The organism is Pseudomonas sp. BN415 (assembly GCF_029871195.1).
GTDB classification, from domain to species: Bacteria; Pseudomonadota; Gammaproteobacteria; order Pseudomonadales; family Pseudomonadaceae; genus Metapseudomonas; species Metapseudomonas resinovorans.
In genome coordinates, this window is record NZ_SSOK01000040.1 from 1 (window position 1) to 57,671 (window position 57,671).

A 57,671-nucleotide genomic window follows, 5' to 3' on the forward strand; every position below is an offset into this window, starting at 1 on the left:
GCCAGACCGCCGCGGGAGGTTTCCTTGTACTTGTCGTGCATGTCGGCGCCGGTGTCGCGCATGGTGCGGATCACCCGGTCCAGCGAGATGAAGTGCTCGCCGTCGCCGCGCAGTGCCATCTGCGCCGCGTTGATCGCCTTCACCGCAGCAATCGCGTTGCGCTCGATGCACGGCACCTGCACCAGCCCGCCCACCGGGTCGCAGGTCAGCCCCAGGTTGTGCTCCAGACCGATCTCCGCCGCGTTCTCCAGCTGCGCCGGCGTCGCTCCCAGCACTTCCGCCAGGCCCGCCGCCGCCATCGCGCACGCCGAACCGACTTCACCCTGGCAACCGACTTCGGCACCGGAGATCGAGGCGTTCTTCTTGCACAGGATGCCGACGGCCGCCGCCCCGAGGAAGAAGTTCACCACGTCGTCTTCGCTGGCCTCGGGGTTGAAGCGCATGTAGTAGTGCAGCACCGCCGGGATGATCCCCGCCGCACCGTTGGTAGGCGCGGTGACCATGCGCCCGCCGGCGGCGTTTTCCTCGTTCACCGCCAGGGCGTAGAGGTTCACCCATTCCATCGCGCTCATGGTCGAGCCGATGACGTTGGGCTTGCCCAGCTCCTGCAGGCTGCGGTGCAGCTTGGCGGCGCGCCGGCGCACGTTCAGCCCGCCGGGCAGGATGCCTTCGTGGCCGAGGCCGTTGGTCACGCATTCCTGCATGGCGTCCCAGAGCTTCAGCAGCCCGGCGCGAATCTCCGCTTCGCTGCGCCAGGCCTTTTCGTTGGCCAGCATCAGTTCGGCAATGCGCAGGTTGTGCCGCTGGCACAGCTCCAGCAGTTCTTCGGCGCTGGAGAAGTCGTAGGGCAGTTCGGTGTGGTCCTGGTCCAGTTGCCCAGACTTGGCCTGGGCTTCGTCGACCACGAAACCGCCACCGATGGAGTAGTAGGTGTCGCGGTGCAGTTCACCGCCTTCGCCTTCGACGATCAGGGTCATGGCGTTGGGATGGTAGGGCAGGTTCTCGTCCAGCAGCAGCAGGTCGCGCGACCAGTCGAAGACCACCGGGTGGCTGCCGTCCAGCAGCAGTTCGCGGGACGCCTGCAGCGCTTCGATGCGCGGGGCGATCTGCTTGGGGTCGACGCGGTCCGGCCATTCGCCCATCAGCCCCACCAGGGTGGCGCGGTCGGTGCCGTGGCCAACGCCGGTGGCCGACAGCGAGCCATACAGGCGCACCTCGACCCGTCGCACCTGCTCCAGCAGGCCGCGCTCGCGCAGCGCCGTGGCGAACAGCGCCGCCGCCCGCATCGGGCCCACGGTGTGCGAGCTGGAAGGGCCGATACCGATCTTGAACAGGTCGAACACGCTGATAGCCACGGGGGACAACTCCGGTAGGGATCACTCTTGGCGCCATGATCGGCATTTCATCGAAGCGGCGACTTCCCACACCGACTTGCTCGTATCCAAACACGTCGTGGCGGCACACCGGATCGACCTGGACACTGTGGGGGGGGGGCGAATTCATTCGCTAAGGGCAATGCAGTTGCCCCTGAACCTATGCAGGGCAGACCTTCGGCCGGCTTGGCGAATGAATTCGCCCCCACAAAAGAGCGCCCCAACAGTGGCTGTTGCCTTGCATTAGCCGCGACAGATAAGTTCTGAGTGCGACCGGGGCGGTAGTCAGGCGATGTGTCTGGCACGCATCATCCGGGCGCCCGGGGGCGGGGGCCTGCAGCAGTCCGACAGCCACGCGAGTCCGGAGAACGACAATAAATCCTGCTGTGGACGGACCCCTTCCATGACTCGACCCACCACTTCCCTGCTGGCGGCGACGCTGCTGGCCGCTTCCCTCTTCAACACCCAAACGAGCCTTGCCGCCGACCCGGAACGCTGCTCCACCGTGCATTTCGCCGACGTCGGCTGGAGCGACATCACGGTCACCACCGCCGTCACCCGCCATGTGCTGAGCGAGCTCGGCTACATCACCAAGGTCAAGCGTCTGTCGGTACCCGACACTTACAAGGCCCTGGGCGACGGCAAGATCGACGTATTCCTTGGCAACTGGATGCCAAGCATGGAAAACGACGTCCGACCCTACCTGGAAAAAGGCACGGTGGAGAACCTCGGCGCCAACCTCACCGGTGCCAAGTACACCCTGGCGGTGAACCAGGCGGCCTGGGACGGCGGCGTGCAGAGCTTTGCCGACCTGGCGAAGTTCAAGCAGCAGTTGGGTGCGAAGATCTACGGCATCGAACCCGGTAATGACGGCAACAAGCTGATCGACAAGATGATCAAGGGGAACGCGTTCAACCTTGGCGACTTCAAATTGGTGGAGTCGAGCGAAAACGGCATGCTGTCCCAGGTCAAGCGCGCCGAACACCTCAGTCAGTGGGCGGTATTCCTCGGCTGGGAACCGCACCCGATGAACAACCAGTTGAAGATGCATTACCTCGCCGGTGGCGACGACTGGTTCGGCCCGGATTATGGCGGCGCCACGGTCTACACGAACGTTCGCAAGGGGCTCACGCAGGAATGTCCGAACCTCGGGCAGTTGCTGAAGAACCTGAAATTCAGCCTGGCCATGGAGAACCACCTGATGGAGGCCATACTCAACCAGAGCACCAACCGCAGGCGTGAAGCCAAGGCCTGGCTGCGAGCCAATCCCGACACCCTGGCCGCCTGGCTGCAGGGCGTCACCGCGCGCGACGGCGGCCCGCTCCCGGTTGCCCTCGTCCAGGCCAAAGCACCGTGAAGCGGCGCATTCAGCGATATCCATAGGCCATGTCGTCGCGCAACATATGAACGTCGTAAACCGACAATTGCCAAGGCCTCAAGGCTTTATCGTTGAGTCACCCGATTTCGTCGCTGTCGGTTCCCGTGGATCGACAGACCGCGAGCACTCCGCTCCGGACCGAAGAACACAAGCGGCGGCCTCCCCCGAATAGAGGTCGGCCTAATAAGAAATTTCGGAAGTACGCGCACCTCGGACCAAGGTGCTGAACCCGCCCAGGGAATGGGTTTCGTAACACTGCCAGAGGGCTGTCAGGTTCTCGAAACATTGTTATCCACACAGGCAAGGCAGTCGGCATCACCAGGCTGAGCGTCGTTGAGCGCCGGTTCTGGCTCCATGTAACTGACCTGGATGTCTACTGAAGGGGAAATATCCCATGCAGTCTGGAAAGATCGTGGTTCAAAACCTCTACAAGGTTTTCGGGCAACAACCACAAGAAGCAATCGATTTACTCAAGCAAGGTTGGAGCAAGGAGAAGATCCTGGCTGAGCGCGGCGCCGTAATCGGTGTCAGCGACGTGTCTTTCAGCGTCAACGAAGGCGAGATCTTCGTGCTGATGGGCCTGTCGGGATCGGGCAAGTCAACCCTGATCCGTCTTATCAACCGCCTGATCGAACCCACTGCCGGCGATGTGTTCATCGACGGCCAGAACGTCGCCAAGCTGCCCAAGTCGCAATTGATCGACCTGCGCCGCCGTGACATGAGCATGGTCTTTCAGTCTTTCGCCCTGATGCCTTCGCGCTGCGTGCTGGACAACGCTGCCTTCGGCCTGGAAGTGGCGGGCAAGAGCAAGAAAGAGCGCGAAAAGCGCGCGATGGAGGTGCTGGAGCAGGTTGGCCTGGCCAGCTTCGCCCACAAGTATCCCCATGAGCTGTCTGGCGGGATGCAACAGCGCGTCGGCCTGGCCCGCGCCTTGGCGGTCGACCCTTCCATGATCATCATGGACGAGGCCTTCTCCGCACTCGACCCGCTCAAGCGCCGCGAAATGCAGGACGTGCTGCTGGACCTGCAGAAGAAACACAGCCGCACCATCATCTTCGTATCCCACGATATCGAAGAGGCCATGCGCATCGGTTCGCGCATCGGCATCATGGAAGGCGGCAAGCTGATCCAGGTGGGCACGCCCCAGGAGATCATCGAGAACCCCGCCAACGACTACGTGCGCAACTTCTTCAACACGGTCGATACCAGCCGCTACCTCACCGCCGGCCAGCTCAAGTCCGACAGCGTTCCGCTGTTCGTGCACAACGGTAAGGCGCCCGACGCCCAGACCGTGTGCCAGAAGCTGCAGTCCATGGACAAGCACTACGCCTTCATCGTCGACGAGAAGAACAACTTCCGCGGCTCCATCAGTCTCGAGAAGATCGCCCTGCTGGTTGAAGGCGGTCGCACTCTGGACCTTGAGCAGAACCTGCTCAAGCACATCGATCCGGTGCCGGAAGACCTGCCGCTCGACAGCGTCATCCAGCGCCTGGTGATCAATGAAGGGCCGATCCCGGTGGTCGACCAAAGTGGCCGCTACTGCGGCGCGATCAGCAAAGGCCGCCTGCTGAGCCGCCTGCGGGGAGAATGACGATGAGCGAAAAACTGGATCTTGGCAGTTGGGTGAATGACGTCGTTCAGCACCTGCTCGAAAACTACAGCGGCGCCTTCGAAAGCGTCGGCAATGTGGTCAGCGGCTTTTCCGAGCTGATCGAACGTCTCCTGATGTGGCCACCGGCGTGGGTGCTGATTGCGATCTTCGTCGCCCTCGGCTTCTGGCGCATCGGTGCCAAGTTCGCCGGCTTCACCGCGGTCTCGCTGATCCTGATCGTGATGACGGGCTTCTGGGAACAGACCGTGGTCACCCTCGGCCTGACGTTCTCCTCAACCCTGATCAGTCTGCTACTCGGCATCCCGCTGGGCATCTGGGCGGCCAGGAGCGAGCGCGTCGCGGTGGTCATCCGCCCGATTCTCGACTTCATGCAGACCATGCCGGCGTTCGTTTACCTGATCCCGGCGGCCATGCTCTTCGGCCTCGGCCGCGTACCCGGCATCATCGCCACGGTGATTTTCGCCATGCCGCCGGCCGTGCGCCTGACCGCGCTCGGCATCCGCCAGGTGAACAAGGAAATCGTCGAAGCCGGTCAATCCTTCGGCTGCACCAGTTGGCAACTGCTATACAAAGTGCAGCTGCCGAATGCCATGCCGTCGATCATGGCCGGGGTCAACCAGACGATCATGATGGCGCTGTCCATGGTGATTATCGCGTCGATGGTCGGCGCAGGCGGTCTGGGTAACGACGTGCTCGCCAGTATCCAGCGTCTGGACATTGGCCTGGGCTTCGAAAGCGGCATGGCCGTGGTACTGCTGGCGATCATTCTCGACCGCATCACCGAAAGTTTCGGGACTCGTCAAACCGCGACTCGTGGCAAGCCCTTCGGCTGGCTGAGCGCCAAGTTGCAACGGCAGCAAGCGCAATAACGCACGCTTCATCTTTCAATGTCAGGGAGTCGCTAATGAAAAGAATGAAAAAAGTCGCTGCACTGGGCCTGCTGGCCTGCGCACTGTCCCAGGGTGCCTGGGCCCAGGAGCCGGAGAGCTGCAAGCAGGTCCGTTTTGCCGAAATCGGCTGGGCCGACATCGCCGCCACCACGGGCGTGGCCATGGTGCTGACCGAGGGACTGGGCTACACCCCGCGCAAGATCATGGCCTCGGTGCCCATCGCCTTCACCGGCGTGAAAAACAAGCAGATCGACGTTTTCCTCGGTTACTGGGCACCCTCGATGGACGCGGTGATCGAGCCCTTCACCAAGGACAACGGCGTGAAGGTGCTGCCGACGCCGAACCTGGAAGGCGCCAAGTACACCCTGGCGGTGCCGACCTACGCGGCTGATGCCGGCCTGAAGAGCTTCCAGGACATCGCCAAGTTCAAGGACCAGCTGGGCGGCAAGATCTACGGCATCGAGCCGGGCAACGACGGCAACCTGCTGATCGACAAGATGATCAAGGGTAACCAGTTCGATCTGGGTGAGTTCCGCATGGTCGAGTCTTCCGAGGCCGGCATGCTGGTCCAGGTGCAACGTGCCGTGAAGAAGAAGGAACCGGTGGTGTTCCTGGGCTGGGCCCCGCACCCGATGAATACCCAGTTCGACATCACCTACCTGGCCGGTGGCGATGACGTGTTCGGCCCGGACTACGGCGCTGCCAAGGTCTACACCGTGGTACCGCCGGACTACGAACAGCGCTGCGCCAACGTCGGCAAACTGCTGAACAACCTGCAGTTCAGCGTCGAGATCGAAAGCCAGTTGATGGAGAAGATCCTGGAGAAGGAAGACCCGGTGAAAGTCGCCACTGGCTGGCTCAAGGCCAACCCGGCCGCGCTGGACAAGTGGCTGGCTGGCGTTACCACCTATGACGGCCAGGACGGCGCCGCTGCCGTGAAGAAACACATCGGCCTGTAATCCCCTGGGCTCCCCGCGAGCCCGTTTCCTTGCAATTCGCCAAACGCGGCCCGGCAACGGGCTGCGCGGGGCACTGTCGCGAAACCCGCCTCAGAACGGGCCATCGACCACGTAGTTGGCTGCCAATCCCACCTGATGGAGCAATACGTATGCGCAAGTTGAAATCCCTTTGTCTGAAAACCCTCGGCGTCGCCACCCTTGCCCTCGGCATGGGTATGGCCAACGCCGCTGACAAACCAACCCTGAAAATCGGCTTCGTGAACGGTTGGGACGACAGTGTCGCCGCCAGCTACGTCGCGGGCGAAATCCTCAAGGATAAACTCGGCTATGGCGTCGAGTTGAAGCCTGTAGAGCCCGCCATCATGTGGCAGGGCGTGGCCCGCGGTGACCTGGACGCCACCCTCTCCGCCTGGCTGCCCGCCACCCACGGCGAGTACTACGAGAAACTGAAGGACAAGGTCGTGGTGCTGGGCTCCAACTACAAAGGCGCCAAGATCGGCCTGATCGTCCCTGACTACGTCCAAGCCAAGTCCATCGAAGACCTGAACACCTACAAGGCTGATTTCGACGGCAAGATCACCGGTATCGACGCGGGCGCCGGCGTAATGCGCCGCACCGAAGACGCCATCAAGCAGTACAACCTGGACATCAAGCTGATGCCCAGCTCCGGCCCGGCCATGGCCACCGCCCTGACCCGCGCCGAGAAAGCCCAGAAACCGATCGTGGTCACCGGCTGGATTCCGCACTGGATGTTCGCCAAGTGGAAGCTGCGCTTCCTGGAAGACCCGAAAAAGGTCTATGGCGATGACGAGCACGTCGACACCGTGGTCAATCCTGGCCTGGAAGCCAAGGCCGCCGACGCCACCGCCTTCCTGAAGAAGTTCTCCTGGAGCGGCGAGGAAGTGGGTGCGGTGATGCTGGCCATCCGCGAAGGTGCCAAGCCGGAAGCGGCCGCCAAGGACTGGATCGCCAAGAACCCGGAGCGCGTGGAGGAATGGTTGAAGTAAGCCGTTCACGCGTCACCCGAACCCCCGCCGGCCGCCGCCTGCGGGGGGTCTGCTTTTATTGTGGGGGCGAATTCATTGGCTATGCAGACCATAGACCTGACCTGGGAGGTTGCAAGCGGGCAGCTGCGCCGCCCTTAGCGATTGAAATCGCCCCCACAACAATCTTCCCGCCTCCCGATCAACCCCCTCGATTGATCGATCAATCCCATTCCCCCTAGACTGCGCGCTCCCGAATCCCGCACAAACTGGTGGAATTACCTGATGCCCAAGATCGGAATGCAGCCGATCCGCCGCTCGCAGTTGATCCAGGCGACCCTCGAAGCCGTCGACCAGGTCGGCCTGGGCGATGCCAGCATTGCCTACATCGCCCGTATCGCAGGCGTGTCCAACGGCATCATCAGCCACTACTTCCAGGACAAGAACGGCCTGCTGGAAGCCACCATGCGCCACCTGATGAGTGCTCTCAGCAGCGGCGTGCGTCAGCGCCGCGCCGCCCTGCGCGAAGACACTCCACGCGCGCACCTGCGGGCCATCGTCGCCGGCAACTTCGACGACAGCCAGGTCAGCGGCCCGGCCATGAAGACCTGGCTGGCCTTCTGGGCCGCCAGCATGCACCAGCCGTCCCTGCGTCGGCTGCAGCGCATCAACGACCACCGGCTCTACTCCAACCTCTGCTGCGAACTGCGCCGTACCCTGCCCCTGGACCAGGCCCGTTCCGCGGCCCGTGGCCTGGCGGCATTGATCGACGGCCTGTGGCTGCGCGGCGCCCTGTCGGGTGATGGCTTCAACGTCGAGCAAGCGCTGCACATCGCCTACGACTACCTGGATCAGCAGTTGGCGAAAGCCGAGGCCTGAAACTGATCCACACCTGTGGGGGCGAATTCATTCGCTATGGGCAGCGCAGCTGACCCTTGGTATCCCGCATGGCAGCCCTACGGGCTGCTTAGCGACTGAAGTCGCCCCCACAATAGGCATATCCCTGACACAAAAAAGCCCGGTCCAGAGACCGGGCTTTTTCATTTCAGGCTGACGGGCTGTCAGGCCGCCTCGCCTTGCAACTGGACGACTTTCGAGTGCTTCGGCGCGTGCTCCAGCGCTGCCACATCCGCCTTCATCTGCTTGAGCAAGGCGAACATGTAGAGCAGCAGCACCACCGAGAACGGCAGGCCGGCCAGCACCACCACCGTCTGCATGGCGGTGAAGTTGCCGGCGAACAGCAGGCCGATGGTGGCCAGTGTCACGACCACCGACCAGAAGATACGCAGCCAGTTGGGTGCATCTTCGTCCAGGTCGCCTTCCTCGCGGGACAGGTTGGCCAGCATCACCGAACCGGAGTCGGCCGGCGTGAGGAAGAGCACGAACCCAACGCAGATCGACAGACCGATCACGGCCTTGGCCCAGGGGTAATGCTCCAGCAGCAGGTAGATGGACATGGCCGGCTGCTCCAGCGCCGCCTTGCTGAGGTCCGCCGCGTTCTGGTTCATCACCAGATCGATGGCGCTGTTACCAAACACCGACAACCAGGCCAGGGTGAAGCCCAGCGGGATCAGCAGCACGCCGCTGACCAGCTCGCGCACGGTACGACCGCGGGAAATACGGGCCACGAACATGCCCACGAAGGGCGCCCAGGAAATCCACCAGGCCCAGTAGAACAGGGTCCACAGGCCCATCCACTCTTCGCTCTTGCCGGACTGGCCGGTGTAGACATAGAGGTCGAAGGTCTTCAGCACCAGGCCATTGAGGTAATCACCCAGGTTCTGCACGAAGCCGTTGAGCAGGTGCAGCGTCTCGCCAGCCAGCAGCACGAACACCAGCAGGCCACTGAACAGGATGATGTTGAGGTTGGACAGGCGGCGAATACCTTTCTCGATCCCGGACACCGCAGCCAGAGTGGCCACCGCGCTCATCACCAGGATCACCGCCAGCAAGGCGCCCTGGCTGTGGGGCAGACCGAACAGGTATTCCAGACCAGAAGAGACCTGCAGCGACCCGATACCAAGGTTGGTCACCAGGCCCAGCAGGGTCACGAAGATGCCGAAGCAGTCCACCGCGTTACCCACGGAGCCCTTCATCAGGCGCTCGCCGAACAGCGGATAGAGCGCCGAACGCAGCGCCAGCGGCTTGTTGTGACGGTAGGCGAAATAGCCCACGGCCAGGCCCACCAGCGCGTAGATGGCCCAGCCATGCACGCCCCAATGGAGGAAAGTGAGCTGCAGTGCCTGGCGCGCGGCGGACTGGCTGCCGGGCTCGCCTTCCGGCGGATTGTAGAGGTGATCGATGGGCTCGGACGCCGCGAAATAGAGCAGCGAGATGCCGATGCCCGAGGAGAACAGCATGCCGGCCCAGGCGCCGTAGCTGAAGTCAGGGCGGCTGTCATCAGGCCCCAGGCGCAAGTGGCCGTATCGGGAGAAAGCGACATAGAGGACGAAGAACAGATACGCGCCGATGGCCAGCATGTAGTACCAGCCGAAGCTGCGCGACAGCCAGGCCTGGGCCTTGCCGAGCACGCTGCCGGCGCTCTCGGGGAACGCAATCAAGGCAACCGTGAGAAGCAGAATGAGCGCGGTGGATCCGAAGAACACGACCGGATTCAGGCGCACCTTCCCATGGTTTGTTGTTGTAGGAGCTTTACTCATTTGGAAATTCCAGGGCAGTGAAAGCAGGCGCCTCATGGACGCAACGACAGACCCGCGCCAGCGGCCGGCGACGGGTGGCATCCGCCGGCCGAAGGCCTGAAATCGGGTGCGGCGAACTGCCGCATCCCGTTCCATGGTGCGCAGCTTATTCTTTGTTGTTTGAACGTTCAATAAAAATAAAGTAGGCTGGATTTCAACCCGCCCGGAATGGTTCCGGAAGAGGAGGAAACCCCATGCCAAAAGTCGGAATGCAGCCCCTGCGGCGCACCCAACTGATCCACGCCACACTCGAGGCGGTGGACCAGGTCGGCATGGGCGACGCCAGCATTTCCTACATCGCGAAGCTGGCCGGGGTTTCCAACGGCATCATCAGCCACTACTTCCAGGACAAGAACGGACTGCTGGAAGCCACCATGCGCTTCCTCATGAGCGACCTGCAGGACGCGGTGCGCAAGCGCCGCGAGACCCTGCGCGACGACAGTGCGCGTGGCTACATACGCTCCATCATCGACGGCAACTTCGACGACTCCCAGGTCAACGGCCCGGCCATGAAGACCTGGCTGGCGTTCTGGGCCAGCAGCATGCACCAGCCGTCCCTGCGCCGTTTGCAGCGCATCAACGACCTGCGCCTCTACTCGAATCTCTGCTGTCAGTTCCGCCGCGAACTCGACGTGCCTAGCGCCCGCACTGCCGCCCGCGGCCTGGCCGCCCTGATTGATGGCCTGTGGCTGCGCGGCGCCCTGTCCGGCGAAGCTTTCGATACCGCGCAAGCCCGCCGGCTCGCCTACGAATTCCTTGATCAACAACTGGCCAAGCAAGCGGCTTGAGCCGCCCTGCAGCCTTGCGAACACAAGACCTAGAGAGGACAACCACCATGGCCCGATTCGAAGAACAGAAGCTCTACATTGGCGGCCGCTACGTCGACTCCACCAGCGGCGCCACCTTCGAGACCGTGAACCCGGCCAATGGTGAAGTCCTGGCCAAAGTCCAGCGCGCCGGCAAGGAAGACGTCGAGCGTGCCGTCGCCAGCGCCATCGAAGGCCAGAAGGTCTGGGCCGCGATGACCGCCATGCAGCGTTCGCGCATCCTGCGCCGCGCCGTCGACATCCTGCGTGAACGCAACGACGAGCTGGCCGAACTGGAAACCCTGGACACCGGCAAGCCGCTGGCCGAAACCCGCGCCGTGGACATCGTCACCGGTGCCGACGTGATCGAGTACTACGCTGGCCTGATCCCCGCCATCGAAGGCGAGCAGATCCCGCTGCGCGAAACCAGCTTCGTCTACACCCGTCGCGAGCCCCTTGGCGTGGTGGCCGGCATCGGCGCCTGGAACTACCCGGTACAGATCGCCATGTGGAAATCCGCCCCGGCCCTGGCCGCCGGCAACGCCATGATCTTCAAGCCCAGCGAAGTCACCCCCCTGACCGCGCTGAAACTGGCCGAGATCTACACCGCGGCCGGCGTACCGGACGGCGTGTTCAACGTGCTCACCGGCAGCGGCCGCGAAGTCGGCCAGTGGCTGACCGAGCACCCGCAGATCGAGAAGATCTCCTTCACCGGCGGCACCTCCACCGGCAAGAAGGTCATGGCCAGCGCCTCCAGTTCTTCGCTGAAGGAAGTGACCATGGAACTGGGCGGCAAGTCGCCGCTGATCATTTTCGAGGATGCCGACCTCGACCGCGCGGCCGACATCGCCGTGATGGCCAACTTCTTCAGCTCCGGCCAGGTCTGCACCAATGGCACCCGCGTCTTCGTACCGCGCGCCCTGCAGGCCCGCTTCGAAGCCAAGGTGGTCGAGCGCGTGAAGCGCATCCGCCTGGGCAACCCGGAAGACGCCAACACCAACTTCGGCCCGCTGACCAGCTTCGCTCACATGGAGAGCGTGCTCGGTTACATCGAGGCCGGCCGCAAGGAAGGCGCGCGCCTGCTGATCGGCGGCGAGCGCGTCACCGAGGGTGAATTCGCCAAGGGCGCCTACGTGTCCGCAACCGTGTTCAGCGACTGCACCGACGACATGACCATCGTCCGCGAGGAAATCTTCGGCCCGGTGATGAGCATCCTGGTCTACGACACCGAGGAAGAAGTCATCCGCCGCGCCAACGACACCGACTACGGCCTGGCCGCCGGCGTCGTCACCCGCGACCTGGCCCGTGCCCACCGCGTGATCCACAAGCTGGAAGCCGGTATCTGCTGGATCAACACCTGGGGCGAGTCCCCCGCCGAAATGCCGGTGGGCGGCTACAAGCAGTCCGGCGTCGGCCGTGAAAACGGCCTGACCACCCTGGCCCATTACACCCGCATCAAGTCCGTGCAGGTCGAGATGGGCGACTACTACTCGGTGTTCTGACCAACGCGTCCTCGAGAGGAAACCGGGGGCGCATGGGCGCTCCCGGATTGCCTCCGGACCACGACGCAACACCACCCCGGTAGCCCGGATGCAATCCGGGAACGAAGTTTGCCGCGCCCCGGAGTCATCCGGGTTATCTAGCAGGTAAGTCACATGTCCCAAGAATTCGATTACATCATCGTCGGCGCCGGATCTGCCGGTAACGTGCTGGCCACCCGCCTGACCGAAGACCCGGATGTCAGCGTCCTGTTGCTGGAAGCCGGCGGTCCGGACTATCGCCTGGATTTCCGTACCCAGATGCCCGCCGCCCTTGCCTACCCGCTACAAGGCCGCCGCTACAACTGGGCCTACGAGACCGATCCGGAGCCCTACATGAACAACCGCCGCATGGAGTGCGGCCGTGGCAAGGGCATCGGTGGCTCCTCGCTGATCAACGGCATGTGCTACATCCGCGGCAACGCCCTGGACTTCGACAGCTGGGCCAAGGCCCCGGGCCTGGAAGACTGGAGTTACCTGGACTGCCTGCCTTACTTCCGCAAGGCGGAAACCCGCGACATCGGCCCCAACGACTTCCACGGCGGTGACGGCCCGGTTAGCGTAACTACACCCAAGACCGGTAATAACCCGCTGTTCCATGCCATGGTCGAGGCCGGCGTGCAGGCCGGTTACCCACGTACCGACGACCTCAACGGCTACCAGCAGGAAGGCTTCGGCCCCATGGACCGCACCGTGACCCCGGAAGGCCGTCGTGCCGCCACCGGTCGCGGTTACCTGGACCAGGCGCGCAATCGCCCCAACCTGACCATCGTCACCCACGCCCTGTCCGATCGCATCCTGTTCAGTGGCAAGCGCGCAATCGGCGTCGCCTACCTGAAAGGCAACAGCGACAACCGGATCACCGTGCATGCTCGCCGCGAAGTGCTGGTTTGCAGCGGCGCCATCGCCTCGCCGCAATTGCTGCAACGCTCCGGCGTCGGCCCGGCGGCCCTGCTGCGCGACCTCGATGTGCCGGTGGTGCATGATCTGCCGGGTGTAGGCGCCAACCTCCAGGACCACCTGGAGCTCTACCTGCAGTACGCCTGCAAGGAGCCCGTGTCGCTGTTCCCCGCCCTGCAATGGTGGAACCAGCCTGCCATCGGTGCCGAATGGCTGTTCCTCGGCACTGGCCTCGGCGCGAGCAACCAGTTTGAAGCCGGCGGTTTCATCCGCACCCGCTCCGAATTCGAGTGGCCGAACATCCAGTTCCACTTCCTGCCGGTGGCAATCAACTACAACGGCAGCAACGCCGTGAAGGAACACGGCTTCCAGGCTCACATGGGTTCGATGCGCTCGCCGAGCCGTGGCCGTATCCACCTGAAGTCCAAGGACCCGCGCCAGCATCCGAGCATCCTGTTCAACTACATGTCCCATGAACAGGACTGGCAGGAGTTCCGCGACGGTATCCGCATCACCCGCGAGATCATGGGGCAGCCTGCGCTGGACCCGTACCGCGGCCGCGAGCTGAGCCCGGGCGCGAACCAGCAGAGCGACGCCGAGCTGGACGAGTTCATCCGCACCCACGCCGAAACGGCCTTCCACCCTTCCTGCTCTTGCAAGATGGGCACCGATGACATGGCGGTAGTTGACGGCCAGGGCCGCGTGCACGGCATGGAAGGCCTGCGAGTGGTGGACGCCTCGATCATGCCGGAGATCATCACCGGCAACCTCAACGCGACCACCATCATGATCGCCGAGAAGATCGCCGACCGGATCCGTGGCCGCAAACCGCTGCCGCGCAGCACCACCAGCTACTACGTTGCTGGTGACAAGCCAGTGCGTGGCCAGCCGACGCGCAAGCTGTAAGGCAAACGCCTGAACGAAAAAGGCCCCTGGCGCGATGCGTCAGGGGCCTTTTCGTTGTTGCGGGTGAACATCTCCATAGGGACGAAATCAGTCGCCCCTACAACAAGAAAAACCTGTGCGCCTAATCCGGCAGCTCTTGCCGGATCATCCAGTGCCCACTGGGCGGCATCAGGTGGCTGATGTCGAAATGCTTGAGGTTCTCCTTGTCGATCACCTCGATTCGCGGGCTGACCCGTTTCGGCGACGGTTTGCCCTCCAGCACACGCACGGCCAGATCTACCGCAACCCGTGCCTGAATCACCGGCGAATCCGTGGGCGAAGCCAGGACTGTGCCATCGGCAATCGCCTCCAGCACCCGCTCGGTGGCATAGAGCGAGACGACCTTGGCCTTGTAACGACCGCCGCCGGCACGCACCAGGTGACCCGCAAAGGCAGCGGCCTCGGCATTGCCAAGGATGTAGTCGAGCTCCGGCTCGCGGGCGAGCAACTGGCGCACCAGCACTGCCTGGGTAGAGCGGTCGACCGGACCGTAACCGGCCGATATCAGGGTCACGGTACTGTCCGCCCCCAGTTTCGCCAGCCCGCGCTCGGCGTCCGCCACCCAACCGGCGTCCTGAGGCCCCGGCAGCCAGCCCACACGCACGGGTCGCCCCTTACTGTGTTCGCGGATATAGGCCATGGCCGCTCTGGCCATGTCAGCGAAATCCACCTGGGACTGGGCGGTGATGCCAGGGCAGTCGATGCCGTTGACCAGGTCGATCACCGGCACCTTGTCGCGGTGCAGCAGGGCGATCTCGTCGCACAGCCCCTTGGCGCTGATGGCTCCGATCACATAGGCATCGGCCGCCAACTGAATGCAGCGGGTCAGTTGGGCGCGCTGCATGTCCTCATACTGGTAACCGCCCGCTTCGTAGATGCCCAGCCGCACGCCCTGGCGCTGCGCTTCCTCGTCCATGCCCCAGGCCACGCCCCACCAGTAGCGGTCCATGCCGTGGGGCAACAGCGCACAGACGCGCCAGGGCTTGCTTGCCCCGCTCAGCGGACGGTAGCTCGCTTCGCGGCCATCCATCTCAACCTGCAACGGAAACCACTCCGCAGCAGCGCAGGATGCAGCGCTCAGCCAGCTCAGCAGCAAGACACAGGGGGTCCGCATCGGAAGAGTCCTTCCATGGCAAGGGTAGGGAGGTTTGGATAGTGGCAAGCCTAGCAGGCGGACACCACCATGCCTTGGTCTACATCGGCTGGAAACGGCATCGGCTGGCGCCTAAAGTGCGCAGGGTCGACCACGCAAGGATCATCATGGCCGAGCCCACCTCCCTCGATGCCCGTACCGCGCGACTGCTACCCTGGCTGGTGGCCGTGGCGTTCTTCATGCAGGCGCTGGACGGCACCATCCTCAACACCGCCCTGCCGGCCATGGCCCGCGACCTGGCCGAAGACCCGCTGCGCATGCAGTCGGTGATCATCGCCTACATGCTCACCGTAGCGTTGCTGATCCCTGCCTCGGGCTGGGTCGCCGACCGCTTCGGCACGCGGCGGATCTTCTTCGGCGCCATCCTGCTGTTCAGCCTTGGCTCGCTGTTCTGTGCCCTGTCCTCCACCCTTCCGCAATTGGTCGGCGCGCGAGTGGTGCAGGGACTCGGTGGTGCGCTGATGATGCCTGTGGGACGGCTGGTGGTGCTGCGCGCCTATCCGCGTTCGGAGCTGGTGCGGATCATGAGCTTCATCACACTGCCAGGCCTGCTAGGCCCACTGATCGGCCCGACCCTGGGCGGCTGGCTGGTGGAATACGCCAGTTGGCACTGGATCTTCCTGATCAATCTTCCGGTGGGTCTGATCGGCGGTCTCGCCGCCTGGCGCTTCATGCCGGACTTGCGCGGCAGCGGGCCGGTGCGGCTGGACCTGTTCGGCTTCCTGCTGTTCGGCGCCGCCATGGTACTGATCACCATCGCCCTCGAAGGCCTGGGCGAGTTGCACCTGCCCCATGTGCGGGTGATGCTCCTGCTACTCGGCGGCATGGCCTGCCTGGCCGCTTACTGGCTGCACGCCGTACAGACGGAGCAGCCGCTGTTCGCGCCTTCGCTTTTCCGTACCCGTACCTTCGCCGCCGGCATCCTCGGCAACCTCTTCTCGCGCCTGGGCAGCGGCGCCCTGCCCTTCCTCACGCCCTTGCTGCTGCAGGTGGCCCTGGGTTATCCACCGGCCCAGGCGGGCATGACCATGATCCCCCTTGCGCTCTCGGCGATGCTCGCCAAGCCCCTGGCCAAGCCCCTATTGGACCGCCTCGGCTACCGCCGTCTGCTGCTCGGCAACACGGTTCTGCTGGGCGGGATGATCGCCAGCCTGTCACTGATCGACGCCGAAACGCCCTACCCGCTGCTGCTCCTGCACCTGGGCGCCCTGGGTGCAGTCAACTCCATGCAATTCACCGCGATGAACACGGTCACCCTGCTGGACCTCGACGATCACCAGGCCAGCAGCGGCAACAGCCTGCTGTCGGTGGTGATGCAACTGTCCATGAGCCTAGGTGTAGCGGTGGCGGCGGCGCTACTCGGCGGCTTCGGCAAACCCGATGCGTCCAGCGTGCTGGCTGCCTTCCAGGCCACCTACCTGTGCGTCGGCGTGCTGACCCTGCTGGCTGCGGGGATCTTCTTCCAGTTGCCACGGGAAAGCGGCCGCGCCGTGCGCCGGGTAGACCGCGAACTCGACGAGTGACAGGGGTGACGCACGCGGGCCTGCTAAACTGCGCGCCATTTCGACTTACAGGCCCGTCCCGTGACCACCTCCGCCTTTTCTTCCCTGCCCCTCTCCGCGGCCACCCTGGCCAACCTGGAGACCTTGGGCTACCTCGACATGACACCGATCCAGGCCCAGGCCCTGCCGCTGATCCTCAAGGGCCGGGACCTGATCGCCCAGGCCAAGACCGGCAGCGGCAAGACCGCCGCCTTCGGCATCGGCCTGATCGAGCCGCTCAACCCACGCTTCTTCGGCTGCCAGGCCCTGGTGCTCTGCCCCACCCGCGAGCTGGCCGACCAGGTGGCCAAGGAAATCCGCCGCCTGGCCCGTGGCCACGGCAACATCAAGGTGCTGACCCTCTGCGGCGGCGTACCCTTCGGCCCGCAGGTGGGTTCGCTGGAACACGGCGCCCACGTCATCGTCGGCACGCCGGGCCGCGTCCAGGAACACCTGCGCAAGGGCACCCTGGTGCTGGACGGCCTCAACACCCTGGTGCTGGACGAAGCCGACCGCATGCTCGACATGGGCTTCTACGACAGCATCGCCGACATCATCGGCCAGCTCCCGGCGCGTCGGCAGACCCTGCTGTTCTCCGCCACCTACCCGGCAGGTATCGCGCAACTGGCCAAGACTTTCATGCGCGAACCGCAGCAGGTGAAGGTGGAAGCCCTGCACGACGACAGCCAGATCGAGCAGCGCTTCTACGAAATCGATCCGCGCCAGCGCATGGACGCCGTGCTGCGTCTGCTGCAGAGCACCCGTCCGCAGTCCTGCGTCGCCTTCTGCCACACCCGCCAGCAGTGCCAGGAACTGGAAACCTACCTGCGCGACAACGGTGTCTCCGCCCAATCGCTGCACGGCGATCTGGAACAGCGCGAGCGTGACCAGGTCCTGGCGCTGTTCGCCAACCAGAGCTGCAGCGTGCTGGTGGCCACCGACGTCGCCGCCCGCGGCCTGGACATCGCCGGCCTGGAGGCAGTGATCAATGTCGAACTGTCCCGCGACCCCGAGATACACATCCACCGAGTCGGCCGCAGTGGCCGTGCGGGTGAGAAAGGCCTGGCCCTGAGCCTGGTGGCGCCGGCCGAAGCCAACCGCGCCCAGGCCATCGAGGACCTGCAACAGGCGCCGCTGAACTGGCAGCGCATCGATGAACTGCTCGTGAAGAACCGCGAACCGCTGCTGCCGCCCATGGCCACCCTGTGCATCAGCGGCGGTCGCAAGGAAAAGCTGCGCCCCGGCGACATCCTTGGCGCCCTCACCGGTGACGCCGGGCTACCCGGCAGCCAGGTGGGCAAGATCGCCATCTTCGACTTCCAGGCCTTCGTCGCCGTCGAGCGCGGCATCGCCAAGCAGGCGCTCAAGCGCCTCAGCGAAGGAAAGATCAAAGGGCGCACCTACAAGGTCCGCATTCTCTGATTCAGGGTTCGGATAGCCCATGGCGGGCGAAGATGGCCCGATAAGTGCCGTCTTCGCGCATGGCCTGCATCGCCTGATCGAAGTCTTCCACCAATTGCTGGTGCCGCGGGTGGCTGCGGCGCACCAGGATATGCAAGCCGTTCTCGCTGAGTGGCCGTGGCAAGAACTCCAGCTGCTCGCGAATGCCCGCAAGCTCGCGATTGAGGTAGAAGCGCGCTACCAGCTCATCTTCCAGGGTCAGTTGCACACGCCCGGCGGCGAGCATCCGCGCGCCCATCTGGAAGCCCATCACAGGCACCTTCTTCAAGCTGGTGTCGGCATCGAAGGCCGGCTGGTAACTGTAGCCGCGCACCACGGCGATGCTGTAGCGCTTCAGGTCCTCGGGGGCCTGGAAGTCCACATCGCTGCCCTTGTGCTTGAGCAAGCGAATGCGATTGGTCAGGTAGGGTTTGGAGAACTGGCCGTAGGCCGCGCGCTCATCGCTGTGCCAGGCACTGACGATCAGGTCGTAGTCGCCCATCTGCAATCCACGCAAGGCCCTGGCCCAGGGCACTTCGACATACTCCGGCCGGTGCCCGGCGCGCTTCAGCGCCGTGCTCACCAGCTCCGCAGCCAGTCCGTTGCCCGCCAGCCTCGCATCGGTGAACGGCGGCCACACATCAGCGGCCATGCGCAAGGTTTCGGCATGGGCGCTCAGCGTAACGATCAGCAGGGCGAACAGGGCAAAACCACAACGTCGTCTCATGCGGGGGCATCCGAGAACAGGTTTGGCCGGCAGGTAGCCAAGACTGCACCAAAATTTCGGCAGCCACCAGTGTGACCCGGTACTTCCGTACCTGATTTTCCATCCCGTTCCATGTGACTCCCGTCATCCCCGGGCATCGAATGCGACAGGGTGGCTGACAGCGCCTTCGGCTGCCCTTAGGCTGTACCCGGCAGCCCAGCCGTATACGGACATTCGCCCACAAGGCCCTTATGCCCTCGACCCGATTTACCCAAACGCTGCGCCGCCTCTGGGCGCTGGACAAGTTCAGCTACAGCTTGCGCGTCTTCATCGCCCTGACCGGGAGCATGGCGCTGTGCTGGCAGCAGGACCGCATGGACCTGCTGATCCCGCTCTTCCTCGGCATCATCGCCAGCGCCCTGGCGGAAACCGACGACAGTTGGCAGGGGCGCCTCACCGCTCTGTTGGTGACCCTCGGCTGCTTCAGCGTAGCCTCGTTGTCAGTCGAGTTGCTGTTCCCCTATCCCTGGATCTTCGTAGGCGCCCTGGCACTGGCCAGTTTCGGCCTGACCATGCTCGGCGCCCTCGGCGAACGCTACGCCACCATTGCTTCGGCGACGCTGATCCTGTCCATCTACACCATGATCGGTGTCGACCAGCGCGACGGCACGCCCACCAACCTCTGGCAGGAGCCCGCCCTGCTGGTAGCCGGTGCCGCCTGGTACGGACTGCTCTCGGTGCTCTGGCAGGCGCTCTTCACCCACCAGCCGGTTCAGCAGAGCCTGGCCAGGTTGTTCCGTGAACTGGGGCAATACCTCAAGCTGAAATCCGCGCTGCTGGAGCCGGTCCGCCATCTCGACGTGGAAGCCCGGCGGCTGGAACTGGCGCGACAGAACGGCAAGGTCGTGGCAGCACTCAACGCCACCAAGGAAATCATCCTGCACCGGGTCGGCAACGGCCGGCCGGGTCCCAAGGTGAACCGCTACCTCAAGCTGTACTTCCTCGCCCAGGACATCCACGAGCGCGCCAGCTCCTCCCACTACGCCTACAACGAACTGGCCGAAGCCTTTTTCCACAGTGACGTGCTGTTCCGCTGCCAGCGTCTGCTGCGCCAGCAAGGCGGCGCCTGCCAGGCGCTGGGCCGCGCCCTCCAGATGCGCCAGCCCTTCGACTACCTGGACGGCACCCAGGCCCTGGAAGACCTCAACAAATCCCTGGAGCACCTGCGCATCCAGAGCAACCCCGCCTGGCGCGGGCTGCTGCGTTCGCTCAACGCCCTGGCGCGCAACCTCGCTACCCTCGACCGCCTGCTCATCGATGCCAGCAACCCCGACGCCCTCGCCGAAGCCCAGGACACCAGCCTGCTGGACCGCTCCCCCAAAGGCCTGAAGGACGTCTGGGAACGCCTCAAACAGAACCTCACGCCGACGTCCCTGGTGTTCCGCCACGCGCTGCGCATGGCCCTGGCACTCACGACCGGCTACGGCGTGCTGCACCTGATCCACCCCGAACAGGGCTACTGGATCCTGCTGACCACGGTATTCGTCTGCCAACCCAACTTCGGCGCCACGCGACGCAAACTGGTGCAGCGGATCGCCGGCACCCTGCTCGGCCTGGCGCTGGGCTGGGCCCTGTTCGACCTGTTCCCCAGCGCCCTCGTGCAGTCGGCCTTCGCCGTGGTCGCCGGGGTGGTGTTCTTCGCCACTCGCGCCACTCGCTACACCCTGGCCACCGCCGCCATCACCCTGCTGGTGCTGTTCTGCTTCAACCAGATCGGCGACAGCTACGGACTGTTCCTGCCGCGCCTGGTGGACACCCTGCTCGGCGCGTTGATCGCCGGCCTGGCGGTGATCTTCGTGCTTCCCGATTGGCAGGGCCGCCGACTCAACCAGGTGGTGGCCAACACCCTGGCCTGCAACAGCCGCTACCTGCGCCAGATCATGCAGCAGTACGTCAGCGGCAAGCGCGACGACCTGGCCTACCGCCTGGCACGGCGCAACGCCCACAACGCCGACGCAGCACTGTCCACCACGCTTTCCAACATGCTCATGGAACCGGGCCACTTCCGGAAGGAGGCCGACATCGGTTTCCGCTTCCTGGTGCTCTCCCACACGTTGCTCAGCTACCTCTCCGCGCTCGGCGCGCACCGCGGCGAAACCCCCGGCTCGGCCCTCACGCCGACAATCAACGAAGCCGCCGAGCAAATTGCCGAAAGCCTGGACTGCATTGCCCAGGGCCTGACCGATCGCCGCCCGATCAGCATCCATCGCGACGAGGAAGACGCACTCGCCAAGGCCCTGGAACAGCTCCCCGACGACATGGACGACCGCCCGCGCCTGGTGCAGACCGAACTGGGGTTGATCTGCCGCCAGCTGGGAGCGCTGAGGACGCTGGCGGCGCATTTGTTGAATGAGGGGAAAGTGGCGTAGCAAGAGCGAAGTCACTTCATTCGGGCGGTAAAGCCGCCCCTGCAGATGTATCAGATCCACTTGGCATCCCAGAACGGGTAATCGCCAATTCGCTCCACCAGGCCGGCCCGCAATGGATTGGCCACGATGTAACGCGCAACCTTGCGGATGTCGTCCTCACGTCGCAGCGCGCGGTCGTGGAAGCCCGGTTGCCAGACCGCCCCACCGGTTTCCATGTGCAAACCCAACTGTCTGGCGGAGCGTCCCTTGAACACCTTGATCACGGTAGAGAGTCCGATGGGGCCGTTGAGCTGAACCAGCCAGTGCAAGTGATCCGGCATCAGAACCCAGGCCAGGGAATTGACCACGTTCTGCTCATGCAATCGGCGCAGCTCGGCAACGGTGATGCGGGCGCAATGGAAGTCGCTGAACAACGGCCGACGGTCTTCGGTGGTTGTGGTGATGTGGTAGATCTGACCGGCTCGTGATACTCGGCCTTTGAGTAGATCATCGCTCGGCATGTCCCTTGCCCTCTTTGATTGAAAGGCAATGACTCTATGACCCGAGCGGCAAGAGCTGGGCTTGGCTTGACGGTGAAATGGATGATCCTGAAGCGAGAAGTTGCCGAGGCTTAATTCCCTGTGGGGGCGAATTCATTCGCTAAGCAGACCGCAGGTCTGCCTTGCAGACATTTCCGGGGCCGCTGCGCGTCCCGTAGCGAATAAATTCGCCCCCACAAAGAAGCAGGTCTCCCCGTAGCTACGCCCCCATCAACTCTCTTACCGTCTCCCCCACCGTCCGCACCGCCGCCTCGATCGCCGGGGTCGGCTTGGAGGAGTAGTTCATCCGCAGGCAGTTCCGGTACTTGCCGGAAGCGGAGAAGATGCTGCCGGCAGCGATCTGCACGCCCTTGGGCAGCAGCGCGCGGTTCAGGCGCAGGGTGTCGAAATCCTCGGGCAGTTCAACCCAGAGCATGAAGCTGCCCTGGGGACGGCTAGCGCGGGTGCCTTCGGGGAAGTAGCGCATCACCCAGTCGATCATCTGGTCGCGGCTGTGCTGGTACTGGCTGCGCATGCGCCGCAGGTGAGGTTCGTAGTGGCCATTGCCGACGAAGTCGGCCAGCGCCAGCTGCGGCTGGGTGGCGGTCGCGCCGGTGGAGATGTACTTCATGTGCAGCACCCGGTCGAGATAGCGGCCGGGGGCGATCCAGCCGACGCGGATACCCGGTGCCACGGTCTTGGAGAACGAACTGCAGAGCAGCACGCGGCCGTCGTCGTCGAATGACTTGATGGTGCGCGGGCGCGGGTACTGGTAGGCGAGGTCGCCGTAGACATCATCCTCCAGGATCGGCACGTCATAGCGCTGGGCCAGGGTCACCAGGGCGCGTTTGCGCGCCTCCGGCATGATGTAGCCGAGTGGGTTGTTGCAGTTGGGCGTGAGCTGGATCAGCTTGATCGGCCACTGTTCCAGGGCCATCTCCAGCGCCTCCAGGCTGATGCCGTTGAGTGGGTCAGTCGGCAGTTCCAGAGCCTTCATGCCGAAGCCCTTGAGCGTCTGCATGGCGCCGTGGAAGCTGGGCGAGTCCACCGCGACGATGTCACCGGGCTCGCAGGTCGAGCGAATCGCCACCGACAGCGCCTCGTGACAGCCGGTGGTGATGACAACGTCGTCGGCAGACAGCTGGCAGCCCGAATCCAGCGCCAACCGCGCCACTTGTTCGCGCAGGGCCTGGGTGCCGTAGATGCTGTCGTAGTACAGGCCGCTGCCGTCCTGGCGTCGGCTGATCTGGCCGAGGCTGCGCAGCAAGGGTTTGAGCGTCGGACTGGAAATGTCCGGCATGCCGCGGCCGAGCTGCAGCACGTTGTCCTTGGCGCTGCGCTTGATCAGGTCCAGCACATCGTTCCACTGGGACACGTCCACCGGTCGCTGCGGGGCCCGGCTCACCGCGGGCAAGGCAGGCGTCTGCCGGCGTGGCGGGACGAAGTAGCCAGACTTCGGCCGGGGCTCGGCCAGACCGCTGTCTTCAAGAATCCGGTAGGCCTGCTGCACCGTACTCAGGCTTACGCCGTGCTCCAGGCTCAGGGCGCGCACTGAAGGCAGGCGGTCGCCGGGGCGGTAGTAGCCTTGCTCGATGCGTTCGCCAAGGGTCTCGGCCAGCTTGATATAGAGCTTCATGACAGTCTCCAGGATCTATCCGAACCCGCATCAGAACCAGTACAGATGATTCGGAAATACAGGATTCAGATAGGAAACCACGCAATCTGTATTTAAAAAATATACAGATCGTGAATCTGTATTGAGATTCTCCCGACGGACATCATGGTTCCACCCCGATCCACCACAGGGCATGAGGAACGCAATGATGAACGGCCTGAGCGATGTACGCCTGACTCTCCAAGCACGGGAACTGGAACAAGAGCAGCGCACCCCTGTCTCCCTGGCACCGGCCCGGTCAGGTAACTTCTGGAGCCGCTTCTGGATGCGTTTGCATACCCGCCGCCAGTTGCTGGAGCTGGACGAGCACGCCCTGAAGGATATCGGCCTCAACCGTGCACAGGCGCTGGAAGAAGCCCTGAAACCCTTCTGGAAGGTCTAGCCCCAACAAACGCCGGTCGCCGCCTCAGGCGAGGCGGAAGCGACCGGTGTTCTGGCTCAGGGCCTGGCTGCCCTGCTGCAGTTGCACGGCAGCCACCTGTACCGACTGAGCCCCCTGCAGCAGCAGATTGGCGGCCTGGTCCACCTGCTGGATGCTGCCACTCACCTCGTCCGCCGTGGCGGCCTGTTGCTCGGAAGCCGTGGCGATCTGGGCCAGGCGGTCGCTGACCCGCTGCACTGCCTCGGCGATGCCGGACAGGTCGGCCCCCATGGCCAGGACGTTATCGACATCCGCCGCGGCCTGGCCGAAGGCTGCCTCGATCTGTGCCACGGTCTCGCCCACCACCGACTGCAGGGCACTGACCGTCTGGCCGATTTCGCTGGTGGAATCCTGGGTTCGCCGGGACAGGTTGCGCACCTCGTCGGCGACCACGGCAAACCCTCGTCCCTGCTCACCGGCCCGAGCCGCTTCGATGGCGGCGTTCAGCGCCAGCAAGTTGGTCTGCTCGGCGATGCCCTTGATCACATCGACCACCTGGTTGATCTGCTGTGTCTGATCGCGCAGTTGCTGGAGCGCGGCGACGCTGTTGCCCAAGCTGTTGCTGAGCTGGTTCATGCTGGCGCTGGTGCGCGCACTGCGCTGGTTGCTCTGCATGGCGATCTCGCGGGTGTGCAGTGCATCGCGGGCGGCGTCCTCGCAGCTTTGCGCGACGCTCTGGGCGGTAGCGGCCAACTGATTGGCCGCGGCGGCAATCTGGCTGACCTGGCCCTGCTGCTGCTCCACCGATACCAGGGTGTCCCGCGCCTGACTACTGAGCTGCTCGACCGTACCGCCCAACTGCTCGCTCTCGCGATTGACCCCCAGCAGGGATTCGCGCAACTGCGCCAGGGCGGCGTTCAGGGCTTCGGCGATGCCCGCCAGGTCATCGCGGCCATGGACTCGCGCCGTGACGCGCAAGTCGCCGCCACGCAGCCCTTCGGCGGCCTCAGTGATGCTCGCAGTACCCCGGCGGATCGACTGGTTCAGGCACAAGAGCATGTACAGCGCCAGCAGCGTCAGGACGGTGAATCCGCCGATCACTTCGGCCATGCTGCCCAGCGCTTGGTCACGGTACTCGCCCAGGCGTGACGCCATGCGCGTAGCCAGCGCCTGTTGCAGGCTTTGCAGGCGTCCGCTCAGGCCTTCGGTCAGACTGACGAACTGGGCCGGAGTCAGGCTGAAGGGCGTCGATTCGAAGACCTGCTTGTCCACCTGGGCGAGGAAGTTGGCCATGCCCTCGTCCGCCGCGGCGAACGGCCCTTCCAGGTCACTCATGTCGCCCGGCGCCTGGGCCAGGGCATTGCGGGCCTTGCGTAGCTGGCGAGCGGTGTCGCCCAGCGCGCGGCGCAGGTCGCGCAGGGCCACACGGCTCTGCAGGGTGAAATGCTGCGCCACCAGAGCGCCGTGACCATTGCTGGCGAAGCTACCGAGGGTCTCCTGCAGGCGCGGCTGCACACTGGTCATCTGGTCCATCATCAGGTAGGTGTCGAGCCAGGGATCGAGGATCAGCCCGGAATCGGTTGCGACTTGCTCGCGCACGGCCTGGAGCACTTGCAACATACCCTGGTAGCGCTCCAGCGCATCCGGCAGTGCAAGGCCCAGTACGCTCTCCAGACGGACCTGGCCGGAACGTCCCTGGAGTTCGTCGAACAGTACCTGGCTCTGTCCGCCGATGCCCTCTACCTTCATCTGGGCGGTCACCTGCGCCAGCGTCTTCTCCAGTGCTTGAGCGCGCTGCTCCAGCAGGGGCCGGGCACTGTCATCGCCACCCTTCAAACGCGCCAGCAGGAAGCGTTGGCTATCCAGCTCCTGCTGCACGGCAGACAGCGCTTCCACCACGCGCAGGCCACTCAGTTCGTTGTCCACCACGCCAAGGCGTTCACGGTAGTCGCCGACTATCACCGACAGGGCATAGCCCAAGGGCAATATGAACAGGAGGAAAAGCAACTGGAACTTGCGGGCGAAACTGAAGCGCTCGAGTAGACGCACCCCCGGCGTGAGCAAAGCTGTCATCGCGACCCCTCGTCTGCTTCCGGTCATCCTTGCCAGGCGGGCGGCGATCTCCCGGGCGAAGTGTCCGGCCATTCTTATGTGGTGGAAGCCTCCCCGGCCGGGGAGTCAGCCGCTGGAGAATAGTAGCTTTGTGCCATCCCGCAGAAGGGGACGGTCCTGATCTCGACTCAGGATGTCGCCTGGCTGTATCAAGGCCAGGGTTTCCAGTCGCTGGACGGCTTGTCCAGCGGTGCCTGCAATCGCTGGAAGCCTGGCTGCGCCTGAAGTTGTCGCAGGGCATCGGCCAGGCGCTGGTCCACGTAGGCGCCACGGGAGTTGTCGGGTACCAACCAGCGCACTGGATACAGGCCGAATTCCTGGGCGCGGAGCTGCTCGCGCAGGCCCAGGCGGTCGATCTCGTGTTCGGTCTCGTTTACGGCGAAGACGTAACCGTCAATGCGGCCGCGCACCAGCTTCTGCAGGCTACTCTCGATGCTGTTGCCGGACAACGCCGGAAAGCCCAGCCAGGGTGCATGGGCGCGGTCGGTCTCGATCCGGTAGGGATAGGCCAGATTGCGCAGGGCCGGGCTCACGGTGGGCGCGGCGAGCTGTTCCTGTAGTTCATCCGGGCGCCAGCTACGCCCCAACAAGGGTTGCAGTTGCGCCTGCTGACCCGCCGCCAGGCCGCTTGCGGCGACCCGCTCGGCGCTCAGTACATGCGCCGGATCGAGCAACTGGGCGACACCGAGAGCATTGTCACGCTGGGTGAAGAGGCCGAAGCGCACCTGCCACAGGCGGCCCGAGCCATAGCGCAATCCAGCCGGCAAGCGTGGAAGGTTGCCAAGAAAGGGCACCTGGAATTCGCACTGGCCGTTCTGCAGCAGGTGGAAGGTGCGGGCGAAAGGGATGATTTGCAGGTCGAATTCGATATCCGGCAATTGCTCGTCAAGGGCACTAAGCAGGTCTGGCAGCGGCCCGCTGCCGTTCGCTTCGGCCAGCCCCGGCACCTCGGCAACCGCCACCCGCCACTGCTCGGCAGCCATTGCGGCAGGGGCCCAGGCCAGGCACAAGCTGAAGCAAACAAGCGGAAGTCGGCGCATGGGGCACCCGAGCGGAAGCGGTGCGCCTGAGTATAGGTGCGCGTCCTAGCGCAACAGGCTGGCCATGCGCTGAATGGCGTCCTGCTGGGCACCCACCAGGGCCAGGCCGCCGCCGGCGTCGAGGGAGTCCAGCGGCGGCACCAGTTTTCGGTAGGCGACAAGCTGGTCGATGGCCGGCAACTGGGTGGTCCGCCCCTCATCGCGCTGGGCGTGGTAAAGCCCAAGGTTCACCAGGTCGATCAGACCGAGCCGGCCACCGCTGTCGGCGTCCCAGCGCCTGGCGCCGCGCACGATCTCAATGTAGCCCTGATCCACGGACCACTTCTGCAGCACGATCACGCCGAGCGACTGGCCGTACTCGCGGCAGAGCCGCGCATAGACCTCTGGGGTCGGCACCTGGCTGGCGTCCTTGAAGGCCGAAAGCACCGCCAGCTCGCCCACATCACAGAGCAGGCTGGCGAGCATCGCATGGTCCGGCGAGGAGAACCCCAGGGGGCGCGCCAGTACCGCGCTGATGGCGGCCTGGCGGGTCAGTCGTCCCCAGACGCCGATGAACAGCTGCTTGTGGGCGGCACTGTGGAGGGTGAAGAGGCTCTTCAGGCTGTGCACCAGGGTGACGCGATCCACTTCCTGCAGACCGAGCATGCGAATCACATCCTCCAGGGTCTTGGGTGGCTGGCTGGAGCGGAACATGATGCTGGATGCGTGCTTCATCAACAGCGCGCTGAGGGCCGGGTCCTTGCTGATGACCTGCTTCAAGCGGGTTACGGTGACATTCGGGTCGGCCAGTGCACGACGGATGTCCAGGGTGATCATTGGCAGGCTGGGCAGTTGCTCCTCGCCATTCATCAGTTGAGTGACCACCTTGCGGTAGATCGAATAGTCCGACTCTGCTGCGCTCAATCCGCTTCCCCCTGATTCTTGTGGCGGCAGTGTAGCCATGCCCGACCGCCACGCCCATGGGCGTCGAGAAATGATCGGACGACCTGCTCAGGGCAGCGTTACACCGTAGGGCCTGGCGAGCTTTGCCAAGCGACCATCGGCACGCATTTGCCGAACGACCCGGCCAATGTCCTCGCGCAACTGGCGGTGGGATTCGCCCCTGGGCAGGGCGAAATAGCCGATCTGGGTATCGATCACGGGGGCAAGGCGACGCACCTTGTCGGCGATGCCGAGTGCCTCGATGCGCGGCAGGGAATCGCGCTCGTTGCTCGCCGCCAGTTCGACCCGATTCGCCATTAGCAGTTTGAAGGCCAACTCGACCGACGGCGCGACGTGCAGGTCGAGCTGCTCGCGCATGGCTTCGAAGCGTTCGCCGTAGATCCAGCCATGGATGATGGCGATACGTTGCCCCATCAGACTGGCCAGACTGCCATCCCAGGACACGCCGGATTCGCTGCGGACATAGAAGACCACGCGGTCGCGGTAGAAACCTGGCTCGGCAAACTGGAAGCGGCGCTCCCGAGCCGCAGTGCGGTAGGGGCCGACGAGTACATCGGCGCGACCCTCCTCCACCAGCTTCTGCGCGCGAGCCCAGGGGTAGATCTCGAAGCGCACCTCATCGCCAAGTTCGCGGGCAATCGCGCGCATCACGTCTACGCCCAGCCCGCCGGGCTCCCCCTTCGGGTCGAGGACATAGATTCCGGGGAACTCGGTGCCAACCGCGAGCAATTCACGGCTGTTGGCGAAGGGGACCAGGCCCAGCACCCAGAGAATGACGCAGAGGGTGCGAAAACTCGGACGCATGCCCGCGGACCTCAGTCAGCTGCTATCCATGAGCCTAGTTGGGTCGACATCGCTTTTCATGTCCACCGGCGCTCGAGCCGAGTACCGACGGTGGATCGATGAAGCCTGATCCTGTGTCAGTTCCGGTCAGGCGGGCAGCTCACGCCAGGTGAGATAGACGCGCAGGTCGAACTCAAGTTGGTGGTAGCCGGGCAGCATGTGCTCGCAGAGTTGGTAGAAGGCCTTGGTGTGGTCGCGCTCTTTCAAGTGCGCCAGCTCGTGGACCAGGATCATCTGCAGGAACTCCGGGGCCGCTTCTCTGAACAGCGAGGCGACGCGGATTTCCTTCTTCGCCTTGAGCTTGCCGCCTTGCACCCGCGAAATGGCGGTATTCAGCCCCAGGGCCTTGTGCACGACATCAAGCTTGTTGTCGTAGAGCACCTTGTCCGGCGCCGGGGCGTTGCGCAGGTGTTCCTGCTTCAGGGCCATGGCGTAACTGTATAGCGCCTTGTCGCTCTGCACCTCGTGGCGGCCCGGATAGCGGCGCTCAAGGTACTCGGCGAGACGTCCGGCGGCGATCATCTGCGCCACCTGCTCCTGGAGGCTGGCCGGATAGCCGCGGAGGTACTTAAGACTGTTCATGGCAAAGCGGTCGAGGGTGGAAAGGGGCGACAGTTTACCTGAGAGGGGAGGTCTTCGAGCGACGGCCGGACCGGCCGACCAATGCGCCGCGCATCCCAGTGCCGACGCTTTGCGACCCAGTTCAATTTTCGAGCAGATTCTCCAACCGGCTCGCCGTCCCTACCGCTGATAGCACCGCGCCAGAGCCTTTCAAAAAACCGGCGCGGCCTGCAGGAAAAACTCCTTATCGAACAAGGCCGGTCATTTCCGGCCGTTTCCCACTGCCCCGAAAAAGCGATAGCGCAATACTGGCCAAGCTCTAAATCGACGTATTGATGACGCCAACATACCGACAATCGGTAACTGACAACGCCCCCACCGCCTCCGTATAAGACCCTCGCGAGACGGCGCAAACGCCTTCGGACGACACGGCAGGCAACTGCCATCTGCACCCTTCACTTCTGGTCCGAGCGCGAATGGCCGGAATGCCGTCCTGCACATGTGTGACATGGATTCGCAGCGCCCAACTGGAAGTTGCCTTCGAGAACTCCGCCATGATCGACCTCTCTACCTGGAACCTGACCCTCCCCGTTGGCGTGCCCGCTGTCACCATCGAGACGCCGCTGTTGATAGGCGGTTACCAGGACCCGTATTTCCAGTCCACGTCCGACAGCCTGATCTTCTGGGTGCCGGTGAATGGCACTACCACCGCGAACGCAACCTATCCACGCACCGAGCTGCGCGAAACCCACGCCGACGGCAAGCTGCGCAACTGGACCTACCCCAGCACGGATAACTACCTCAGCGCGAACCTCAGCGTGAGCCAGGTGCCTTCGACCGGGAAGATCGTCATCGGTCAGATCCACGCCTATGGCAGCACCAGCCCGATGCTGAAACTGGAGTACCAGTTCAAGACCAAGACACAGACCGCCAACATCGTGGCCAAGGTGCGCAATGCGCCCGATGACGAAACCAGCGTCGTGATCCCGCTGCTCGGCGGCATACCGCTCAACCAGCGCTTCAGCTACGTGATCAATCTCTCGCCCAATGGCCTGCTCAGCGTGATGGTCAACGGCAATCTGTGGAGCCAGCAGCTTTCCACGGAGTGGGCACCCAAGCCGCTGTACTTCAAGGCCGGAACCTATGTACAGGACAACACCGGGTACGAGACCGAAGCCGGTGCCGCGACCTTCTACAACCTGAAGATCGAGCATCGGGCGCCGTGAACCCGCTCACCGCCCGCCCCCTTTCAGGGAGAGGGGGCGGACGGCGAGGACTCGACACACCGTGCCAATGCCAGAGGCTCCAGCAGTAAGCAGGGCTCACCCGCCAAGTAGCTCCGGTAGACCCGGAGCAGGTCCGCTTCACTGATCCGGCAGTTCCCTGCCGGGCACTGGCTGGCGAACTCGAAGCGCCCGACGGGCGAGTCCGCCAGGCGGATTTTCAGCGACGGCCAGCCTGAGGGTTTCGTCGCCGAAGGTGTGAACAGCCAGACACCTTTGCGCTGTACCAGGGCGCCGCCCGCCTCGGCGTAGTCGAAGACGAACATCAGGGTGCGCGAGGTCTTGGTGGTGCAGTCGGTGCGATCGAGGCACAGCTGCGGATCGCTGGAATCCGGCTCAGGCGGTGGCGCAGGAGCCGTCGGCGGCTGGCCGGCACACCCCACGAGCAGCAAGGCGAAACCCATCATCAGAGGCAGGCGCATCGGAAACTCCTGTTACCGGATACGAAAGAGCCCCGCAGTGCGGGGCTCTTCGTGAAGGCGGGCGGGGTCAGTTGACCTTCGCTACCAGCTCGCCCTTGGCGTAGCGCGCGAACATGCCATCCAGGGAGATCGGCTTGATCTTGGAGGCGTTGCCGGCGGTGCCGAAGGCTTCGTAACGAGCGATACAGATGTCGCGCATGGCTTCGACAGTCTTGGCGAAGTACTTGCGCGGGTCGAACTCGGCCGGGTTCTGGGCCAGGAAACGACGGATGGCACCAGTGGACGCCAGGCGCAGGTCGGTGTCGATGTTCACCTTGCGCACGCCGTACTTGATGCCCTCGACGATTTCTTCGACCGGCACGCCGTAGGTTTCCTTAATGTCGCCGCCGAACTCGTTGATGATCGCCAGCCAATCCTGCGGTACCGAGGAGGAACCGTGCATCACTAGGTGGGTGTTGGGGATGCGCTTGTGGATTTCCTTGATGCGGTCGATGGCGAGGATGTCGCCGGTCGGCGGCTTGGTGAACTTGTAGGCGCCGTGGCTGGTGCCGATGGCAATCGCCAGGGCGTCCACCTGGGTCTTCTTGACGAAGTCGGCGGCCTCTTCCGGGTCGGTCAGCATCTGGCTGTGGTCCAGGATGCCTTCGGCGCCAACGCCGTCTTCCTCGCCGGCCTGGCCGGTTTCCAGCGAGCCCAGGCAGCCCAGTTCGCCTTCCACGGACACGCCGCAGGCGTGGGCGAAGGCAACGGTCTGCTGGGTAACGCGGACGTTGTATTCGTAGTCGGACGGGGTCTTGCCGTCTTCACGCAGGGAGCCGTCCATCATCACGGAGGAGAAGCCCAGCTGGATGGAGCGCTGGCAGACGTCAGGGCTGGTGCCATGGTCCTGGTGCATGCACACCGGGATGTGCGGGAACTCTTCAATGGCAGCCAGGATCAGGTGGCGCAGGAAGGGCGCGCCGGCGTATTTGCGGGCACCGGCGGAAGCCTGCACGATCACCGGGGAATCGGTCTTGTCGGCCGCTTCCATGATGGCGCGCATCTGTTCCAGGTTGTTGACGTTGAAAGCCGGTACGCCGTAGCCGAATTCGGCGGCGTGATCCAGCATCTGGCGCATGCTGATGAGTGCCATGGTGTTTCAGTCTCCCAAGTGGGTGGGCTGTCAAATTACAAAGCCTGCCGCAGGGGCAGGCCGGGTTCAAGTTCCCGGAGAGGAGCGGTCATCCGCCACCCCGGGATAAATCAGAAACGGATCAAAGTGCCTTGCAGCCGCGCCCGATCAGATCATCGGTAGCCACCCAGTAGACCAGGCCTTCGTCACCCTTGGTGTGGAAGGCCAGGTTGCCGTCGCTGTAGAGCGCGCCGGAGCCTGAGGGTTCCCGTTTCAGGCGATGGACGATATCGCCGCCGCCCAGGCGCAGATCGACACTCTCCTTGTCGGTGCCGGCAAAGCGCCAGAGCACTTCGGCCTGGCTGTCGCAGACCCAGCGAGTCCAGTCGTCGCTGGGAGCCTGCTGACCGGCGCAACCAGCCAGGAGTGCGAAGCCCGCGAGGGCGAACCAACCTTTCATCCACGTCTCCTTGGGGATGGCTCCGGCCATCCGGGCACTGCGCCGTCACGGGCAATGCTGTTGTCCTTCGTTGCTCTCAGTGGGGTCACCACTGCTTTGCGCCTCGACCCGCTGGTCGTCCTGATTGCTCGGGATTATCACCTGGGGCGGGCTCATCACTTCACAGGTGCTGGACGGCCTACCGCCGGAACAGCCGAGCAATCCGGCACCTATAAACAGCAGAATCGCAGCGTAGCGCATGGCAGACACTCCTCTTTGCATCCCCCTTCAAGGGACCACGGGTGCCTGCCATGGTTTAGGTCGTTTTACTTGGCGCGCTGCTCCAGAACCTCTACGGCCGGGAGCACTTTACCTTCAACGAACTCAAGGAATGCGCCACCGCCGGTGGAGATGTAGGAGATCTGCTCGTTCACGCCGTACTTGTCGATCGCCGCCAGGGTGTCGCCGCCGCCAGCAATGGAGAAGGCCGGGCTTTCGGCGATGGCCATGGCCAGGACCTTGGTGCCGTTGCCGAACTGGTCGAACTCGAACACACCCACCGGACCGTTCCAGAGGATGGTCTTCGAAGACTTCAGCAGCTCGGCGAACTGGGCAGCGGTCTGCGGGCCGATGTCCAGGATCATGTCGTCATCGGCAACATCGTCGATGGCCTTGACGGTAGCGGCGGCGCTTTCGGCGAACTCCTTGGCGACCACGACGTCCACCGGCAGCGGCACGCTGACCTTGGCGGCGATGGCCTTGGCGGTGTCGACCAGGTCAGCCTCGTACAGGGACTTGCCCACCTTGTAGCCCGCCGCGGCGAGGAAGGTGTTGGCAATGCCACCGCCGACGATCAGCTGATCACAGATCTGCGACAGGGAGTTCAGCACATCGAGCTTGGTGGACACCTTGGAGCCGGCAACGATGGCGGCCATCGGACGGGCCGGGTTACCCAGGGCCTTGCCCAGTGCATCCAGCTCGGCAGCCAACAGCGGGCCGGCAGCAGCAACCTTGGCGAACTTGGCCACGCCGTGGGTCGAACCCTCGGCGCGGTGGGCGGTACCGAAGGCGTCCATCACGAAGACGTCGCACAAGGCGGCGTATTGCTGGGCCAGCTCGTCGGCGTTCTTCTTCTCGCCCTTGTTGAAGCGCACGTTCTCGAACAGCACGACCTGGCCGGGCTGCACATCAACGCCACCGAGGTAGTCGGCCACCAGCGGCACTTCGCGACCGAGGGCCTTGCTCAGGTAGTCGGCGACTGGCTTGAGGCTGTTCTCTTCGGAGAACTCGCCTTCGGTGGGACGGCCCAGGTGGGAGCAGACCATTACCGCCGCGCCCTTCTCCAGTGCCAGCTTGATGGTCGGCAGGGAGGCGAGGATGCGCGCATCACTCTTCACGACGCCGTCCTTCACCGGCACGTTGAGATCCTCACGGATCAGTACGCGCTTACCCTGGAGGTCGAGGTCGGTCATTTTCAACACGGTCATGGGGTCAGTCCTTCACGGGGGCTGGTTGTTAACGAGAAACAGCAGAAACCCGCAGATAGTGGTCTGCGGTATCGAGCATACGGTTGGCGAAACCCCATTCGTTGTCGAACCAGGCCAGCAGGTTGACCAGGCGCGGGCCGGACACGCGGGTCTGGCTGCCATCGACGATGGCGGAATGGGGATCGTGGTTGAAATCGCAGCTGGCGTGAGGCAACTCGGTGTAGGCCAGCAGGCCCTTCAGCGGGCCGCTTTCCGCGGCCTCGCGGAGCACCCGGTTGATCTCGGCGGCCGAGGTATCGCGGGCGGTCTGCAGGGTGATGTCCAGGCAGGACACATTCACCGTGGGCACGCGGATGGCCTTGGCCTGGATGCGCCCAGTCAGTTCCGGCAGCAGGCGCTCGATGCCCCGTGCGAGTCCGGTGGATACCGGAATCACCGACTGGAAGGCGGAGCGGGTGCGGCGCAGGTCTTCGTGGTGGTAGGCGTCGATTACGGGCTGGTCATTCATCGCCGAGTGGATGGTGGTAATGGAGACGTATTCCAGACCCACGGACTCATTGAGAAGTTTCAGCAGCGGCACGCCACAGTTGGTGGTGCAGGAGGCGTTGGACACCAGCTTCTCGGTACCGGTCAGGCTGTCCTGGTTGACGCCATAGACGATGGTGGCGTCGATGTCCGCCTCGCCGGCCATCGGCTGCGACAGCAGCACCCGGGGCGCGCCGGCAGCCAGGAAACGTTCGGCCTGTTGGCGATGGGTGTACTGGCCGGAGCATTCCAGAACCAGGTCCACGTCGAGGGCGGCCCAGTCGATGCCCTCCGGTTCGGCGCTGCGCAGCACCCTCACGCAGTTGCCGTTGATATGCAGGCAATCGCCATCCACACGCACTTCTCCGGGGAAGCGGCCGTGAGTGGAGTCGAAGCGGGTCAGGTACTCGATGCTGGCCTGGTCGGCCAGGTCGTTCAGCGCGACGATCTCGAAGCTCGCCCCGCCACTGCGCTCATGGAGCGCGCGCAGCACGCAACGGCCAATACGGCCGTAGCCATTGAGGGCGACTTTGAAGGGGCGATTGCTAGGCATGGGGTGGTCTCGGATCGAAAAGCCACTCCCGCGCAACGCGGGAGGGCAGACCGCAGGATGGGTGGAGCGCAGCGATACCCATGCTGCATGCCGATGGGTATCGCGGCCTCAACTCATCCTGCTCAGACGTCCAGCAGCTCTTCGGCGGTGCCGACGATGTTGTCGACGGTGAAGCCAAAGTGCTCGAACAGCGCGGCAGCCGGGGCCGACTCACCGAAGGTGGTCATGCCGATCACGCGGCCTTCCAGGCCGACGTACTTGTACCAGAAGTCGGCATGGGCGGCCTCGATGGCGATGCGCGCGCCAACCTGTACCGGCAGCACGGCCTGCTTGTAGGCGGCGTCCTGCTGGTCGAACAGGCTGGTGGACGGCATGGACACCACGCGCACCTTGCGGCCGGCAGCGGTCAGCTTGTCGAAGGCCTGAACGGCCAGACCGACTTCGGAACCGGTGGCGATCAGGATCAGCTCCGGCTCACCATCGCTGTCCTTCAGCACATAGCCACCGCGGGCGATGCCGGCGATCTGGCCAGCATCTCGCGCCTGGTGGGGCAGGTTCTGGCGGGAGAAGATCAGCGCGCTTGGGCCGTCGTTGCGCTCGATGGCGGATTTCCAGGCCACGGCGGATTCCACCGCGTCGGCCGGACGCCAGGTGTTCAGGTTCGGGGTGCAGCGCAGGCTGGCGAGCTGCTCGACCGGCTGGTGAGTCGGACCGTCTTCGCCCAGACCGATGGAGTCGTGGGTGTAGACGAACAGCACGCGCTTCTTCATCAGCGCGGCCATGCGCACGGCGTTGCAGGCGTACTCCATGAACACCAGGAAGGTGGCGCCGTAAGGAATGAAGCCACCGTGCAGGGCGATGCCGTTCATGATGGCGCTCATGCCGAACTCGCGAACGCCGTAGAACAGGTAGTTGCCGGAGGCATCCTCAGCGGACACACCCTTGCAGCCTTTCCACAGGGTCAGGTTGGAGCCGGCCAAGTCAGCCGAGCCACCGAGGAATTCCGGCAACAGCGGACCAAAGGCATTCAGGGCATTCTGGCTGGCCTTGCGGCTGGCGATGGTTTCGCCCTTGGCGGCCACTTCAGCGATGTAGGCATCGGCCTTGGCGGAGAAGTCGGCCGGCAGTTGGCCCTTGATGCGGCGCTGGAACTCGGCAGCCAGTTCCGGATGGGCGGCGGCGTAGGCGGCGAAACGCTCGTTCCACGCGGCCTCACGGGCGGCACCGGCAGCCTTGGCGTCCCACTCGGCGTAAATGTCGGCCGGGACTTCGAAGGGCGCATGATTCCAGCCCAGCGCAGCGCGGGTCAGGGCGATTTCGTCATTGCCCAGCGGCGCACCGTGGCACTCTTCCTTGCCCTGCTTGTTCGGCGAACCGAAGCCGATCACGGTCTTGCAGCAGATCAGGGTCGGACGGTCGCTGGACTTGCGCGCAGTCTCGATGGCGGTTTTGATCTCGTCGGCGTCATGGCCGTCGACATTGCGGATCACCTGCCAGCCGTAGGCTTCGAAGCGCTTCGGGGTGTCGTCGGTGAACCAGCCGTGGACTTCGCCATCGATGGAGATGCCGTTGTCATCGTAGAAGGCAACCAGCTTGCCCAGGCCGAGGGTGCCGGCCAGTGCGCAGACTTCATGGGAAATGCCTTCCATCATGCAGCCATCGCCGAGGAACACGTAGGTGTTGTGGTCGACGATGCTGTGGCCTTCACGGTTGAACTGGGCAGCCAGGGTCTTTTCGGCGATGGCGAAGCCAACGGCGTTGGCGATGCCCTGACCCAGCGGACCGGTGGTGGTTTCCACACCGGCGGTATAGCCGTATTCCGGGTGACCCGGCGTGCGGCTACCGAGCTGGCGGAAGTTTTTCAGGTCTTCGATGGTGAGGTCATAGCCGGTCAGGTGCAGCAGCGAGTAGTTCAACATCGAGCCGTGCCCGTTGGACAGCACGAAGCGGTCACGGTTGGGCCATTCGGGGTTGTTCGGGTTGTGCTGCAGGTAATCCCGCCAGAGCACTTCGGCGATATCGGCCATTCCCATGGGGGCGCCGGGGTGGCCGCTGTTGGCTTTCTGCACAGCATCCATGCTCAGGGCACGAATGGCATTGGCACGCTCACGACGGCTGGGCATCGCTTATCTCCTGCAGGTCTGAATAGACGGCTAATCGAAAAAAGGCCACTATTTTCGCCCAGCCGGCAGGTCGCGGGCAATCACAGATGGTCGCAGTTCGCCGGTCAGTTGCGCGAAAGTCCTCCCGCAGCCGCAAGGCAGGGCGCCTGGAACAGCTCTCCGTGCCAGAGTCCGCCCAGTGTCCGCGCCATCACTTGCAGCCAGATCAGTGCCAGACCGAGGGCCAGCGCCGCCCCCGCCAGGCCGAAGAAACCGAGGCCGGTGCGTCGTTGCAACTCGAAGGTGGCCAGGGTGAATACCGCCAGCGGGAAGGTGAACCCCCACCAGCCAAGGTTGAAACGCATCTCCTGGCGCAAGTGGCGTCGGGTGCAGAACAGTGCCATCACCAACCACCAGGCCGCAGCCCCCCAGAGCAGCAGGCCACCAAGCAAACCGACATCACGGGCGAGTTCCGCCTCGCCTGCCAGCGGCGTGCCGGCAAAGGCTGCGGGCACTGCCTTGCCCATGCTCAGCAGCCCCAGGCAGCCAGTGGCTAACGGGCCGACCGGTAGCCAACTGGTCGCGGCGAACTCACTGCCCGGCAATTTGTGCAGGGCCAGGCGCAGCATCACCAGCGTGATAAGGGAGAAGGCCAGGCTCAGGGAGACGCCCCAGAGCAGGTAACCCACAACCAGCATCTGCCGCGCCAGCTCCGGCGCCAAGTGCGGCGCCAGCACGCCGGCCGAGGATGCCGCCACTTCGGGGGCGACGATGGGCAGCAGCCAGACCGCCGTGAGCTTCTCCAGGGCGTGGTCCTGCCGGGTGAACATCAAATAAGGCACCAACAGGGCGACACCCAGTGCCAGCATCACATCCAGCCACCACAACCCATGGGCAAGGGCGAGCGCCTTATCGCCCCAGCGCGGCACGCCGAGCAGCACCAGGCCATTGATCAGGGTGGCCAGCCCCATGGGGATGGCGCCGAGGAACATCGACTGCACCGGGTGAAGCAGCATCGGTCGCACAGTGTCGCGAAACAGCAGAACCCGCGCGACGAACAACAGGGCGAAGACCACGAAGAGTGCGGCATTGAATAACCACAGCGCCTCCGCCAGCCGCGCTTCCGGCTCCCCGCCCCAGGGCAACGCCGTCACGACCAACGCCAGCGCACCAGTGCCCATGGTCACGGCGAACCAGCTGGGGGTGAACTGACGGACGAATGCCAGGGGCTCGGCGAGGCGGGTAAAGGGGCGTGGCATCGTGGACTCCGGTCGGGTGATCCCGCGGCGGGAAAGACCGAGCCAGACTAGGTCGCGCCGTGCTATATGAAAAATACATATTCAGCATCTATTACATACCTTTCATTTATGAATCTGCACCACCTCAAGGTTTTCCTTGCCGTCGCCGAGAGCGGCAGCATCAGTGCCGGCGCCAGCCGCCTGTTCATCAGTCAGCCGGCGGTAACCCGGGAAATCCGCGATTTGGAAACCAGCATCGGCCTCACCCTGTTCGACCGCCAGCCACGTGGGGTCAACCTGACCGAGGGCGGCCAGCGCCTGCTGCAATACGCTCAGCGCATCTTCGCCCTGGAAGCGGCTGCCGAGCGCGACCTGCGCGGCTTTTCCAGCCTCGATGACGGTGAGTTGCGCCTCGGCGCCAGCGCCACCCTGGGCAGCTACCTACTGCCGGAACTGATCGAACGCTTCCACCAGGTGCATCCGTCCGTGGCGGTGGACCTCGCCGTCAGCAATACACGCGAGGTGGCAGCCCAGCTGGAAGATGGCCGCATCAGCCTGGGCTTCGTCGAAGGCGAGTTCGACCGCCAGGCCTTTTCCAGCCACCTGCTGGACCGCGACCGCCTGCTGGCAGTGGTCGGCCCGACGCACCTGCTGGCCGGACACGGCGAACTCAGTGGCCAGGATCTCGCTGGGCAGGACCACTACCTGCGCGAACAAGGCTCGGCCACGCGCGCCAGCGTCGAGCAGGCCTACCGCGAACGGGGCATTGAACTACGCGCACGGATGTCCATCGGCAGCACCGAAGCGCTGAAACGCCTGGTGCAGGACGGCCGCGGCATCGCCTGGCTATCGCCGCACATGGTCCGCGCGGAACTGGCCAGCGGCCGCCTGGTGCGCCTGGCGGTACGCGACCTGCGCATCGAACGCGAACTCCACGCCCTCTGGCGGCCAGGGCAGAGCCTGAGCCCGGCGCCGGCCGCATTCCTCGAACTGACGCGAAAACCCGGCTAACCGCCGATCACCCAATATCAAAACTTTTTGATATTGGCATTGCGACACCCGGGGTCGGGGGCTAGACTGCGCCACCTATGAGTCTGCGCGTACCCCAGATCCGTCATGACGACAGCGACGAGCTGGCCGCCCTGTGCAAGGCCGGCGGCGATCCGCTGCGCTTGAACGTGCTGCGGGTACTGGCCAACGACTCGTTCGGCGTGCTGGAGCTGGCACAGATCTTCGCCACCGGCCAATCAGGCATGAGCCATCACCTCAAGGTGCTGTCCCAGGCGGGCCTGGTGGCCACCCGCCGCGAAGGCAACGCGATCTTCTACCGCCGCGCCCTGGCCCAGAACGAGCGGGTCGGCGGCATGTTGCACGCTGCCCTGCTGGCCGAGGTGGACGAACTGGAGCTGCCCGCCGAAATCACCGGGCGCATCGCCGAAGTGCATGCGCAGCGCGAAGCGATCAGCCGCGATTTCTTCGCCCGCGCGGCGGAAAAATTCCAGGCGCAGCAAGACCTGATCGCAGGATTGCCGCAATACCGTGACAGCGTGCTGGCATTGCTCGACGCACTGAGTTTCGAATCCGGCGCCACGGCGCTGGAGGTCGGACCTGGTGACGGCGGATTCCTGCCGGACCTGGCACGGCGTTTCCGCCAGGTCACGGCGCTGGACAACAGCCCGGCCATGCTGGAACTGGCGCGGATGCGCTGCAGCGAAAAAGGCCTCGGCAACGTCGAACTGCGGCTGGCCGATGCACTGAATGACGAGCAGGCGGCCGCCGACTGCGTGGTGCTGAACATGGTCCTGCACCACTTCGCGGCACCGGCCGATGCGATGAAACAATTGGCCCAGCGGGTGCAGCCAGGTGGCGCCCTGCTGGTAACCGAGTTGTGCAGCCACAACCAGAGTTGGGCCAGGGAGGCCTGCGGCGATCTATGGTTGGGCTTCGAACAGGACGACCTGGCCCGTTGGGCCAATGCCGCGGGGCTCACGCCCGGCGAGAGCCTCTACATTGGCTTGCGAAACGGCTTTCAGATTCAGGTTCGGCACTTCGCCAAACCGGATTCACGAAGCGAACTCACCCACCGGTAACGAATAGGAAAACCGATAGATGAGCGAATACTCCCTGTTTACCTCCGAATCCGTGTCCGAAGGCCATCCGGACAAGATCGCCGACCAGATTTCCGATGCCGTCCTCGACGCCATCATCGCCCAGGACAAGCACGCCCGCGTTGCCTGCGAAACCCTGGTCAAGACCGGCGTTGCGATCATCGCCGGTGAAGTCACCACCTCCGCCTGGGTCGACCTGGAAGAGTTGGTGCGCAAGGTCATCATCGACATCGGCTACGACAGCTCCGACGTCGGCTTCGACGGTGCCACCTGCGGCATCCTGAACATCATTGGCAAGCAGTCCCCGGACATCAACCAAGGCGTCGACCGCTCCAAGCCGGAAGACCAGGGCGCCGGTGACCAAGGCCTGATGTTCGGCTACGCCAGCAATGAAACCGACGTGCTGATGCCCGCCCCGATCTGCTTCTCCCACCGTCTGGTGGAGCGTCAGGCCGAAGCCCGCAAGTCCGGCCTGCTGCCGTGGCTGCGCCCGGATGCCAAGAGCCAGGTCACCTGCCGCTACGAGAACGGCAAGGTCGTCGGCATCGACGCCATCGTGCTGTCCACCCAGCACAACCCCGACGTGAAGTACTCCGACCTGCGCGAAGGCGTGATGGAGCTGATCGTCAAGCATGTGCTGCCGGCCGAACTGCTGCACAAGGACACCCAGTTCCACATCAACCCGACCGGCAACTTCGTGATCGGCGGCCCAGTGGGCGACTGCGGTCTGACCGGTCGCAAGATCATCGTCGACTCCTACGGCGGCATGGCCCGTCACGGTGGCGGCGCGTTCTCCGGCAAGGACCCGTCCAAGGTTGACCGTTCGGCTGCCTACGCCGGCCGTTACGTGGCCAAGAACATCGTTGCCGCCGGTCTGGCCGAGCGTTGCGAGATCCAGGTGTCCTACGCCATCGGCGTGGCCCTGCCGACCTCCATCTCGATCAACACCTTCGGCACCGGCAAGATCAGCGACGACAAGATCGTCCAGCTGGTTCGCGAGCACTTCGACCTGCGTCCGTACGCGATCACCAAGATGCTCGACCTGCTGCACCCGATGTATCAGCCGACCGCGGCCTACGGCCACTTCGGTCGCAATCCCTATGAGATGACCTACGGTGACGACACCTTCACCGCGTTCACCTGGGAAAAGACCGACAAGGCCGACGCCCTGCGAATTGCCGCTGGCCTCTAAGCCCTGACCGATCGACAAAGAGCCCCGCCTTGTGCGGGGCTTTTTGTTGGGCTCTTCGCAGCGCTGCTCTTTCCCCCACAACGAATCGCGCCCGGACGGACACGCAATTCAGCTCCCGCCGACAAGTACCCTGCCTAGACTGGCCGCCTCCCCCACGAGCACGGAGGCTCGCCATGAAAACCTGGATATGTCTTCCCTATCTCCTGCCTTGCCTCGCCCTGGCCGACGCCTGCCCGGACTGGCCAAGCGAGCGCGCCAGCACCGAGCTCGCCGCCCTCGACAAGCGCATCGCCGACTGGGACGTCCAGTACCACCGCAAGGGCCGTTCGCCGGTGGATGACGAGCTCTACGACCAGAGCCGCGCACGCCTGGACCTGCTGCGCGACTGCTTTCCCGCCGAGGCACCTCCGACCCACGATCCCCTTGCCGGCGCTTCCGGCCGAGCCCGCCACCCGGTGTCCCAGACCGGCCTGGACAAGCTGCGAGACATCGACGACCTGCGCCGCTGGCTTGGACAACGCCGCGACCTGTGGGTCCAGCCCAAAGTGGATGGCGTGGCCGTCACCCTGGTGTACCGCCAGGGGTGGCTGGCGCAGGCCATCAGCCGGGGCGACGGCGACCACGGACAGGACTGGACCGACCAGGCACGGCGCATCGCCGCCATTCCAGCGCAGCTGGCCGGCATCGGCGATGGTGTACTGCAGGGCGAACTCTACTGGCGACTGGACGCTCACGTGCAGGCGGAACATGGCGGTCAGGGCGCGCGCGGGAAAGTGGCCGGGCTGCTCAATCGACGCGAACTGGAAGAACGCGACGCCCGCGGCATTGGCCTCTTCGTCTGGGACTGGCCAGACGGCCCTGCGCGGATGGAAAAGCGCCTGCAAGGCCTGGAGGCAATGGGGTTCGCAGATGCCATCGGGCTTACTCACCCCGTCGCCAGCGCCGAGGACATCGCCGCCTGGCGCGAACGCTGGTATCGCTCGCCGCTGCCATTCGCCAGCGACGGCATCGTCATTCGCCAGGGCGCGCGACCGGCGGCGCGACGGTGGAAGCCGCAACCGCCGAACTGGGCGGTGGCCTGGAAATACCCATTCACCAAGGCCCTGGCGGAAGTCCGCGCGGTGGAGTTCAAGGTGGGTCGCACCGGTCGGGTCACGCCACTGCTGAGGCTGGCGCCGGTCGAACTCGATGGCCGGCGCATCCAGCGCGTCGGGCTGGGCTCCCTGAAACGCTGGCGAGCACTGGACGTCCGCCCCGGCGACCAGGTGGCCATCGCCCTGGCCGGCCTGACGATTCCGCAGCTGGATTCCGTGGTGCTGCGTGCCGCCGAGCGCCCCAAAGTGCAAGCACCAGCGGCTGGCCAGTATCACGCCCTCAGTTGCTTTCGCCCGGAACCTGACTGCCACGAGCAGTTCCTTTCGCGCCTGGAATGGCTGGGCGGCCGCAGGGGGCTGGCCTTGCAAGGAATGGGGCGTGGCACCTGGGCCCGCCTGCAACTGACCGGGCTGCTGGACTGGCTGGACCTCGACGTGGCGGCACTGGAAGCCAGGCCGGGCATCGGCGCACTACGCGCCAGCGCACTGGCACAGCGTTTCGACGATGCCCGCGCAAGGCCGTTCGCGCGATGGCTGGCCGCATTGGGCCTGCCGCCCACGGGCGCAGCACGGCTGGAGGGCAACTGGGCGACGCTCAGCAGCAGGACTGCACGAGACTGGCAAACGCGCGAAGGCCTGGGACCGATCAAGGCTGCCAGGCTGGAAGCCTTCTTTCAGCATCCAGACGTTCAGGCGCTGGCAGCGCGGCTCCGGAGCGCCGGGGTAGACGGATTCTCCGCACCTCAGTAAGCGCGGAACTCCTTGTGGCAGGCCTCGCAGCTGTCTTCGACCTTCTGCACCAGGGGCGCCACACTCTGGGCGGTCAGCGGGCGGGCCTGGGCGGCACTGGCGAGCTGCCCGGTGCTGGCTTCCAACTCGCGAACGAGTGTCTGGAAACGCTCCTCGCGTTGCCAGACCTCATCGCGGGCGGCGCTGTCGGCGTCGCCTTCCTGCACCTGTGGAAAATGCTGCCAGGGCTGACGGGAGAGCTGATCCAGCTTGGTCGCGCCAGTGGCGAAGCGCTGCTCGTCGAAATTGATGCGGCCACGCAGCATGCCGCCGAGGTCTTCACTGGTACGCAGCATGTCCTTGAAGATCGCCTGGCGCTTGCCCAGCGGCGAATTGGGGTCCACGCCACCGCAGGCGGCAAGGCCCAGGCAAGCGGTGACAACGATCAGAAGCGTCTTGGCATTCATCGGCAGGATCACGGGTAGGGCTGACGGCGGGCGACAGTATCCCCACCTGTCCGGCAAATACCAAGCCTGGCGACAGTTTGTCGCAGATCAATGAAGAGACAATCCAACCCGCACCAGCCGGCTCTTCCAGCCAGAATGGCACCCCCCACGACTGGAGGAAAAACCGATGAACAGACGCTTTATCCTACTCGTGGCGACCCGCGCCGAGCTGCAGGCGGCCGAGCAGACGCTGCTGCGCTGAATCCCCAGGTGCGCCGGCCGGGGTCAAGCGGCGACGCAGAAAAACGCAGCGATGAGCAGCATACCGGCGAACCAGACCACGGAACGCAGGGCTGCCCAGTCGGCCAGGTAGCAGATGAAATACAGCACTCGGCTGGCGATGAAGGCCACTGCCAACGCGTCCAGGGTGTCCTGACTGGCGCCGGCGGCAAGATGGCCGATGATCACAGCCGCGGCGAAGGCCGGCGTGACCTCGAAGGCGTTGAGCTGGGCGTTGTGAGCGCGCTTGCGCCAACCGTCGAGGCCGGCGAGAAAACTGCGCGGATCGTGGTTCTGTCGCAGGCCGAAATCGCCCCCGGTGAACTTGGCCGTGGCGGTGGAGAGATAAGGCAGGAACAGGGCGATCAGTACGCACCAGTAGGCAAGGGTCATGGCGGCTCCGCGCAGTAAGGGACAGGCGTGCCAGCCTGCCCCGTCGCGCCAGCGCCAGCCATGGCCGGCCTGCCCAAGCGAAATGCGCCCGGGCCAATGCACGACTATTCCTTGAACTGGTCCTTGATGAAGGTGATCTCGGTCTTGCCATGGGGCGCCGGCAGGCCGTCTTCACCGATGTTCACGAACACCATCTTGTCGATCGTCAGGATGCTCTTGCGGGTGATCTTGTTGCGCACCTCGCAACACAGGGTGATGGAGGTGCGGCCGAACTCGGTGGCGGTGATGCCCAGTTCGATGATGTCGCTCTGGCGCGCCGAACTGACGAAATTGATCTCGGAGATAAACTTGGTGACCACGCGCTGATTGCCGAGCTGGATGATGGCGTAGATAGCCGCTTCTTCATCTATCCACTTCAGCAGGCTACCGCCGAACAGGGTGCCGTTGGGGTTGAGGTCTTCGGGCTTGATCCATTTGCGCGTATGGAAATTCATACAGCGTCCTCCTTGTGTGAGATGGGATGCATCATGAACGCACGGCCAACGCTTGTCGCAACAAGGGTTTCAATGGCTGCGATAGGCACCCGTCCGGGCGACGGAAAACCTTGGGCTTGCCCGCCAGCACCGCTATAATCCGCAGGTTTTTTCAAACGACCGGCACAGCCCGGTCGTTCCCGCCTCCCTTCCGAGGGGCGCTGCAGCACGTGGTGCCTGTTTCGAATCAGGTTCCGCCTGTCAGGCTCGGAAGGGGCGTAGACCCGGTCGGCAGCCCGCCGGTCGACAAACGCATCAACGGCGCCCATTCGCACACTACGAATGGAGACTCACGCATGAGCGCTGTCATGACGCCTGCCGATTTCACCGACTACAAGGTCGCCGACATTTCCCTGGCCGCCTGGGGCCGCCGCGAGCTGATCATCGCCGAATCCGAGATGCCGGCCTTGATGGCCCTGCGCCGCAAGTACGCGGGCCAGCAGCCGCTGAAAGGCGCGAAGATCCTCGGCTGCATCCACATGACCATCCAGACCGGCGTGCTGATCGAAACCCTGACCGCCCTGGGCGCTGAAGTGCGCTGGTCCTCCTGCAACATCTTCTCCACCCAGGACCAGGCCGCTGCCGCCATCGCCGCCGCCGGTATCCCGGTGTTCGCCTGGAAGGGCGAGACCGAGCAAGAGTACGAGTGGTGCATCGAGCAGACCATCCTCAAGGACGGCCAGCCGTGGGACGCCAACATGGTGCTGGACGACGGCGGTGACCTGACCGAGATCCTGCACAAGAAATACCCGGCGATGCTGGAGAAGATCCACGGCATCACCGAAGAAACCACCACCGGCGTGCACCGTCTGCTCGACATGCTCAAGGCCGGCACCCTGAAAGTCCCGGCGATCAACGTCAACGACTCGGTGACCAAGAGCAAGAACGACAACAAGTACGGCTGCCGCCACAGCCTGAACGACGCCATCAAGCGCGGCACCGACCACCTGCTGTCGGGCAAGCAGGCCCTGGTGATCGGCTACGGCGACGTGGGCAAGGGCTCGGCCCAGTCCCTGCGCCAGGAAGGCATGATCGTGAAGGTTTCCGAGGTCGACCCGATCTGCGCCATGCAGGCCTGCATGGACGGCTTCGAAGTCGTTTCCCCGTACAAGAACGGCCTCAACGACGGCACCGAAGCCAGCGTCGATGCCGCGCTGCTGGGCAAGATCGACTTGATCGTCACCACCACCGGTAACGTCAACGTCTGCGACGCCAACATGCTCAAGGCCCTGAAGAAGCGCGCCGTGGTGTGCAACATCGGCCACTTCGACAACGAGATCGACACCGCCTTCATGCGCAAGACCTGGGCCTGGGAAGAAGTGAAGCCGCAGGTGCACAAGATCCACCGCACTGGCAACGACGGCTTCGACCCGCTCAACGACGACTACCTGATCCTGCTGGCCGAAGGCCGCCTGGTGAACCTGGGCAACGCCACCGGTCACCCGAGCCGGATCATGGACGGTTCCTTCGCCAACCAGGTGCTGGCGCAGATCCACCTCTTCGAGCAGAAGTTCGCCGACCTGTCGGCCGCCGACAAGGCCGCGCGCCTGACCGTCGAAGTACTGCCGAAGAAGCTGGACGAAGAAGTGGCTCTGGAGATGGTCAAGGGCTTCGGCGGCGTGGTCACCCAGCTGACCAAGCAGCAGGCCGACTATATCGGCGTGACCGTGGAAGGCCCCTTCAAGCCGGACACCTACCGCTACTAAGAGCCATGGGCAGCAAGCTGCGGGGAAGGTTCTTCCCGCAGCTTGAGGTCTGCCACTGAAGGAAGTCTTCAATGTCCCAAGAACGCCGTTACAGCTTCGAGTTCTTCCCCGCAAAGACCGAAGCCGGGCACGAAAAACTCATGGCCACCGCCCGCACCCTGGCCAGCTACCAGCCGGATTTCTTTTCCTGCACCTATGGTGCCGGCGGCTCCACCCGCGACCGCACCCTGCAGACCGTGCTGCAGCTGGACGGCGAGGTAAAGGTGCCCACCGCGCCGCACCTGTCCTGCGTCGGCGACAGCAAAGCCGAACTGCGCGCCCTGCTGGCCCACTACAAGGATGCCGGCATCCAGCGCATCGTCGCCCTGCGTGGCGACTTGCCGTCGGGCATGGGCATGGCCAGCGGCGAGCTGCGCTTCGCCAACGAACTGGTTGAGTTCATCCGCGCCGAAACCGGTGACCACTTCCACATCGAAGTCGCCGCCTACCCGGAAGTTCACCCGCAGGCGCGCAGCTACGAGTCCGACCTCGCCAACTTCGTGCGCAAGGTCAAGGCCGGCGCCAGCAGCGCGATCACCCAGTACTTCTTCAATGCCGACAGCTACTTCTACTTCGTCGAGCGCGTACGCAAGCTGGGCGTGGACATCCCGGTCGTCCCGGGCATCATGCCGATCACCAACTACAGCAAGCTGGCCCGTTTCTCCGACGCCTGCGGCGCGGAAATCCCGCGCTGGATCCGCAAGCAACTGGAGGCCTACGCCGATGACACGCAGAGCATCCAGGCCTTCGGCGAGCAGGTGATCACCGAGATGTGCGAACAGCTCCTCCAGGGCGGTGCTCCCGGCCTGCACTTCTACACCCTGAACCAGGCCGAACCGAGCCTGGCAATCTGGAAGAACCTCAATCTGCCGCGTTGAGTTCCTTGTAGAAGACAAGAAGGCCGGGCGTTGTCCCGGCCTTTTTCTTTTCCGCATCTGCATGGCCGTGCAGGAGCGAGCTTGCTCGCGAACAGCCCCGAGCGCGGCCGTCGCGAGCAAGCTCGCTCCCACAACACGCGCCAACTCAGCCCGGAACACCGCATCCGTCTTTCATCCTACTTATCGGAATAACTCCGGGCTATGCGTTGCCAGCGCCCACCGGAGCAGCGTTTCCGGGCTCCCGCCTGCACCGCGTCGCCAACCGCACCGTCGCCATCCTCACCTTTGGCTATGGGCATAAGGATTATTCAGAAGTCAGGACGCCGCCCCCTTACCTAGGATGCCCCCGCACCTGTCATCAGGCTGCAAAGAAGCGTGAGCCCGGCGGGTCTTTCCGCGGGCCTTCTTTGACCAGGCGGAGAGCATCATGAAAAGAACAACAACAGGCGCGGGGGCCATATATCCCAGCGCCCTGGCCCTGTCTGTAGCACTGTCCAGCGCGCTACCGGCACAGGCCGCCAGTTTCAACATCGGGGAGATCGAGGGCCGTTTCGACTCGTCGCTGTCCATCGGCGCCAGTTGGGCCATGGACGATGCCGACAAGGCCTTCATCGGCAAGGCCAATGGCGGCACCGCCTCGACCCGCACCAGCGACGACGGCCGGCTGAACTTCAAGAAGGGCGAGACCTTCTCGAAGATCTTCAAGGGCATCCACGACCTCGAACTCAAGTACGGCGACACTGGCGTCTTCCTGCGTGGCAAGTACTGGTACGACTTCGAGCTCAAGGACGAACACCGTCCGCTCTATGACATCGACGACAGCGGCCGCGATAACGCCGCCAAGTCGTCCGGCGCCCAACTGCTGGACGCGTTCGTCTACCACAACTACCTGATCGGCGACCTGCCCGGCAGCGCGCGCGCCGGCAAGCAGGTGGTGAGCTGGGGCGAGAGCACCTTCATCGCCAACGGCATCAACGCCATCAACCCGACCGACGTCGCCGCGTTCCGCCGCCCCGGCTCGGAGATCAAGGAAGGCCTGATCCCGGTGAACATGCTCTACGCCACCCAGGGCCTGACCGAGAACCTCTCGGTGGAAGCTTTCTACCAACTGGAGTGGGACAAGACCGTACTGGACAACTGCGGCACCTTCTTCGGCAGCGATACCGCGCCGAAGGGCTGCGATCTCGGCATGACCACCTTCGGCACCGACTTCGACCGCGACCCGGCCCGCTACGGCTGGGTGCCGCGCCTTCCGGATGACGAAGCCCGCGACGGCGGCCAGTTCGGCGTGGCCATGCGCTGGCTGGTACCGGCGCTGAACGATACCGAGTTCGGCTTCTACGCCATGAACTACCACAGCCGTACGCCGGAAAGCGTCTGGACGGTCGGCGCGCCCAGCCTGGCGGCGATCAGCGGCGCCCCGGGCCCTGCCACAGCGCGCTACCAGTTGGCCTACCCCGAGGACATCCGCCTTTACGGCATCAGCTTCGCCACAACCCTGCCGGATGGCACGGCGCTGTCGGGTGAGATCAGTCACCGGCCAAACATGCCGCTGTCGCTCAACGGCACGGACGTGTCGACCGCCGCCAGCGTCGGCGGCCTGGTGGGCCTGCTGAACCTCGATGGCCTGGCGATCTTCGACACCGACTGGGCCGACACCAGCGCCGGCAGCCTCGTACAGGGCTACAAGCGCATGCCCTTCAGCCAGGCCCAGGTCACCGCGGTGCACACCTTCGACCAGGTACTGGCCGCCGACCGCCTGAACCTGGTGGCCGAAGTGGGCTTCAGCCATATCGGCGACCTCGGCTCCAGCGATGGCTCGGACCTGCGCTTCGGCCGCAGCAGCGTGTTCGGCAACGGCGCCCTGCCGAGTTCGGCATCCGCGTTGGGCAGCACCGGCAACACCGTTTGCACCGCGCTGCTCAATACCACCAATCCGGACCAGTGCACCGACAAGGGCTTCTACACCGACAACTCCTGGGGCTACCGCCTGCGCGCGCAATTGGAGTTCAACGACGCCATCGCCGGGATCAACCTCAAGCCCAACCTGGCGTTCTCCCATGACGTCGACGGCTACGGCCCGACCTTCACCGAAGGCAACCAGTCAGTGAGCCTCGGCCTCGACGCCGACTACCTGTCCACCTACACCGCCAGCCTGAGTTACACCGATTACTTCGGCGGCGACTTCAACACCAATACCGACCGCGACTTCCTCGCCTTCAGCGTCGGCGCGAGCTTCTGAGGTCCCTGCACATGAAACTGAACATGATCGATTCACGATTCCTGCGCGCCGGCTGCATCGGCCTCAGCCTGCTCGCCACCCAGGCGCTGGCCGCGGTGCCGGCCGACCAGGTTGCGCGCCTTGGCGCCGACCTCACCCCGATGGGGGCCGAGAAGGCCGGTAATGCCGAGGGCAGCATTCCGGCTTGGACCGGTGGCCTGGCCAAGGACGCCGGCCAGCGCGACGCCGACGGCTTCCTCTCCGACCCCTATGCCGCCGACCAACCGCTGTTCACCATCACCGCGCAGAATGTCGAGCAGTACAAGGACAAGCTGACCCCCGGCCAGTTGGCGCTGTTCAAGCGTTACCCGGACAGCTACCGCATACCGGTCTACCCGACTCGCCGCTCCATCACCCTGCCCCAGGGCTACCTGGACGCCACCCGCGAGAACGCCGGCAACACCCAACTGGCGGAGAACGGCAACGGCCTGCAGCACTACAAGAGCGGCGGCCTGCCCTTCGCCATCCCGAAGGACGGCCTGGAGGTGATCTGGAACCACATCGGCCGCTACCGCGGTCTGTCCCTGCAGCGCCAGGTGGTGCAGGCCTCGCCCCAGGCCAACGGCGCCTTCACCCCAAGCCTGGTGAAGCAGCAGCTGGCTTATCCGGTGGGTCTGTCGGACTACTCGCCGCAGGAGATGGAGAACATCCTCTACTTCTACCGCGAGGAATTTCTCTCCCCGGCTCGCCTGGCCGGCGGCGTGCTGTTGATCCACGAGACCATCAACCAGGTCAGGGAACCACGCATGGCCTGGCAGTACAGCGCCGGTCAGCGCCGCGTGCGCCGTGCCCCACAGATCGCCTACGACAGCCCCGGCGCCGAAGGCATGCGGACCCTGGACGACTTCGACATGTTCAACGGTGCGCCGGACCGCTTCGACTGGAAACTGGTAGGCAAACAGGAGCTGTACATCCCCTACAACGCCTACAAGTTGGGCTCGCCCAAGCTGAAATACAGCGACGTCATCAAGCCCGGCCACCTCAACCCCGAGCACACCCGCTACGAACTGCACCGCGTCTGGCACGTGACCGCGACCCTGAAGCCAGGCCAGCGCCACATCTACTCGCGGCGCGACCTGTACATCGACGAGGACAGCTGGCAAGCCGCCGAAGCCGACGCCTACGACGGTCGCGGCAACCTGTGGCGGGTTTCCGAAGGCCACACCAGCTTCTTCTACGACCAGCAGATGCCGCTGTTCAACGCCGAAACACACTACGACGTGCAATCCGGTCGCTACGCGGTGAACGCCCTCTACAACGAGGAAAAGAACGCCTACCAGTTCGACATCAACTACAGCCGCAAGCAGTTCACCCCCAACGCCCTGCGCGCCACCGGTATCCGCTGATCGCAACGCGCTCCACCTTGGCGGCCTTCGGGCCGCCTTTTTCGTGGCTGGCTCGGCCCAAGGACACCCTGTACGGGCAATTGATATCGCTATGTCTGCGTCAGGTATTGCGAGAGATTTACCATCGGGCCAAGAGCTTTGCAGGCGCTGGCTTGCCAGCGCCTACGGCCAATGCATCTGCTTGAAACACCTAAGCCAGACAGAGCCATTGAAATCGCCCGCACAGGAGAAACATTTCATCACCCGGATGAAGTCCGGGAATTCCCGGCAACGTCGCACCGCTGAAACTTCTCTTTACAGCACCAGGCCCGCTTCTTGCCTTAAAGTCGGCCAACTCTTCAACCACCCGGGCCCGTTCATGAAGTTGCACCAGCTCCGCGCCATCGTCGCGATCTGCGAGAGTGGCAGCATCCAGGAAGCCTCGCGGCTGCTCCATATTTCCCAGCCCGCCCTGTCCAAGGGCATCAAGGAGCTGGAGGCCGAGCTTGGCGTACCGCTGCTGGTGCGCTCCAACCGCGGCATTACCCTGACCGAGTACGGCGAACGCCTGGTACGCCGTGCACGGCTGATTCTCGAAGAAGTGCGTCGCGCCCGCGACGAGATCGAAACCCTCAAGGGTGTGATGGACGGCAAAGTCTCCATCGGCGTCTCGCCGGTGACCCCGGGTGCGCAGTTCATTGCCAGCCTCAACCGTTACCGCAAGCGTTACCCCAAGGTGCAGGTGAAGATTCACGAACTGCGCCCGTCGAAGCTGATGGAAGGCCTGCGCGAAGGTTTGCTCGACCTGGTGCTCACCTCGCTACCGGCTTCCCGTAGCAGCGATGGATTCCACTGGACCGAGCTGTTCACCCAGCCCACCGTGCTCGCCGTACGCAAGGGCCACCCATTGCGCCATGCCCGCTCCCTGGGCGAATTGCGCGACCAGGAATGGCTGCTGCAGGACTCGCTGGAGCAGTCGCGGGTCGGCTGGATGTTCGAGACCTATCAGGTGGAGCCACCGGAACGGGTCATCGAATGCGCCTCGGTGGTGCTGTTCTCCGAACTGGCGCTGAACACCGACGCGGTGAGTTACTGGTCGCTGCGCGTGCTCGACCATGTGCGCAAGCTTGGCCAGGAACTGGAGACGCTCGATCTGGTGGAGCAGGTGCCTCCAATGAACATCTCCCTGGTGTGCCGTGACCAGGAGTTGATGACCCGCGAAGCCAAGGCCCTCACCGATGAGCTGGTCTACGCCTACAAAAACCCCCATGCGCCCAAGGCCAGCCTGCTGCTCAACCCCGCCCCCTGAATCTCGCCAGCCCCGTTGTGACCTGCGCTGCCCGTTGGCAGCGCGTGCATAACCAAAGCCGATATGCATGCCCAGAGGTGATTATCCCGGCCCCCTCGGGCTGCGGCATGCTGCGCGCCATGCTGACCACGACAACAAGGGCAAACCATGCAGCTGATCCCACAGATCCTGGCCTGGCAGGATGAATTCGCGCAGATTCGGCGACGGATCCACCAGCATCCCGAGCTCGGTTTCGAGGAGCACGTCACCAGCGAGCTGGTGGCCGGCTACCTGCGGCAATGGGGCTATGAGGTCTTCGAGGGTATCGGCGGCACGGGCGTCGTCGGTGTCCTCAAGCACGGCAGCGGCAACCGCAGCATCGGCATCCGCGCGGACATGGATGCCCTGCCGATCCTGGAAGAAAGCGGCGTGCCCCACGCCAGCCGCGAAGCCGGCAAGATGCACGCCTGCGGCCATGACGGCCATACCGCGATCCTGCTCTGCGCCGCCCGCTACCTGGCCGAGACGCGCCAGTTCGACGGCACCCTCAACCTGATCTTCCAGCCCGCCGAGGAAACCCTGGGCGGGGCCCGGCGGATGATCGAGGACGGCCTGTTCGAGCGCTTTCCCTGCGATGCGGTCTATGCCCTGCACAACATGCCGGGGCTTCCAGTGGGAATGTTCGTCAGCCAGCCGGGGGCCATGAGCGCCTCGTCCGACGTGGCGACCATCCGCCTGATCGGTGTCGGCGGCCACGGTGCCATGCCGCACAAGGCCCGCGATCCGATCGTCGCCGCCGCCGAACTGGTCCTGGCGCTGCAGACCATCGTCGCGCGTAACGTGCCGGCCGGCGAGGTAGGCGTCATCACAATCGGCGCCATCCAGGCCGGTGAAGCCCATAACGTGATCCCGGACGTGGCCACCCTGAAACTCAGCGTGCGCTCCACCAGCCCGGACATCCGCACGCTGCTGCGCCGGCGCATCACCGAAATCAGCCAGGGCATCGCCCTTGCCCACGGTATCGAGCTGGACCTGGACTACGACGAGCGCATCGGCGTGCTGGTCAATACGCCGGCCGAGACCACGCTGCTGCAGCAGGTAGCACGCGGCCTTGTGGGCGAGAAGGCGGTGCTCACCAGCGTGCCCAGCGGCTACCTGGGGAGCGAGGACTTCGCCTCCATGCTGGAGGTGCGCCCCGGTTGCTACATGGTGCTCGGCAATGGCAACAGCGGACCGAGCGGCTGCATGGTCCACAACCCCGGCTATGACTTCAACGACTCCGCCATCCCCTTCGGCGCCAGCCTCTGGGCACGCCTGGTGGAAACCTACCTGAGTGAGACCCAAGCATGAGCGTCCCTTCCGACAGCCGCCGCCCCCTGGTGGTGGCCCTACTGATGGCCGTGATGGTCATCAGCGTGCTGGACAAGAGCATCTTCGCCTTCGCCGGCCCGCAGATCATCGACGAGCTGAAACTCAGTCCCGAGCAGTTCGGCTTCATCGGCAGCGCGTTCTTCTTTCTCTACTCCATCTCCGGCGTGCTGGTGGGTTTTCTCGCCAACCGCCTGCCGAGTCGCGGCATCCTGGCCGGCATGTCCGTGGTGTGGATGGTGGCCCAGCTGCTGACCGCCCTCAGCAGCAGCTTCTTCGCCCTGGTGGCCAGCCGCATGCTGCTCGGCGCCGGTTGCGGGCCGGGCACCGCGGTGACCCAGCACGCCTGTTTCAAGTGGTACGCACCGCGCGAACGGGTACTGCCGTCGGCGCTGATCCAGGTGGCGATCATGCTCGGCGCGATTGCCGGCGCATTATCGCTGCCGCTGCTGATCCAGCACTTGGGTTGGCGGGTGGGCTACCTGATCCTGGCCGCCATCGGCCTGGTGTGGCTGGTGCTATGGCTGGTGTACGGACGCGAAGGCCAGCATGACGATGCCGAGGACGAAGCCTCCGGCGGCACCGCCCCCTATCGCCACCTGTTGCTCAACCGCACCTTCGTTTTCATTACCCTGGCCGGCTTCTGCAGCTACCTGCCCACTGCACTGATCTACAGCTGGGTGCCGGTGTACCTGCAGAAGGGCCTCGCGATGACGCCGATGCAGTCCGGCTACGTGGTGATGGCCGCCACCGTCGGCGTGATCGCGCTCAATCTGGCGGTCTCCAGCCTCTCGCAGCGCGCCCTCAAGCGCGGCGCCAGCGTACGCCTGGCAATGGTCGCGCCCCCCATGCTGGCCTGCCTGGTCGCTGGCCTTGCCATGAGTCTGATGGGCTTCGTCGAACAGGGCCTGACCGCGACCCTGGCGCTGTACCTGGTCGGCGGCATCCTGGTGAACCTGCTGCCGGCGTTCGCCAACAGCATCGTCGCCTTCATCGCCCCGCCCCGGCAACGCGGCAGCATGCTGGCCATCCACATCGGCCTGATGACCAGCGCCGGCATGCTCGCGCCTCATGTGGTCGGCCAGGCTGTCGGCTGGGAGGGCGGCGACATCGCCAGGGGCTTCGAGCTGGCTGTCGGGCTGTTCGGCCTGGCCCTGGTCGCCGGCGGCCTGCTCGGCCTGCGCCTGATCGACCCGGAACGCAGCCGCGCTCAGATCGCCACTCACTCCACCGAATCCGCCAACACGCCGGCCCCGTGCCAGGCCTAAGTCAGGAATCACGCTTCATGCATCAACGTATCAGCGCTCCGCAGCAGCGGCCGGCCACCCTGGAACTGAAACCCTCCTGGCGCGAGGCCGAGGTCGAGGACGGCTTCTGCGTGATCGCCGTGGGCGACATCATTATCACCCACGCCATCGCCCACAAGCTCAAGCGCAAGTCCCCCGAGTTGCTGGACATCCTCAGTCGCGGCGATGTGGTGGTCGGCAACTACGAAGGCTCGGCCATCGACCTGAAGACCTACGACGGCCACCCGGAAGCCGAGTCCGGCTTCGCCTGGCTGATCAGCGACCCGGACGCGCCGGCGGACCTCGCCTCGCTGGGCTTCAACCTCATGGCCCGCGCCAACAACCACGCCCTGGACTGGGGCGCGGCCGGCATGCGCATGACCAACGCACTGCTGGATGCCGCCGGCATCACCCACGCCGGTACTGGCGCCAGCCTCGCGGCCGCCCGGGCGCCGGCTTTCGTCAACACCGACCGGGCGCGGGTGTCGCTGATCTCCTACGCCACTACCTTTGAAGCCAATTCGCCGGCCAACGACGGGCTGGGGGTAGTGCCGCCGCGCCCCGGCCTGAACCCGTTGCGCACCACGCCCCATCGCCTGGTGTCGGCTGAAGACTTCGCCGTGCTCAAGCGCCTGAACGACCAGGAGGCCTTCCAGGACCATTACCTGCTGAAAGCCCTCTACGGCCAGCACAGCGTGCACCTGGGGATGGCCCTGCACTATCGCGTCGATCCGAATGCCGCCGCCGGCTCGCTGCGCATCCACCATGAGTGCGACAAGCGTGACCAGGCAGAAATCCTGCTGAACCTGCGCCAAGCCAAACAAACTTCCGATTTCGCCATCGTCGCCCAGCACACCCACGAGCCGGACAACTTCACCACCGAAGTGCCCAACTACCTGCCGACCCTGGCGCGCAGCCTGGTGGACAACGGTGCCGATATGCTCTGTGGCCACGGCCCGCACCAGATTCGCGGTATCGAAGTCTACAACGGCAAACCGTTGCTCTACTCCCTGGGCAACTTCTGTTTCATGGACAACAGCCAGCAGGTCGTGGCCCGCGACGAGTGGGAGGAGATGGAATGGATGGCCGCCGAAGCCATCGTCGGCCCCAAGGGCATCACCAACCCGCGGATCTCCACCCCGGCCGAGTTCCTCGAATGGAAGCGTGTGGTGGGCATCTTCAGCGAGCCGATCTGGTTCGAAAGTGTGGTCGCCGAATGCCGTTTCAATACGGATGGCCGCCTCAAGGAACTGCTGCTGCACCCCATCGAACTGGGTTTCGACGGGCGTGACGCCGAACGCGGCATCCCGCGCCTGGCCTTCGACAGCGCGGACAACCAGCAGCAGGCGCGACGCATCCTCGAGCGCCTGCAGACACTGTCCGCCGAGTTCGGCACGCAGATCGAGATCGATACCGTGGAACTCGGCCAGCGCCTCAGCAGCGTCGGCCGGGTGGTGATCCCGGCAGCCTGATTGACCCGCGCCGACCGGCGCCCAGCGCGGTGGCCCATCCGGTCGCCAACCGCTCCCCTGCCCTGAGTGCCGTCGCCAGGCACCGGCCACAAGCCAGTGCCCGGGCACGGCCGCGCCCGTGAACGTCCACGGGCGCATGACACGGAACCTGAAATGGACCTGACCTGTTTCTCCGGCGACTACGCCGAAGCCCGCCGCAAATTCCTTGAAAGCTGTGGCCAGCGCGGCCTCGCCGTAGAGTCCCACCTGCACCCCTTGCGCGGTTGCGACAACGAGCATCTGGCCTTGGACCTGGCCTACAGCGGCCCGCGAGATGCCGCCAACCTGCTGGTGCTCAGCAGCGGCTGCCACGGTGTCGAGGGATTCTGCGGCTCGGCGATCCAGATCGACCGCCTGCGCGACGAGGCCTGGGCCGCGCGTTGCCGACGAGACGACCTCGCCGTGCTCTACCTTCACGCCCTCAACCCCTACGGCTTTTCCTGGCTGCGCCGGGTGAACGAGGACAACGTCGACCTGAACCGCAACTTTCTCGACTTCACCCAGCCGTTGGCCGACAACCCCGACTACCGCGCCGTAGCACCCTGGCTGCTGCGACCGAACCTGCTGAACGACTTGCGCCTGCTCGGCTATGCCCTGCGCCATGGCAAGAAGAGCCTGCAAAGCGCCATTTCTCGCGGCCAGCACAGTGAC

49 protein-coding genes and 1 riboswitch (1 of these 50 running past the window's edge) are annotated in these 57,671 nt (G+C 64.5%); of the genes, 27 read left to right on the forward strand and 22 right to left on the reverse strand.

What is annotated here, in order from left to right; all coding sequences use genetic code 11:
* Positions 1-1,355: L-serine ammonia-lyase (locus E8F20_RS10400; RefSeq protein WP_280283649.1), on the reverse strand; the 1,355-nt coding region annotated here is incomplete at its 3' end.
* A gap of 421 nt (positions 1,356-1,776) precedes the next feature.
* Here E8F20_RS10400 and choX point away from each other — a divergent pair.
* The 6 genes from choX (at position 1,777) to betI (E8F20_RS10430) (ending at position 8,074) form a co-directional block, all read left to right on the forward strand.
* A complete protein-coding gene (choX, locus tag E8F20_RS10405) occupies positions 1,777-2,730 on the forward strand; it encodes a choline ABC transporter substrate-binding protein (RefSeq protein WP_280283651.1) in 954 nt (317 codons plus the stop codon).
* A gap of 415 nt (positions 2,731-3,145) precedes the next feature.
* The gene (locus E8F20_RS10410; protein WP_028629609.1) at positions 3,146-4,342 is read left to right on the forward strand and encodes a glycine betaine/L-proline ABC transporter ATP-binding protein; all 1,197 of its coding nucleotides are present in this window, start codon (positions 3,146-3,148) and stop codon (positions 4,340-4,342) included.
* Between the two features lie 2 nt (positions 4,343-4,344).
* On the forward strand, positions 4,345-5,232 hold the full coding sequence (locus E8F20_RS10415; protein WP_028629608.1) for a proline/glycine betaine ABC transporter permease: 888 nt from the start codon (positions 4,345-4,347) through the stop codon (positions 5,230-5,232).
* 35 nt (positions 5,233-5,267) lie between these two features.
* Positions 5,268-6,212, forward strand: coding sequence for a choline ABC transporter substrate-binding protein (locus E8F20_RS10420; protein ID WP_280283652.1), 945 nt, complete (start codon positions 5,268-5,270; stop codon positions 6,210-6,212).
* Between the two features lie 149 nt (positions 6,213-6,361).
* Positions 6,362-7,219 carry a glycine betaine ABC transporter substrate-binding protein gene (locus E8F20_RS10425; protein WP_280283653.1) on the forward strand — a complete coding sequence of 286 codons (858 nt, stop codon included), beginning with the start codon at positions 6,362-6,364 and terminating at the stop codon, positions 7,217-7,219.
* Positions 7,220-7,480: 261 nt separating this feature from the next.
* On the forward strand, positions 7,481-8,074 hold the full coding sequence (gene betI / locus E8F20_RS10430) for a transcriptional regulator BetI (protein WP_280283654.1): 594 nt from the start codon (positions 7,481-7,483) through the stop codon (positions 8,072-8,074).
* Positions 8,075-8,256: 182 nt separating this feature from the next.
* Here the strand turns inward: betI (E8F20_RS10430) and E8F20_RS10435 are convergent, their stop codons facing one another.
* On the reverse strand, positions 8,257-9,801 hold the full coding sequence (locus tag E8F20_RS10435; RefSeq protein ID WP_280283718.1) for a BCCT family transporter: 1,545 nt from the start codon (positions 9,799-9,801) through the stop codon (positions 8,257-8,259).
* Between the two features lie 287 nt (positions 9,802-10,088).
* Here E8F20_RS10435 and betI (E8F20_RS10440) point away from each other — a divergent pair, with 287 nt between their 5' ends.
* From betI (E8F20_RS10440) to betA, 3 genes are all read left to right on the forward strand, one after another.
* On the forward strand, positions 10,089-10,682 hold the full coding sequence (gene betI, locus E8F20_RS10440; protein ID WP_280283655.1) for a transcriptional regulator BetI: 594 nt from the start codon (positions 10,089-10,091) through the stop codon (positions 10,680-10,682).
* A 47-nt stretch (positions 10,683-10,729) separates the two neighbouring features.
* Positions 10,730-12,202, forward strand: a complete 1,473-nt coding sequence (gene betB, locus E8F20_RS10445; protein WP_280283656.1) for a betaine-aldehyde dehydrogenase — start codon at positions 10,730-10,732, stop codon at positions 12,200-12,202.
* A 153-nt stretch (positions 12,203-12,355) separates the two neighbouring features.
* Positions 12,356-14,044 (forward strand): choline dehydrogenase, encoded by a 1,689-nt coding sequence (betA, locus tag E8F20_RS10450; protein WP_280283657.1) that lies wholly within the window; start codon positions 12,356-12,358, stop codon positions 14,042-14,044.
* Between the two features lie 121 nt (positions 14,045-14,165).
* Here betA and torT read toward each other — a convergent pair whose 3' ends face one another.
* Entirely contained in the window at positions 14,166-15,197 is a 1,032-nt protein-coding gene (gene torT, locus E8F20_RS10455) for a TMAO reductase system periplasmic protein TorT (RefSeq protein WP_280283658.1), read from the reverse strand.
* A gap of 146 nt (positions 15,198-15,343) precedes the next feature.
* Between torT and mdtD the strand changes: the two genes are divergently transcribed.
* Positions 15,344-16,759, forward strand: a complete 1,416-nt coding sequence (gene mdtD, locus E8F20_RS10460) for a multidrug transporter subunit MdtD (RefSeq protein WP_280283659.1) — start codon at positions 15,344-15,346, stop codon at positions 16,757-16,759.
* A 60-nt stretch (positions 16,760-16,819) separates the two neighbouring features.
* Positions 16,820-18,199 carry an ATP-dependent RNA helicase DbpA gene (gene dbpA, locus E8F20_RS10465; protein WP_280283660.1) on the forward strand — a complete coding sequence of 460 codons (1,380 nt, stop codon included), beginning with the start codon at positions 16,820-16,822 and terminating at the stop codon, positions 18,197-18,199.
* A gap of 1 nt (position 18,200) precedes the next feature.
* On the opposite strand, the gene E8F20_RS10470 is transcribed toward dbpA, so the two are convergent.
* A complete protein-coding gene (locus E8F20_RS10470; RefSeq protein ID WP_280283661.1) occupies positions 18,201-18,944 on the reverse strand; it encodes a transporter substrate-binding domain-containing protein in 744 nt (247 codons plus the stop codon).
* A gap of 230 nt (positions 18,945-19,174) precedes the next feature.
* On the opposite strand from E8F20_RS10470, the gene yccS reads away from it, so the two are divergent.
* Positions 19,175-21,352: a YccS family putative transporter gene (yccS, locus tag E8F20_RS10475; RefSeq protein WP_280283662.1), complete on the forward strand. Its 2,178-nt coding sequence runs from the start codon at positions 19,175-19,177 to the stop codon at positions 21,350-21,352.
* A 50-nt stretch (positions 21,353-21,402) separates the two neighbouring features.
* Here the strand turns inward: yccS and E8F20_RS10480 are convergent, their stop codons facing one another.
* The gene (locus tag E8F20_RS10480) at positions 21,403-21,852 is read right to left on the reverse strand and encodes a transposase (RefSeq protein ID WP_280283663.1); all 450 of its coding nucleotides are present in this window, start codon (positions 21,850-21,852) and stop codon (positions 21,403-21,405) included.
* Between the two features lie 238 nt (positions 21,853-22,090).
* Positions 22,091-23,506, reverse strand: a complete 1,416-nt coding sequence (locus E8F20_RS10485; protein ID WP_280283664.1) for a PLP-dependent aminotransferase family protein — start codon at positions 23,504-23,506, stop codon at positions 22,091-22,093.
* Between the two features lie 187 nt (positions 23,507-23,693).
* Between E8F20_RS10485 and E8F20_RS10490 the strand changes: the two genes are divergently transcribed.
* A complete protein-coding gene (locus E8F20_RS10490; RefSeq protein ID WP_280283719.1) occupies positions 23,694-23,927 on the forward strand; it encodes a DUF1127 domain-containing protein in 234 nt (77 codons plus the stop codon).
* Between the two features lie 24 nt (positions 23,928-23,951).
* Here E8F20_RS10490 and E8F20_RS10495 read toward each other — a convergent pair whose 3' ends face one another.
* The 5 genes from E8F20_RS10495 to E8F20_RS10515 all read right to left on the reverse strand — a co-directional run bounded on the left by E8F20_RS10495 (position 23,952) and on the right by E8F20_RS10515 (position 29,425).
* Complete coding sequence (locus E8F20_RS10495) at positions 23,952-25,979, reverse strand: methyl-accepting chemotaxis protein (RefSeq protein ID WP_280283665.1); 2,028 nt, start codon at positions 25,977-25,979, stop codon at positions 23,952-23,954.
* A gap of 188 nt (positions 25,980-26,167) precedes the next feature.
* Positions 26,168-27,058, reverse strand: coding sequence for a hypothetical protein (locus E8F20_RS10500; protein WP_280283666.1), 891 nt, complete (start codon positions 27,056-27,058; stop codon positions 26,168-26,170).
* 45 nt (positions 27,059-27,103) lie between these two features.
* On the reverse strand, positions 27,104-27,961 hold the full coding sequence (locus E8F20_RS10505; RefSeq protein ID WP_280283667.1) for an HDOD domain-containing protein: 858 nt from the start codon (positions 27,959-27,961) through the stop codon (positions 27,104-27,106).
* Positions 27,962-28,048: 87 nt separating this feature from the next.
* Positions 28,049-28,804, reverse strand: a complete 756-nt coding sequence (locus tag E8F20_RS10510; protein ID WP_280283668.1) for a transporter substrate-binding domain-containing protein — start codon at positions 28,802-28,804, stop codon at positions 28,049-28,051.
* 126 nt (positions 28,805-28,930) lie between these two features.
* Positions 28,931-29,425 carry a M48 family metallopeptidase gene (locus E8F20_RS10515; RefSeq protein WP_280283669.1) on the reverse strand — a complete coding sequence of 165 codons (495 nt, stop codon included), beginning with the start codon at positions 29,423-29,425 and terminating at the stop codon, positions 28,931-28,933.
* A gap of 533 nt (positions 29,426-29,958) precedes the next feature.
* Here E8F20_RS10515 and E8F20_RS10520 point away from each other — a divergent pair.
* A complete protein-coding gene (locus E8F20_RS10520) occupies positions 29,959-30,630 on the forward strand; it encodes a polysaccharide lyase family 7 protein (protein WP_280283720.1) in 672 nt (223 codons plus the stop codon).
* Between the two features lie 23 nt (positions 30,631-30,653).
* On the opposite strand, the gene E8F20_RS10525 is transcribed toward E8F20_RS10520, so the two are convergent.
* The 8 genes from E8F20_RS10525 to E8F20_RS10560 all read right to left on the reverse strand — a co-directional run bounded on the left by E8F20_RS10525 (position 30,654) and on the right by E8F20_RS10560 (position 38,585).
* Positions 30,654-31,109, reverse strand: a complete 456-nt coding sequence (locus E8F20_RS10525; RefSeq protein ID WP_280283670.1) for a hypothetical protein — start codon at positions 31,107-31,109, stop codon at positions 30,654-30,656.
* Positions 31,110-31,176: 67 nt separating this feature from the next.
* Complete coding sequence (gene fba, locus E8F20_RS10530; protein WP_280283671.1) at positions 31,177-32,241, reverse strand: class II fructose-bisphosphate aldolase; 1,065 nt, start codon at positions 32,239-32,241, stop codon at positions 31,177-31,179.
* A 121-nt stretch (positions 32,242-32,362) separates the two neighbouring features.
* Positions 32,363-32,680, reverse strand: coding sequence for an MliC family protein (locus E8F20_RS10535; RefSeq protein WP_280283672.1), 318 nt, complete (start codon positions 32,678-32,680; stop codon positions 32,363-32,365).
* 45 nt (positions 32,681-32,725) lie between these two features.
* The gene (locus E8F20_RS10540; RefSeq protein ID WP_280283673.1) at positions 32,726-32,920 is read right to left on the reverse strand and encodes a hypothetical protein; all 195 of its coding nucleotides are present in this window, start codon (positions 32,918-32,920) and stop codon (positions 32,726-32,728) included.
* A 65-nt stretch (positions 32,921-32,985) separates the two neighbouring features.
* Complete coding sequence (locus tag E8F20_RS10545; RefSeq protein ID WP_280283674.1) at positions 32,986-34,146, reverse strand: phosphoglycerate kinase; 1,161 nt, start codon at positions 34,144-34,146, stop codon at positions 32,986-32,988.
* Between the two features lie 28 nt (positions 34,147-34,174).
* On the reverse strand, positions 34,175-35,224 hold the full coding sequence (gene epd, locus E8F20_RS10550) for an erythrose-4-phosphate dehydrogenase (RefSeq protein ID WP_280283675.1): 1,050 nt from the start codon (positions 35,222-35,224) through the stop codon (positions 34,175-34,177).
* Between the two features lie 122 nt (positions 35,225-35,346).
* Positions 35,347-37,347, reverse strand: coding sequence for a transketolase (tkt, locus tag E8F20_RS10555; protein WP_280283676.1), 2,001 nt, complete (start codon positions 37,345-37,347; stop codon positions 35,347-35,349).
* A 104-nt stretch (positions 37,348-37,451) separates the two neighbouring features.
* Positions 37,452-38,585: a TDT family transporter gene (locus tag E8F20_RS10560; protein WP_280283677.1), complete on the reverse strand. Its 1,134-nt coding sequence runs from the start codon at positions 38,583-38,585 to the stop codon at positions 37,452-37,454.
* A 108-nt stretch (positions 38,586-38,693) separates the two neighbouring features.
* Between E8F20_RS10560 and E8F20_RS10565 the strand changes: the two genes are divergently transcribed.
* The 4 genes from E8F20_RS10565 (at position 38,694) to ligB (ending at position 43,708) form a co-directional block, all read left to right on the forward strand.
* Complete coding sequence (locus E8F20_RS10565) at positions 38,694-39,575, forward strand: LysR substrate-binding domain-containing protein (RefSeq protein WP_280283678.1); 882 nt, start codon at positions 38,694-38,696, stop codon at positions 39,573-39,575.
* A 77-nt stretch (positions 39,576-39,652) separates the two neighbouring features.
* Positions 39,653-40,654 (forward strand): metalloregulator ArsR/SmtB family transcription factor, encoded by a 1,002-nt coding sequence (locus tag E8F20_RS10570; RefSeq protein ID WP_280283679.1) that lies wholly within the window; start codon positions 39,653-39,655, stop codon positions 40,652-40,654.
* Positions 40,655-40,673: 19 nt separating this feature from the next.
* Positions 40,674-41,864 carry a methionine adenosyltransferase gene (metK, locus tag E8F20_RS10575; RefSeq protein WP_280283680.1) on the forward strand — a complete coding sequence of 397 codons (1,191 nt, stop codon included), beginning with the start codon at positions 40,674-40,676 and terminating at the stop codon, positions 41,862-41,864.
* Positions 41,865-42,037: 173 nt separating this feature from the next.
* The gene (gene ligB / locus E8F20_RS10580; RefSeq protein ID WP_280283681.1) at positions 42,038-43,708 is read left to right on the forward strand and encodes an NAD-dependent DNA ligase LigB; all 1,671 of its coding nucleotides are present in this window, start codon (positions 42,038-42,040) and stop codon (positions 43,706-43,708) included.
* Here ligB and E8F20_RS10585 read toward each other — a convergent pair.
* The 3 genes from E8F20_RS10585 to E8F20_RS10595 all read right to left on the reverse strand — a co-directional run bounded on the left by E8F20_RS10585 (position 43,702) and on the right by E8F20_RS10595 (position 45,299).
* Positions 43,702-44,154: a cytochrome c gene (locus E8F20_RS10585; protein ID WP_280283682.1), complete on the reverse strand. Its 453-nt coding sequence runs from the start codon at positions 44,152-44,154 to the stop codon at positions 43,702-43,704. The genes ligB and E8F20_RS10585 overlap by 7 nt on opposite strands.
* A 264-nt stretch (positions 44,155-44,418) precedes the next feature.
* Positions 44,419-44,805, reverse strand: a complete 387-nt coding sequence (locus tag E8F20_RS10590) for an MAPEG family protein (RefSeq protein ID WP_280283683.1) — start codon at positions 44,803-44,805, stop codon at positions 44,419-44,421.
* Positions 44,806-44,909: 104 nt separating this feature from the next.
* Positions 44,910-45,299 carry a hotdog domain-containing protein gene (locus tag E8F20_RS10595; RefSeq protein WP_028629575.1) on the reverse strand — a complete coding sequence of 130 codons (390 nt, stop codon included), beginning with the start codon at positions 45,297-45,299 and terminating at the stop codon, positions 44,910-44,912.
* Positions 45,300-45,485: 186 nt separating this feature from the next.
* Positions 45,486-45,612, forward strand: a riboswitch (S-adenosyl-L-homocysteine riboswitch).
* Between the two features lie 22 nt (positions 45,613-45,634).
* Here E8F20_RS10595 and ahcY point away from each other — a divergent pair.
* The 9 genes from ahcY to E8F20_RS10640 form a co-directional block, all read left to right on the forward strand.
* A complete protein-coding gene (gene ahcY, locus E8F20_RS10600) occupies positions 45,635-47,044 on the forward strand; it encodes an adenosylhomocysteinase (protein WP_137823103.1) in 1,410 nt (469 codons plus the stop codon).
* 71 nt (positions 47,045-47,115) lie between these two features.
* Complete coding sequence (gene metF / locus E8F20_RS10605) at positions 47,116-47,961, forward strand: methylenetetrahydrofolate reductase [NAD(P)H] (protein ID WP_280283684.1); 846 nt, start codon at positions 47,116-47,118, stop codon at positions 47,959-47,961.
* Positions 47,962-48,388: 427 nt separating this feature from the next.
* Entirely contained in the window at positions 48,389-50,203 is a 1,815-nt protein-coding gene (locus E8F20_RS10610; RefSeq protein WP_280283685.1) for a DUF1302 domain-containing protein, read from the forward strand.
* Positions 50,204-50,226: 23 nt separating this feature from the next.
* Positions 50,227-51,588 carry a DUF1329 domain-containing protein gene (locus E8F20_RS10615; RefSeq protein WP_280283721.1) on the forward strand — a complete coding sequence of 454 codons (1,362 nt, stop codon included), beginning with the start codon at positions 50,227-50,229 and terminating at the stop codon, positions 51,586-51,588.
* 358 nt (positions 51,589-51,946) lie between these two features.
* A complete protein-coding gene (locus tag E8F20_RS10620; protein ID WP_280283686.1) occupies positions 51,947-52,876 on the forward strand; it encodes a LysR substrate-binding domain-containing protein in 930 nt (309 codons plus the stop codon).
* Between the two features lie 147 nt (positions 52,877-53,023).
* Positions 53,024-54,205: a M20 aminoacylase family protein gene (locus E8F20_RS10625; protein ID WP_280283687.1), complete on the forward strand. Its 1,182-nt coding sequence runs from the start codon at positions 53,024-53,026 to the stop codon at positions 54,203-54,205.
* Entirely contained in the window at positions 54,202-55,491 is a 1,290-nt protein-coding gene (locus E8F20_RS10630) for an MFS transporter (protein ID WP_280283688.1), read from the forward strand. Before E8F20_RS10625 ends, E8F20_RS10630 begins: the two co-directional genes overlap by 4 nt.
* Positions 55,492-55,508: 17 nt before the next feature.
* Positions 55,509-56,981 (forward strand): CapA family protein, encoded by a 1,473-nt coding sequence (locus tag E8F20_RS10635; protein WP_280283689.1) that lies wholly within the window; start codon positions 55,509-55,511, stop codon positions 56,979-56,981.
* Between the two features lie 153 nt (positions 56,982-57,134).
* Positions 57,135-57,671 carry the beginning of a M14 family metallopeptidase gene (locus E8F20_RS10640; protein WP_280283690.1) on the forward strand. Its footprint extends 540 nt past the window's final position, so 537 of the gene's 1,077 nt are visible here — the first part of the coding sequence; the start codon lies at positions 57,135-57,137; its stop codon lies off the right edge, out of view.

What these genes read in the sequence shown, in the direction of transcription:
- betB (WP_280283656.1), top strand. Translation starts at nt 10,730, where the DNA reads ATGGCCCGATTCGAAGAACAGAAGCTCTACATTGGCGGCCGCTACGTC.
- betA (WP_280283657.1), top strand. Translation starts at nt 12,356, where the DNA reads ATGTCCCAAGAATTCGATTACATCATCGTCGGCGCCGGATCTGCCGGT.
- E8F20_RS10560 (WP_280283677.1), bottom strand. Translation starts at nt 38,585, where the DNA reads ATGCCACGCCCCTTTACCCGCCTCGCCGAGCCCCTGGCATTCGTCCGT.
- E8F20_RS10625 (WP_280283687.1), top strand. Translation starts at nt 53,024, where the DNA reads ATGCAGCTGATCCCACAGATCCTGGCCTGGCAGGATGAATTCGCGCAG.
- E8F20_RS10585 (WP_280283682.1), bottom strand. Translation starts at nt 44,154, where the DNA reads ATGAATGCCAAGACGCTTCTGATCGTTGTCACCGCTTGCCTGGGCCTT.
- E8F20_RS10480 (WP_280283663.1), bottom strand. Translation starts at nt 21,852, where the DNA reads ATGCCGAGCGATGATCTACTCAAAGGCCGAGTATCACGAGCCGGTCAG.
- E8F20_RS10635 (WP_280283689.1), top strand. Translation starts at nt 55,509, where the DNA reads ATGCATCAACGTATCAGCGCTCCGCAGCAGCGGCCGGCCACCCTGGAA.
- E8F20_RS10515 (WP_280283669.1), bottom strand. Translation starts at nt 29,425, where the DNA reads ATGAACAGTCTTAAGTACCTCCGCGGCTATCCGGCCAGCCTCCAGGAG.
- ahcY (WP_137823103.1), top strand. Translation starts at nt 45,635, where the DNA reads ATGAGCGCTGTCATGACGCCTGCCGATTTCACCGACTACAAGGTCGCC.
- tkt (WP_280283676.1), bottom strand. Translation starts at nt 37,347, where the DNA reads ATGCCCAGCCGTCGTGAGCGTGCCAATGCCATTCGTGCCCTGAGCATG.
- E8F20_RS10415 (WP_028629608.1), top strand. Translation starts at nt 4,345, where the DNA reads ATGAGCGAAAAACTGGATCTTGGCAGTTGGGTGAATGACGTCGTTCAG.
- E8F20_RS10565 (WP_280283678.1), top strand. Translation starts at nt 38,694, where the DNA reads ATGAATCTGCACCACCTCAAGGTTTTCCTTGCCGTCGCCGAGAGCGGC.
- E8F20_RS10590 (WP_280283683.1), bottom strand. Translation starts at nt 44,805, where the DNA reads ATGACCCTTGCCTACTGGTGCGTACTGATCGCCCTGTTCCTGCCTTAT.
- E8F20_RS10510 (WP_280283668.1), bottom strand. Translation starts at nt 28,804, where the DNA reads ATGCGTCCGAGTTTTCGCACCCTCTGCGTCATTCTCTGGGTGCTGGGC.
- betI (WP_280283654.1), top strand. Translation starts at nt 7,481, where the DNA reads ATGCCCAAGATCGGAATGCAGCCGATCCGCCGCTCGCAGTTGATCCAG.
- betI (WP_280283655.1), top strand. Translation starts at nt 10,089, where the DNA reads ATGCCAAAAGTCGGAATGCAGCCCCTGCGGCGCACCCAACTGATCCAC.
- E8F20_RS10545 (WP_280283674.1), bottom strand. Translation starts at nt 34,146, where the DNA reads ATGACCGTGTTGAAAATGACCGACCTCGACCTCCAGGGTAAGCGCGTA.
- E8F20_RS10630 (WP_280283688.1), top strand. Translation starts at nt 54,202, where the DNA reads ATGAGCGTCCCTTCCGACAGCCGCCGCCCCCTGGTGGTGGCCCTACTG.
- mdtD (WP_280283659.1), top strand. Translation starts at nt 15,344, where the DNA reads ATGGCCGAGCCCACCTCCCTCGATGCCCGTACCGCGCGACTGCTACCC.
- metK (WP_280283680.1), top strand. Translation starts at nt 40,674, where the DNA reads ATGAGCGAATACTCCCTGTTTACCTCCGAATCCGTGTCCGAAGGCCAT.
- ligB (WP_280283681.1), top strand. Translation starts at nt 42,038, where the DNA reads ATGAAAACCTGGATATGTCTTCCCTATCTCCTGCCTTGCCTCGCCCTG.
- E8F20_RS10595 (WP_028629575.1), bottom strand. Translation starts at nt 45,299, where the DNA reads ATGAATTTCCATACGCGCAAATGGATCAAGCCCGAAGACCTCAACCCC.
- epd (WP_280283675.1), bottom strand. Translation starts at nt 35,224, where the DNA reads ATGCCTAGCAATCGCCCCTTCAAAGTCGCCCTCAATGGCTACGGCCGT.
- E8F20_RS10495 (WP_280283665.1), bottom strand. Translation starts at nt 25,979, where the DNA reads ATGACAGCTTTGCTCACGCCGGGGGTGCGTCTACTCGAGCGCTTCAGT.
- E8F20_RS10500 (WP_280283666.1), bottom strand. Translation starts at nt 27,058, where the DNA reads ATGCGCCGACTTCCGCTTGTTTGCTTCAGCTTGTGCCTGGCCTGGGCC.
- E8F20_RS10525 (WP_280283670.1), bottom strand. Translation starts at nt 31,109, where the DNA reads ATGCGCCTGCCTCTGATGATGGGTTTCGCCTTGCTGCTCGTGGGGTGT.
- E8F20_RS10410 (WP_028629609.1), top strand. Translation starts at nt 3,146, where the DNA reads ATGCAGTCTGGAAAGATCGTGGTTCAAAACCTCTACAAGGTTTTCGGG.
- torT (WP_280283658.1), bottom strand. Translation starts at nt 15,197, where the DNA reads ATGCGGACCCCCTGTGTCTTGCTGCTGAGCTGGCTGAGCGCTGCATCC.
- fba (WP_280283671.1), bottom strand. Translation starts at nt 32,241, where the DNA reads ATGGCACTCATCAGCATGCGCCAGATGCTGGATCACGCCGCCGAATTC.
- E8F20_RS10570 (WP_280283679.1), top strand. Translation starts at nt 39,653, where the DNA reads ATGAGTCTGCGCGTACCCCAGATCCGTCATGACGACAGCGACGAGCTG.
- E8F20_RS10520 (WP_280283720.1), top strand. Translation starts at nt 29,959, where the DNA reads ATGATCGACCTCTCTACCTGGAACCTGACCCTCCCCGTTGGCGTGCCC.
- E8F20_RS10620 (WP_280283686.1), top strand. Translation starts at nt 51,947, where the DNA reads ATGAAGTTGCACCAGCTCCGCGCCATCGTCGCGATCTGCGAGAGTGGC.
- E8F20_RS10540 (WP_280283673.1), bottom strand. Translation starts at nt 32,920, where the DNA reads ATGCGCTACGCTGCGATTCTGCTGTTTATAGGTGCCGGATTGCTCGGC.
- E8F20_RS10610 (WP_280283685.1), top strand. Translation starts at nt 48,389, where the DNA reads ATGAAAAGAACAACAACAGGCGCGGGGGCCATATATCCCAGCGCCCTG.
- E8F20_RS10425 (WP_280283653.1), top strand. Translation starts at nt 6,362, where the DNA reads ATGCGCAAGTTGAAATCCCTTTGTCTGAAAACCCTCGGCGTCGCCACC.
- E8F20_RS10420 (WP_280283652.1), top strand. Translation starts at nt 5,268, where the DNA reads ATGAAAAGAATGAAAAAAGTCGCTGCACTGGGCCTGCTGGCCTGCGCA.
- E8F20_RS10615 (WP_280283721.1), top strand. Translation starts at nt 50,227, where the DNA reads ATGATCGATTCACGATTCCTGCGCGCCGGCTGCATCGGCCTCAGCCTG.
- E8F20_RS10485 (WP_280283664.1), bottom strand. Translation starts at nt 23,506, where the DNA reads ATGAAGCTCTATATCAAGCTGGCCGAGACCCTTGGCGAACGCATCGAG.
- E8F20_RS10470 (WP_280283661.1), bottom strand. Translation starts at nt 18,944, where the DNA reads ATGAGACGACGTTGTGGTTTTGCCCTGTTCGCCCTGCTGATCGTTACG.
- yccS (WP_280283662.1), top strand. Translation starts at nt 19,175, where the DNA reads ATGCCCTCGACCCGATTTACCCAAACGCTGCGCCGCCTCTGGGCGCTG.
- choX (WP_280283651.1), top strand. Translation starts at nt 1,777, where the DNA reads ATGACTCGACCCACCACTTCCCTGCTGGCGGCGACGCTGCTGGCCGCT.
- metF (WP_280283684.1), top strand. Translation starts at nt 47,116, where the DNA reads ATGTCCCAAGAACGCCGTTACAGCTTCGAGTTCTTCCCCGCAAAGACC.
- E8F20_RS10490 (WP_280283719.1), top strand. Translation starts at nt 23,694, where the DNA reads ATGAACGGCCTGAGCGATGTACGCCTGACTCTCCAAGCACGGGAACTG.
- E8F20_RS10535 (WP_280283672.1), bottom strand. Translation starts at nt 32,680, where the DNA reads ATGAAAGGTTGGTTCGCCCTCGCGGGCTTCGCACTCCTGGCTGGTTGC.